Below are 57,671 nucleotides of genomic sequence, written 5' to 3' on the forward strand. Positions count from 1 at the left end.
CATGACCTACGGCTGGTCCAAACTCACGGGTGAATTTCTGGCCAAGACGGCCGCCGAGCATTACAACCTCAAGGTTACCTGTATCCGTCCCTTCTCGGGCTACGGGGAAGACCAGGACCTGTCCTACCCCATTCCGGCCATTGCCGCCCGCATCGCGCGCCGCGAGGATCCGGTGGAAGTGTGGGGAACGGGCCGGCAGGGCCGCGACTTTGTCCACATCGACGACGTGCTCGACTGCATCTTCTTCGCCATGGACCGGGTCACCGACGGATCGGCCATCAACATCGGCCGCGGCGAACTGCTGTCCTTCATCGACATCATCCACACGATGTGCGACATTGAAGGGTATCAGCCCGAAATCAAGCAACTGCTCGACAAACCGGTAGGCGTCTTCAGCCGCTACTCCAATATGGACCACGTTCACGCCATGGGCTGGAGGGCCAAAATCTCGGTACGGGAGGGGATGCGGCGGGTTTTGGAGGCGCAGAAGGGGTAAGGAGTTACTGTGTTAAGGGGTCAATGGGTCAATGGCTACCACTTGCCCTCGCTTTGCTGGGGTATTAGCCCGCGGTCGTCTTCAGTATTAATTGATTTGACGTCTTTTGATAGGTGCAATTTGCTGGCTTACTGGCTGTGCCAGTATGGACGCGAACCAGGCGTATCGTCCCTGCCGCTTACCTTTGGCGACTGCTTGAAATTCTTGTCATATGGACCTGGGCGATAATTACCTGCCGGAACCGGAGGAATCCTTTGTATTACAAGATTCGGATAGCCCTTATGGCGGTAATTCCACCGAACGAATCAATTTCATCCATACCCTGAGAGGGCGTACCAAAGCTGCGGCGGTCGCGATCATCAACTTTCTTGAAACGGACCGCCCGTCGATTGCTATGCGGGAAGTAAGCCGGCAACTCATCCGCTCCGCTACCTCGACCGCGGCAAACTACCGGGCGGCCTGTTTGGCCAGATCCGGCCGGGAATTCTTCGCTAAAATGTCAATCGTGGTCGAGGAAGCCGATGAAACCGTATTCTGGTTGGAAATCCTCTACGAATCTAACCTTGGGGTTAACAAAGATGCACTAATTCCGCTCGGACGGGAATGGCGTGAGATCAGCAAAATCATGAGCAAAGCCAGAAGCTCCTACCGAAAAAAGAAACTTTAAATCCTATACCCTGAGAGACGCGAGGGGAAATTGCATTCTTGACGACCAGACAACCCTATGACTCAAAACCCCCGAGCAAAGCGAGGGACACATGATCGGAATTGACTCCTTGACCCCTTTACCCCTTGAAAAATTGAAAATAATCTGCTTCGGTCCCGGCCCCAAATTCAAAGGCGGCATCTCCAATTACAACACGTCTTTGGCCAAGGCCCTCGACCGCCGGGGCGACTGCGAGGTACACATCGTCAGCTGGACGCAGCAGTACCCCGCGATCATTCCCCGCGAGTTCGTGGATAAGACCAGCAAGGTAGACCTGTTGGAAGGCACCGACGTGAAGGTGCATTACCTGACCAATTACAATAACCCTCTGAGTTGGCTGGAGACTTACCGCAAGATCCGTGACCTGCAGCCCGACAAGGTGATCTTCCAGTGGGCCATCGCCATCCAGGGACTGCCGATGGGTTTCATTGCACGGAAACTGCGGCAGCACCGCGAGATCGAGGTGATCTTCGACCTCCACTTCGTGATCCAGAAGGAAAACAGCAAGCTCGACCGGCGCTTTACCCGCTACGGAATTTCACCGGCCAATACCTTCATTGCCCACGCCTACAAAACGGTAGATGAGCTGCGCGAACTGCTGCCTACCCGCCAACTTGAGGTAACCGAGAGCGGGGCGCGGACGCGGGTGCCGGGAACCACTCCGGTAATCAAGCTCTACCACCCGATCTATGACCTCTTTGCCCCGCGCGCTGATTTCGACGCCCGGGCCTTCCGGCAGCAGCATGGCTTGCGGGAGCACGTGTTTCTGTTCTTCGGCTTCATCCGGAAGTACAAGGGCTTACACAACGTGATTCGTGCCTTCGCTGAGCTGGCCCGCCGGCGGGACGACGTGAGCCTGATCATCTGCGGCGAATCTTTCTGGGATACGCTCCAGACCGATAAGCTCAGCACCAAACTGAAGAACGCCACTTTCGGCATGGCCAAGAAGCTGTTCCTCAAGAAAGCCGACGACGAACGCGACTACCGCCCGCTCGAACTCATCGAAGAATTGCAGCTGCAGGAAAAGGTGTTGGTGAAGAACGAATTCGTGGCCAACGAGGAGGTGCACAAATACTTTCAGGCCAGCGATGCGGTAGTACTGTTCTATAGTTACGCTACCCCGTCGGGCGTAGAAAGTATCAGTTACAACTTCCAGCTACCCGCCGTGGCCACCCGCGTGGGTCACTTCCCGGAAACGATCCGGGACGGATACAACGGCTACCTGGCCGAGCCGGACAACATCGCGGACATGGCCCGCCAACTCGAGCGGATGATCGAGCAGCCCATCCCGCGGGAGAACATCAAAGAAACTACCCGCGAGATGAGCTGGGACAACTACGCCACGGCTATCCTGGCCGATGAGGCTTAGCGACTGGTCCTAACAAGCGTTAAGGCCCTTTCCAGAACGACATCCTTCCCGGCCAGGTAGTCGGCCACGGTGGGGGCCACGGCTACATCAACCTGAACCCCCGGGCCGACGAACTCACGACCGTCGGGGTAGGTATCGCGCTTGGTACAGATGCGAGCCTGGCCGCCGCCCGGCAGATCGACGAACAGCGGCTGCCCCGTACTACCAAAGCTGGGCTCCCCTACAAAGGTGAACTGCGGAAGCGCATCGGCCGCCACCAGGAAGTCCTCCGCGGCCGAGCCGGTTTGGTGGCTTACCAACACTATGACCGGCAGGTCAAACACCACTTCGGCGGGGTAAATAGTATCCGGAGGAGATTCGAACCACTGGTTTCCCTCGTAGTAACGGATTACCTCCTGAGCTCCTTCATCCGTAGGCCGCGGATCGGCGTGCGCGGGCCAGTAACCCCAGGCTTTGTAGGCCGCACGGTGCTCGCGGGTGCGCCACTTGGACGTAAGCAGGGGCTTGCGGGTAAAGTGTTCCAGGATCGCGTAGCCCGTGGTGGAGTTGCCGCCGCCGTTTTCCCGCAGGTCGATGACCAGCGATTGGCACTTTTCCAGTAGGGGGCGGTACAGGTCAAAACTGTCGACAACCTCATCCAGCATGAAGGTATTCAGCGCCAGGTAGCCGGTGGTCGCATCGAGCATGCGAAAGGAAGCTGGGCGGAGTTGAGGCATGTCCCGCACCCAGCTTACCGGTGCCTGCTGCGGTTGCCGGTGGAGGGTCGCCTGGCCAGTTCCTCCTTCCGGAGACAGATAAGCGACCTCGACGGCTTCATCCACGGGACCACCCAGCAACAAATAGGAAGCGATCAGTCCGCGAACGTGGTCGCCGCTGGCGGAAATGTAAGGGTAAATCCGAGCGGCCACGTAATCGGTGACGCGCTGTCCGTTCACGCCGGTGATGATACTGCCCAGGGGTAATACCTCCCGGTACCGGTTGTCCAGGTTGACGACTACGAACTGGTCCTCAATGTACTTCAGCTGCACCGGTGTCGTACCACGCTGCTCGGTTACGTAAGCGGGCGGGTAGATGTTGGTGTGTCCGTCGCGCAATTCGGCGCAGAGCCGTTCCAGCAGGCGGTAGTAGTCGGCATCAGACTGCTCGGCGCGTACACGGGGCAGGTATTCCTGCAATTTGTGGTCCCAATCGAGCTCCGGTACGTGGTCGAAATAAGCGAAGTTGTATTTGACTTCCGTCCAGAACTGAACCAGGCCGTAAATACGTTGGTCAGGGGTTAAATGCTGCTGGCCATACAGGCCATTCAAGGGAAAGCACAAGGCCAACAGGAGGGGGAGAAAGATGCTACTTTTCATGCCCCAAAATTACCTTGCGGCCTTACGATAGTTTTCGCCGTGACGACCAATAGCGGATAAAATAACGACGAACCAAGGGCCAATTTCGGCGGTCGACCAAGAACCTTACTGTTGGGTAAAGGCCGGTTCACCGGCGACGTACGTGGCCAGGACTTCGGTGGCCAGGATCCGGTCTTCGTCGCAATCCAGGAGGTTATTCGACAGCAACACGAAATCGGCCTGCAGACCCGGCACGAGCGTTCCGCGCTCGTCTTCCTGGAAGGCAGCGTAAGCCGGTGCGGCGGTGTAGCTGTGTAGTGCCTCCTCACGGGTCATGGACTGCTCGGGGAAGAAGGTGGCTTTTCCGTCGGCGCGTTTGCGGGTAACGGTGGCGTAGAACGACTCGATAGGATCGACGTCCTCCACCGGGGCGTCGGTCCCGTTGGTGACCACGGCGCCGGCGTCGAGCAGACTGCGCCACGGATAGGCTCCGGAACGCGCGCGTTCGGTACCCAACCGGGTTTCGGCGAACAGCGCGTCGGAGGTGCAGTGGATCCCTTGCATGGAAGCGATGACGCCGAGTTCCGCGAAACGGGGAATGTCGTCGGGGTGAAGGTGCTGGGCGTGCTCGATCCTCCAGCGCTTGTCTTGCGCGTCGCCAACGTATTTGGCCATCAGGTCCAGGGTTTCACGATTGGCCCGGTCGCCGATGGCGTGCACGCAGAGTTGCATATTATTGGCCACGGCCAGCTGGGCAATACTGTCTACGGTGGCTACCTCGGTGGTGTTTTGACCGGTGAAGCCGGGGTTATCGAAGTACGGTTCCAGTAGCCAGGCACCGTAGCTTCCCAGGGCCCCGTCGAGTTCACTCTTGATGGCGGAGCACTCGAAGCGGTCTCCGTAGTGCGGCAGTCCTGCCATGTTTCCGGCCATCTCGTCGTAATCGTGCCGGAGCATCACCCACAGGCTGAGGCGCAGGCTGTCAGCGGCATCGAGTTCCTTGTACCAGTCCACCTCGCGAAAAGTGCTGCCGGCGTCCTGGAAGGAAGTGATTCCGTTGCTGAGCACCTCATCCTGTGCGGCACGGATGCCGGCCAACCATTCGTCCTTGCGCTCGGTAGGTGTCATAGTTTGGACGTAATTCTGGTAGGCGTCGGTGATCAGGTCCATAGCGCGTTCTTCGAATACACCGGTGGGGTCACCGACTTCGTCACGCAGGATGCGACCGCCGCGGGGATCGGGCGTTTCCCGGCTCACCCCTGCGAGCTCCATGGCCTTGTCATTAGCGAAGAGGGCGTGGCCGCTGGCGTGGCGCAGCACCACCGGGTGGTCGGGCGTGAGCCGGCTGAGCTCGTCGTGAATGGGATAACCGCCAATGCTGTGATCGTGTGGCTTGTCCCACTTTTCCTGGTGCCACCCGCGTCCCGTTACCCAGACGCCTTCCGGCGTTTCGCGGGCACGCTCCTCCACCATGGCCAGGATCTCATCCCAGCTGCGGGAGCGGAGGAAATTCAGGTTGCGCAGACTGCTGCCCAGTCCGCTAAAGTGGGCATGCCCCTCGATAAATCCGGGCATGAGGAAGTTCCCTCCGGCGTCGAGTCGGCGCGTTGATGGGCCCACCCGTTCGCTCCACGCCGACGTATCGGACCCGATGTCGATGATGGTGCCGTCGGTACCGACCAACAGGGCCGTAGCGCGATCCAGTCCCTGCCCGGCCCAGATGTCGGCGTTATACACCATTAGTATGGCAGACCCCTCGTTTTCCGCCGTGGTAGTCTGGTCGGCACAACCGTACAAAAGCGTCAGGACCAGGGTACAGGAAACGAGCAGGCCACGGGTCGCGTGCATAGGAAAGTTTGGTCGGGGGAGAAACGTCATGGACCAAAGGTAAATAACCACCGCCCTTTGCGGTATAGAAGTATGCGGCACCTGCGCACCGCCGCCCAGCACGGTATTGCCCGCAACCGATACTGCTCACCGGCCGCCAGCCGCAAAACGCGCTGGCCAAGTCCGACAACTACTGCAACCTTCCTTACCTTGCCGCCAATGAATACGAACGGAACATTTATCGTGGAGGGCGGCCACCGGCTCTCCGGAGAAATCATACCCCAGGGCGCCAAAAACGAGGCCCTGCAGATCTTGAGCGCGACCCTGCTGACGGAAGAAGCCGTGCGGGTGGAAAACCTGCCCGACATCGAGGACGTCAACAAACTGCTCGACCTGATCGCCGGGCTCGGCGCCGACGTGGAACGGCACGACCGACAAACCGTGACCATCACGGCCAAAAATATCAACCTGGATTACGTCCTGAGCGAATCCTACGTACGCGACGCCCAGCGCATCCGGGGGTCGGTAATGCTCATCGCTCCCCTGCTCAACCGCTACGGCCAAGCCAGCCTGCCGAAACCCGGCGGGGACAAGATCGGCCGCCGTAGACTGGATACCCACCTGTTGGGACTGCAGGCCCTGGGGGCGGACTTTGAGTACGACGAGGAGAGGAACATTTACGCCTTCCGGACGGACGGACTGAAGGGCACCTTCATCCATATGGACGAGATCAGCGTGACCGGTACCGCCAATGTGCTAATGGCCGCCGTGCTGGCCGATGGGGAAACGACGATCTACAACGCCGCCTGCGAGCCCTACCTGCAGCAACTCTCCCACATGCTCACCTCGATGGGCGCCAAGATCGAAGGCATCGGCTCCAACTTGCTGAAGGTACAGGGAGTAAGTCGGCTGGGGGGCTGTACCCACCGGATGCTGCCCGATATGATCGAGGTCGGCAGTTTCATCGGATTGGCCGCTATCACCCAAAGCGACATCACCATCAAGGACGTGCGCCTGGACAAACTTGGAATCATCCCCCGCACCTTCGAGCGGCTGGGCATCCAGATGGAGTACCTCGGCGACGACATCCACATCCCCCCGCAGGAACACTACGAGGTACAGAACTTCCTCGACGGCGGCATCCTGACCATTTACGATGCTCCATGGCCCGGATTTACCCCGGACCTGATGAGTATTGCCCTGGTGACGGCGATTCAGGCCCGCGGATCGGTACTCTTTCACCAAAAGATGTTCGAGAGCCGGCTGTTCTTCGTCGACAAGCTTATTGATATGGGCGCGCAGATCATTCTCTGCGATCCGCACCGTGCGACGGTGATCGGCATGGACCGCCGGAACCCCCTGCGCGGTATCCGCATGACGAGCCCGGATATTCGAGCCGGCGTCAGCCTCTTGATTGCGGCCCTCTCGGCGGAAGGCACGAGTCGCATCGACAACATCTACCAGATCGACCGCGGGTACCAGGACATCGATACCCGACTGCGGGCCCTGGGTGCCAAGATCATCCGCGAAGACTAACGTTACCCCATCGCCATGCTACTGTACAACATCACGAACAAAATCGAACACGGCATCCACGACGAATGGGTGGAGTGGATGCGGCAGTCGTATATCCCCCACGTGATGGAAAGTGGCGTGTTTGACGATTTCAAGTTCAGCCGCCTGCTGGGCGTGGACGAATCCGACGGCCCAACCTATGCGCTGCAGTTCACCGTAAGTTCACGACCGGCCTTCAACATCTACCAGGAGAAATTTGCCTTCGATCACCAGCAGATGCACGACCGCCGCTTCAAGGGCAACTTCGTGTCCTTCCGTTCGGTGCTGGACGTGGTGGATCACGGACGGTAGCATTACGCCCGCAAAGCTATTTTAGTCGATAAGCCCAAGTAGCAGCCAATCGGCCAGCAATTGCCGGTTGCGGGGTTCGATGATGCGCTGCTGGTCGCTTGGATTGGCAATATTGGCCAGTTCGATGTATACCCCGCTGGGTTTGGTTTCCCGCAGCATGTGCAGGTCGCGCTCACTGACCGACCCTTCATAACCGCGGCCCGGCCGGTACTGGTCGTATTTGGCGCTGAAGGTGCGCTGAATTTGCTCGGCACGGTGGGCGCCGCGCAGGTCTCCTTCGGGATAGTAGAGGAACACGTCGATGCGCTGTCCCCGGTGCCGGCTGTCGATGTGGATGGCGATCATGGTCTGGTCAATGATCCCCTTGGCCAGGTTCTCTTCGTACAGGGCATTGATGATATCTGAACGCTGAAACAGTCTGGATTTCTGATTGCGGGGCAGGGAGGCGCCGCCCCAAACGGTCTCGTCGCTGTCGGGTGTGAGGTATTCCTCGTCGCGGATGCCGTCGTTCTCGTCACGGATAATCATGTAGGGGGTACCGCCGTGTTCGAGGATGTTGCGACACAGCCGGAGGGCTACGTCGTAGGCGTACTCGTCCTCGGCCAGCAGGTGGTTGCCCCGCCTGCCTACCGCACCGGGGTCGGGGCCGCCGTGACCGGCCACGATGTAAAAAATGCGTCCGGCCAGTTCGCGGTCGATCAGGGGCACCTGGGCGTAGCGCTCACCGAAGATCTTGAAAGTGCGGGGACCGGCCAGGGTCACCTGGTCCGGCACGGCAATGGGTTGGCGGTCGGCGGCGCGGTCCTTGAGGCGGTCAAGTTCCTCTTCACTCCCGGCATTCTCCCCCAGGTTGACGATGTCTGGTTCGCGTTTCACCTGGCTGAAATTGCCCGAGCAGTGATCGATGTGGTAGGGGACGTACAGCAGCATATCCTGCCGGTAATCGCTCTCGCGCAGGCCCGATGCGAGAAGGGATTCGTTGTACTCCTTGATCGCCACGGCGCGGTCCCAGTCATCGTTGCCCGTGGTACTGCGGATACTGGTCCCGTCGTAGCGGAACACTTCAATCGGCAATTCATAACGGTAACCGACTAGCAATTTACTGCTGTTAGTCAGTCGGTTCAGTCGTTTGAACTCATCTATATTACAGCCGTAGGCAACCAGGTCGTATCTACGCAGCAGGGAGTATATTCCGTCGCCCCTACGGGCTTCCACGGCGAGCTGTTCGGCCTGCAACCCCGCGCTGCCAAGCAGTAGGGCCAACAACACTATTCGATACAGCAAGGTCATTCGGATCGGTTTCAGTAAGCCTAAGTATTAACCGCAACGCCAGGCAATTATTATAGCGTCGGAGCGGACGTATCTTTGCCCGCCATATGTCTACGGTCCGGCAAATTTATAAACTCCTGCGCTGGGAGTTGCGTCTTGAGTGGCGCGACAAGTACGCACTGGGAAGTATTTTCCTGTACGTCATCACTACGGTGGTCATCGCTTACCTCGCGGTGGGCGGTGCCCTTGAGGGGCCGGTCTTTAACGCCCTGTACTGGATCATTCTCTTCTTCGGCGCCACGGTGGCCGCGGGGCGCAGTTTCCTGCGGGAGGGCGGGCGGCGACATTTCTATTACTACACGATTGCCGACCCCCTGGCCCTGCTCTTCAGCAAGCTGGTGTTCAACGCCATTATCATCTGGCTGATCGGTGGCCTCACCTTTGGGCTACTGTCGCTCTTCGCTCCCCTGGCCGTGATCACGAACCCCCTACCCCTGCTGCTGGCGGTCTTTTTCGGAGGCATCGGGCTCTCGGCCATTCTGACCTTCGTTTCCGCCATCACGGCCCGCGCGGGGGGCAGTGGCACGCTCATGGCCATCCTGTCCTTTCCCCTGGTCATTCCCCTGCTTAAACTCCTGCTTGACGCGGGACTCTACGCCATCGACGCCGGTACGAACGACATCTGGCAGCCGATTTACCTCACGGTGGCCGTCGATCTCATCGCCCTGGCGGTGGGCATTGTGCTCTTCCCCTTTGTTTGGCGCGACTGAGGCAATCCGCTCGATCCTTGCTGGCTGGGCAACCGCCGGTCGACTATCTTTGTAGTAGTTGTCAGGGCAACTGTTTCGGCTCCCGACGACCAAAATTTATGCTATGTCACGCCTGAGCGTATTCGACATCTACAAGATCGGCGTTGGACCGTCCTCCTCCCACACGCTTGGGCCCTGGCGGGCCGGACAGCATTTTGCCGGGGGGTTGGCGGGGGCGCGGGTGCAAAGCATCGGGGTGCAATTGTTTGGTTCCCTCGCCAAGACCGGGGTCGGCCACGGAACCGATATTGCGGTACTACTGGGCCTCCAGGGTTACGATCCGGTGACCATTCCCACCCAGGAGATCCCCGAGTTGGTGGACCGGGTGAAGGCCACGGGTTCGATCCTAATCAACGGCGCACCGGTACCCTTCTCCTTCGCGAACGACATCGTCTTTCAACCTACTACGCATCCGGGACACCCGAATACCCTCATATTCACTGCTTTGACCGACGATGGCGAACTGCGGCGTGAAACATATTTTTCCCTGGGTGGCGGATTCATCGAGCGGGAGGGAGAGACCGTTAACCTGGATCAAAACCACAAGTTCGTACATGACGTCTCCTCCGGCAAGAAGATGATTGCTCTGTCCGCCTCTTCCGGAAAGACCATTACCCGGCTGCTTTATGAGAACGAGCGTTGCCTGTACTCCAGCGAGGAGATTCACCGGCGCATCGAGAATCTCTTTCAGGTGATGCTCAACTGTGTTTACCGGGGTTGTCACACGGAAGGGGTATTGCCCGGCGGACTGTACGTACAGCGACGTGCCGCGGGTCTGAATCGCAAACTACTGGGCGGGAAGACTTACCCCGACCGGAAAAGCTGGCTGGAAGCCATCCGCCGCACCGCGCGCGACTTCTCCACGATCAACCAATGGATCAGCTGCTTTGCCCTGGCCGTGAACGAGGAGAACGCGGCCCTGGGCCGCGTGGTGACCTCCCCCACCAACGGAGCGGCGGGGGTGATTCCGGCCGTATTGCTCTACCATTACCTGTTCGGAAACTTCGGGGAGGACGACCTTATGCGCTTTTTCCTGAGCAGCGGACAGATCGGTGCCCTCTTCAAGCAGGGTGCCACCATCAGTGCCGCCGTAGGGGGCTGTCAGGCGGAGGTCGGCGTGAGTTCCGCCATGGCCGCGGCCGGATTGACAGAAGTCCTCGGTGGAAGCACCAAGCAGGTCCTGCAGGCAGCCGAGATCGCCATGGAGCACCATCTCGGACTTACCTGCGACCCCATTGGGGGGCTGGTGCAGGTGCCCTGCATCGAACGCAATGCCATGGGAGCCATGAAGGCTATAACGGCCTCTAACCTGGCCCTGGCCGGCAATGCCAGCAATGCTGTCGTCGACTTCGACGCCGTGGTGGCTACGATGTGGGAAACCGCTCAGCACATGCACAGTAAGTACAAGGAGACAGCGGAGGGTGGCCTGGCGGTTCACGTTTCGGTGGCCCGGCCTGAGTGCTGACGCACTACCACTCGTCGGCAAAGGCGCGGTTAAATATCTTCTCGTTGAGGTTCTCAAAAATCTCCGCCAGGGCCTCGTCCTGAATACTGGCCAGCGTCTGGCTGCCCGGAAAGGGAAAGTATTCGGTGAAGTTGCTCTTCCAATTCTCCGCGTCCGGGTCCTTAAGGTTGGTGTATTCAATGGCCACCACCACGGTCAGGCGGTTGAGTTTGGAGAAGGCCGCGGTTTCATTCCCCGCGCTGGCCCCTTCGGCCGTTACGCGAAAGTCAACCAGCGTACCGCGTATCTCTATGTCGGGGTCTTCCTCAGTCACGACCAGTCGGGCCTCGTCGCGCACCTTGTCGCGTAGCGACTCCGTCAGATCCAGGGCCAGGGTTGGCGGGGCACTTAGGGCATTGTTCAGGTATACGGGAACGTAGGCCCGCTCCACCCCCTCGGGGATGGTAATGCCGCGAAACGTATAGCAGGCGCTGAGCACAAGGGAAACAACGAGTAGGAGAGGTATGCGCATGGAAGTAAAACGGAAAACTCCCGGCCCGCGTTGCCGCCGGTCGGGAGTCAAATTTTTGGGACCACAATGTAAGTTTCCCCGGGGCAAAGCCCTAGGCGGCGCTGGCCAGGAGTTCATCCATATCGCGGACCAGAATGCGGCCGCGGTTGAAATAAATCAGGTTCTCCTTACGCAGTTCGTTGAGCACTAGGGTAACCGTTTGGCGGCTGGTGCAGGTGATGTTGGCGATGTCCTGGTGGGTCAGGCTGTGCTTGAGCAACATCTCGTAGCCGACGCGGCGCCCGCGTTCGCTGACCACCTGGTGCAGGAAGCCGACGATTCGGCTGCGTGCATCCTTGAAGATGAGGTCTTCCAGCTTGTGCTCGGCGGCCATCATCCGCTTACCGAAAAGATTGAGGATGCGGCGGCTGAGGGTGGGGTTTCCGAAGACGATGCGTTGGAAGTCAGCTACACGGATCGTGTAGTAGTGCACTTCCTCCTTCAGCGACTGGGCCGTTTCCGAGCGCGTGGTCTCACCGACCAGCGAGAGCTCACCGAATACGGCTTCGGGGTGAATGAGTTGCTTGATCACTTCCTTACCCTCGTTGCTGTGGGTGCTGATCTTGATCGGGCCTTTGGCGAGCAGAAAAATGTGCTCGCTGGGTTCACCCGGCTGGTAGATGACCGAGTAGCGGGGTTTCTTTTTATACTCCATGGTTTCGCTGAGCCGCTTCTTCTCGTCGGTGCTCAAGCCGTCGAAAAGGTCGAACTGCTCCAAAAGAGTAATTTTATTGACAGAATCCATGATTTAGCTTTGTGGTTAGGACGAAGACCATTTGGTCGTTCGCGACGCCCGCCGACTTTTGTCTTCGTCCGTCTGCCTACAAGACACCGGGAAGGGCCCTTACCCCCTAAGCTAAACGCATTTTGTTTTGAAATTTTCTTTCGTCGCCCCGCTTGCCTAACCAATTCCCAACAATGCCACCCTTTGCAGAGCCAGAATGCTTAACGCGTCCGTGATTCTGCCGTCCAGCGTCATGTCGATGGCTTCGCGCAGCGGCAGGCGGCGCAGCCGCAGTTCCTCGGTATCCTCCGGTTCGGCGCTCTCTTGCCGCAGATTCCTGGCTACGTAGGCTACGCCCCATTCGTCACTCACCGAATTGCTCAGGTGAAATTCCATAAGCTTTTCCCATGAGTCGGCTACCAGCCCGGTTTCCTCACGCAATTCCCGCTGGGCCGTTTCCAGGGTGCCGGTACCCACCGGGCAGCCCCCCTCCGGAATTTCCCAACTGTATTCGTCAAGCGCGTACCGATACTGCCCCACTAGGTAGGTAAAGCCCTCGTCGTCAATGGGAACAATGCCAATAGCGTGATTTTTGTACCGCACGAGTCCGTAGATACCGTCCTTGCCGGCGGGGTTGACAACTTCGTGGTGCTCAACCCGGATCCAGGGATTTTCGTAGCGGATCGCGGTAGACTTGTGCCGCCAGGGATTGCGTTCTGTGGTCATGCGACAAAAGTACTACAGACCCGGTCTACAGCCGGTCGTAGGAGTTAACCGTACGCACGTCATCCACATCGCCGGTGTGCTTCGTGCTGATGGGTTCCAGTAACATCAGCCAAACCTCCTCTTCGTTGAGGGTGCGCGGACAGTGACGTACTCCGCGTGGCACAACGTACAGTTCTCCAGGTGCCAGCTGCACGTCCTCGCGATCCTCGAAGGCCAGGATCAGCGTGCCGCGCAGGACGTAAAAAAGCTCGTCCTCCTGCGCGTGATCGTGCCAGACGAACTCACCCTGCACCTTGGCCAGCTTCACGGCCTGCCCGTTCAGTTCTGCAATGACCTTGGGCGACCACTGGTCGGTAAATCGGGAGAATTTTTCCAGGATATTGATGGCTGACATAATGCGGGTGTTTACCCGCCAAAGGTACGCCCCCGCTATTCGAGCCCGTAGCGAACGCCCGCAAAAAGCCGAATGCCCTGGTTGGGTGCAAAAACGTAGGTAGGGTCGAACGTCAGCGCGTGCGGATTGCCGGGAGTGGCGATGACTTCCCCATCGGAATTAAAGGTGACGTCCCGATCAAACGGATCGAATGGGCGGGCAATGCTGTTGCCCGGGGGCGTGTAGTTCAAGAGGTTCTTTACACCCCCGTAAACTTCGACCGATTCGCCCCATTTCTTCGTCACCTGCAGATTCTGCAGACTGAACCAGGGGGAGGTAGCAGGTCGGTTGTCCAGTTCTCCGAGTAGCGGAAGCCGCATCGGCCCGTAAAGGTTGCCGGTGTAGTCCACCGTCCAGCCGCGGGACAGCGGCTGCGTGATCTTCCAGACGGCGGAAGCTCCCTCGGTCAGCAACTGTCTTTGGCGCTCCCCACCTTCGTTGACGTATACTTCCTGGATGGTTACGCCGAGATTGGCCAGCATTCCGGTGGTGAGGTTGACGTCTACGTTCAGACTTCCGCCGCGCGAGACGGCATGGCCGTCGAGGTTGGCATAAATAATTTGGTTGGGATTGCTTTCGTAGTCGGGCAGAATGCGGTTCCCGAATCGGGTGTACCACAAGCTGCCGTCGAAGCCGACGATTCCCCACGACCAATCATAAATCCTGCGTACGTAATTCAGGTTGGCGTTCCAGGAGGTCTCGGGACGCAGTTCCTCGGCGAAGATCACCTCGCGTGCCCCGGTCAGGGCCGCGTGGTCCTCCGTAAAGACATTCGCCACCCGGTAACCGTTGCCGATGCTTACCCTTATGACGTTAGACTGGTCATCATCGTTCCACTTGTAGTTGAGGCGGGGCGTGAATATGGCTCCGTGTCGATTGTTGTGGTCGAAGCGCAGACCAAGCAGCAGGGTATTTCTGCGATTAAGGTGAATTTCGTCTTGCACAAACGCACCCGGCAGGGAGGTGATGGCCGGAGCGTTGCCCGTTTCCGCGCCGGTGGCGGTGGTGTTGTCGTCGTACCAGGTATACCGGTAGGCGGTACCGAAGAGCAGGTCGTGGTTTCCGTCGATCACCGGCCGGTAGGTGAATTGTCCGAAACCGATGTACTGCTTGCCCAGGTAAACCGTATTGCCGTAAGCGGAATCGTGGTAATGGCCATTCAGGCTGAATTGGAAAAAAGCTTCGCCGGCCACCGGCAGTTGGTAGTTGCCGATGCTTTCCCAGCGATTGGTGTAGATGCTTTCACCGTAAACTTCGTTGCCGCCCCGGTAGGCTGGACCGTACTCGAGCTCTCCGCCCCACCGGTCTTCATAGAGGTAGCGCGCCGCCAGGGTGAAGACCCGGTCTTCAACGCGGTCGAAACTCCATTTGTTGAACACCGAGATCCGATCCTGCAGGGTGACGTCGGTAAAGTTGTCCCCGTTGTTGTCGCGGGGGTCGGCATACCGGAAGTAGTTCAACCCGAGCAGGGTCCGGCTCCCCCGCCCTACCCTGCGGTTCAGCCCCAGATCCAGATTGGTTTCCCCCCAACTAGTGACCATCGCATCGGCCACCAGTTCCGGCCCGCTGCCGGGATCCCGGGTGATGATGTTAATGAGCCCGCCCACCGCTTCGGAACCGTACAGCGTGGAGGCGGGTCCCTTCACCACCTCCATACGCTCGATCAGCCCCTGGGGAATGCCGGTCAGTCCGTAGACCGTAGACAGCCCACTCACGATCGGCATGCCATCGAGCAGTACCATGGTGTACGGTCCCTCCAGTCCGTTGATGTGGATGTCGCCGGTGTTGCAGACGTTGCAGTTGAGTTGCGGACGTACCCCGTTAACCTGTTGCAGGGATTCAAAGAAATTAGGGGCCGGGTTGGCGGCAAAATAACGCGCCGTGTATACCTCAATGGGCACTGGGCTGCTGCTTCGGCTCACCTCCTTGAGCGTTCCGCTGACTACCACTTCATCCAGGAAGGCATCGCGGGGTTCCAGGACGATGGTAACGGTCGGGTTCGATGCTGCTACCGAAAAAGACTGGTCGAGCGGATGGTAGCCAATCCGGGAAAACCGCAGCGAAAGCTCCCCTCCGGAAAGGCCCGTGAAGCGGAACGATCCATCGGCCTCCGTCCACGTCCCCCGGTCAGAATCAGCCAACCTCACCGAAACCCCCTCGAGCGGACTGCCGTCCACACCGATAACGATCCCCGAGAGTTCCGCCCCCTGCCCCAGCAGTCCCAGGCTCAGGAACAGCAAACCCCCAAGGCCCGCTACACGAGAAAATACGGAACCCGCGCACCGCCGCAATAAAGAATAGTGGAACATCATAATTAGCTTTATTAAACTGTAAAGTTAGTACTATCTAACTTTGTTTGCAAGCATTTCTTTTTACTTTCGGGAATGGCTTCTCCAACCGTCGAAAATTATCTGAAAGCGCTGTTGTCGCTCAGCCGGGAGCGGGACACCGTGACCATCAGTGACCTAAGCGCCGAATTGGGGGTAAGTAAACCTTCTGCCAACAGCATGATCAAGCGGTTGCACGAGCGCGGGCTGCTGGAGTACGAGCGGTACCGCCCACTGCGATTAACGCCCGCCGGGAAAAAGCAAGCGGCTCTGATCGTGCGCAAGCATCGCCTGACCGAAATGTTTCTGGTACAGAAGATGGGGTTCGGATGGGAAGAGGTGCACCCGATCGCGGAGCAAATCGAGCACATCGACAGTCCGGCACTCTTCGAGCGGATGGACCAACTGCTGGGGTCGCCGGATTTTGATCCGCACGGCTCACCCATTCCCGATCGCAATGGTAATATGTCAGCCAAGGTAGGCATGCGCCTCAGCGGCTGCCGGGCGGGCGACGTGGTAATCCTAATGGGGCTGGAAAACTCCTCGCCGGAATTCCTCAACTACCTGAACGAAAAGGGACTGCGGCTGGATGCCGTTATCAAGGTGGAGGGCCGGGAAGAGTACGACGGCAGTCTGCACGTTGCCTACCGGGGGAGGGAACTGACCTTGCCCAGAAGTACGGCCGAACAGCTATTGGTCACTAGACAATTTCCTGCTCCCGCTTCCGATTCCGCCACCAGATAAAGGCGATGGTGCCCACCAGGACATAGGGCATACCGAGGAGGTAGAGAATGCCCTGGTTGAGGCCCTGCCCTTCCGTTCCACCGTTGGCGAGATTACTTTCCGCCGTGGCCCGACACATGGGGCACTGGGCCAGCAGGTCACCGCCGATGAGCAGCAGGACAAATACGAGGCAGAGGGGCAGCAGCTTTTTCATGACAGATGGTTACGGATAGTAGGAACGAAGCATCAGGTAGACGACCGGACCCGTGATGGCCACATAGAACCACAAGGGCCAGACGTAGCGGGCCATCCTGCGGTGGAGCGTCCATTGGCCGGTGATGGCCCTTACCGTAGTTAACAAAATAAAGGGCAAAAGGATGCCGGCCAGGGTGATGTGGCTAATGAGGATGACGAGGTACCACGGCCGGGTATCGCTGACGGCGAGGCGCTCAGCATCGGACAACACCCCGTTACCATCCGCATCGCCGAAGATCACCTCCGGGGTGGTGAAGTGATAGGCCACGTAACAAAGCAGGAACAGCACGGAGAGTCCGAGCGCGACTGCATTGGCATTGCGGTGGTGGACAAACTGCCCCCGCTTCACGTAGTAAAGTGAAAACACCAGGGCCAGGGCCGTAAGGCCGTTCAACGTGGCATTGACGGCCGGCAGGAAACGAACGTCCCAGTCGATGGGAAGCGTGACTTCGCGCATTACAAAAACCAGGATCAGTACTACGGCGCTGAAAACGTAGGTCGAGATCTTGAGCAGCCTTTCCTTTTCGGGGAAGGTGGTGAGCTCGGGGTGGCGCGGCGCATTCATATCAAAGTTCTTTTCCACGGTCAAGGATGATTTCTTTCTTTTCGGGGAGGGGAATGATAAGGGATATCAACTGGACGAGTCCAACGGTTTCGTCGCGACGCGCCAGGTCGTAATGCTTGACGATTGTCAAGGAACTGTCGACCAGCGCCACTACCGGCTGAATGCCGGGCGAGTCGTATTCCCCGAGGGGCAGCTGGAAGGCTTCACCGGTCGTGGCGAACGAACGCTCATCGGCGCGCAGGAAACTCAGCATGGGATCTTCCGGCAGATTGTATCGGGTGGCAAATTCGTCGGCGGCGGCTTCCGGATCCTCGGCGAGCATGATGGTCGTAAAGTAAAGGTTGGGGCTGTCGCGAAACTGCTGGAAGAGACTGTCTAGCATTTGTCCGTACAGCCGCGTGCCGTCCTCCTTGGTCGGGTCAAGCCAGCCGACCACCGTCATGGCGCCCTTCAGTTCGGGAGGCAGCGACCCGCGGACGGGCTCCAGGTCGTAGAGATTGGGCATTTTGCCAAAATCCTCCTGAGTTTCAATGGCCTCCTTCCGGTACTTCGATCCGCCCCGCAGGTAGATGAACGATACCAGCGGAAAGCCCACCAGCAGCAGGAGTAACACCCCCGTGTTCAGAAATTTTTTGGCATCGGCCATCGGCTGAATCGGTTTACATGGGATAACAGGACGGGCACGGAAGGGATGCGCGGACCTGCCTTTATGACGAAACTTTGAAGGGGGCGGCGGCGCGCAGGTGCCGGTGAAATTGGCAACGCGAGCTCACCAAAGCGAGGAAGGTTTGGGCACACCGGGCACCCAAACCTTCTTCACCTATTACCGGGTTGCATCCGCGGTCTATTCCGGAAGGGTTACCTCGTCGTCTGACAGGCCGGCTTCCGTACTGTTGGGTAGGACAAGCTGGTCTTTGTACAGGACTTTCTCGCGACTCTTGCGCCATGCGTCCCCTTCGTTAAAGAAGGCGATCAACGCCCACAAGAGAAGCATGGTCGGCAGCAATACGGTCATGGCCAGTCCTTTCACCTCGTAGCCCATGTGCATGAACTCGTAGATGATGAAGTAAGCCTTGTAGACCGACAGGGCAATGATGAGGAGCGAGGCCACGTAAATGAGGGGACGGATGGACTCGGCGAACTCGGCGGCCTTCAGGAGGGAGAGAATGACTTCGGCGACGGTGACGGCGGCCAGGAGGCCAAGGCCTTTCCAAACGCCGCGAACCGACTCTTCGTAACTGAGATGTTGTGCCATAATATGATAGAGGTATCGTTACAACCGGCAAGGTGCGCCGGTAAAAGTTTCAGTGGGGTTGTGCGGGTTTAGAGGAGGTAGAATACCAGGAATACGAATACCCAAACCAGGTCCACGAAGTGCCAGTACAATCCGATCTTCTCTACCATCTCGTAACCGTTCATGCGGGCTACGTATACACCGCTGGCTGCATTGATCAGGATGATCAGGAGGAAGATAACTCCGGTAGCCACGTGGAAACCGTGAAATCCGGTGATGCCGAAGAAGAGGGCTCCAAAAGCCGTCGGGCCGAACTCTTGGATCTTGAGGATCTGCTCGTTCGTTTCCTCATCGACCACCACGTACTTGCGATGGATGAAGGGCTTGGCGGTGGGGTCACCGGTACCGTCGGGCCGGGCACCGTCAACAACGTAGCCGGGGTAGTCGCCCGGAATTGTGCTGTACTCGAAGTGATCCCCGGCCTCGCCATCGTGGTTGCCGGCCGCGGCTTCTTCACCGTGTGATTGTCCGGCAACGTGCAGCAGGTAGGTTTCACCCTCAACGACCTCTTCGTCGGTTATCTCACCGGTTTCCGGGTCGAGGTAGTAGCCGTTGTCGACGTAGGTCCCGAAGGGGTTGGTCGTAACGGTCATGTTTTCCTTGGTGATCAGGTTCGTCCATTCCCAGGCCTGACATCCGAGGAAGCCCGCGCCGCCGAGTACGGTAAGGAGCATCCAGAACACTACGCCGCGCTTGTTCTCACGCGCGCCTTCCTGCACCGCCCGTACCATCGTACCCGAACTAATAATCAGCAGGAACGACATGAAGGTAACGAAGATCAGCGGTGCCTCATCGTTCGGAAAAAGGTGATGGATACCGAAGGGTGCGGTAGCAAAAACCTTATCGGGTACCGGCCAACTCGGGCTGCTGAAACGCAGGGCGCCGTAGGAGATCAGGAAGCCCGCAAAAGTGAAGGCATCCGAAAGCAGGAAGTACCACATCATCAACTTGCCGTACGAAGTACGGAATGGCTTGCGATCACCACCTGACCAGTCGTTGGCCAGCTCCGGTTTGTGGTCTTCCGCGATGATGATATCCGTATCTCTTTCTTCGGTCATATCGGTTTCGTTGATAATATATTATAGTAAGACTAGCGCTGCAGGCTCAGGAACAGAATGAGGTAAATCCAAAGTACGTCCACGAAGTGCCAGTAGATCATGGTCAACTCCAGCCGCAGCTGACGGGCCGGGGTTTTCCGCAACTTGATGGCGTAGGCGAAAACAACCGACACCAGCAGGACGGCCACGCCGCCCACCACGTGGAGGGCGTGCAACCAACTGATGGCGTAGACGAAATCACCGGCGGGGTTAATCTTCAGGGGAACGCCCTGGGCCGCCAACTCCTCCCACCCCATGTACTGGAGAACGAGGAAGGCAAGACCAAGGAGGAAGGTCACCGACATCAACACCTGGTACGCCCGTGTTGCCTCCCGTTTGAAGGCCCGGTACGCGGCGTGCAAAGTTAGGCTACTGACGACGATGACCAAAGTGTTCACGTAGAAAATGGTCGGGATCGAAAATTCCAGCCAGTTGCTGGATGCCCGGCGCACGATATAGGCGCTGGTCAGCGCGATAAACATCATCACCAGACTACCCAATCCCACGTAAAGGGCAAACTTCAGCGGGTGAAGTTTGCTGCGACGAGACGGAGTGTCGATGCGGTGGTTCAAAGTTGATTCAATTGCACTCATGATACATATAGTTTACCGGCCCAGTAGACCGTAAACACGAGCGGCAGGTAGGCAAAGGAGAAAAACATCATTCGCAGTGCCGTCGACCGCTCGGGACGACGATAGAAATTCAGGGCATAATAGAAAAAAACCACGCCCAGCAAGGCAACCAGAACGGTTGCCCACGCGGAGGTAACGCCAAGTGCGTACGGAAGCAGGCTCAGCGGAATGAGCACCAATGTAGCGATGATGGCATCTCGACCGAGCGTACGGACGTCAACCTTGCCGTCGATCTCCGGCACGAGGCGGAAGCCTGCCTTGCGGTAGTCTGCGCTGCCCAAAAATCCGATGGCGTAAAAGTGCGGCAACTGCCAGAAGAACTGAATCGTGAAGAGGGTAACACCCAATCCCGTGATGGCCCCTTCCGCGGCGGCACAACCGATCAGGGCCGGCAGTGCCCCCGGTACAGCACCCACCACTACGGCTACGGGCCCTACCCGCTTGAGCGGCGTATAGACGAAGGCGTAGCTCATCAAAGAGATCATTCCGAGGATGGCAGTCCATGGATTGAACAGCGCGAGAAAGGATATGCCCCCAAGGCTGGCAAAGCCGGCCATCAGCAGGGCTTCGCTGCTTGACATGCGACCTTCTGCCAGGGGGCGGCGGCGGGTGCGTTCCATTTGCCGGTCATAATCCTTCTCCAGTATCTCGTTGAGAATGTTGGCGGCGGCCGTGGTCAGGAAACCACCTGCGGTCAGGACGCCAACGGCCCACCAACTCACGCCACCGGCCTCCAGGGCCACCAGGTAAGCCAAAACAGACGACAATACGACAGTGGCCGACAACCGGAACTTCACCAGGGCCGCCAGATCACTGACTTTGCGGGCAAATTCCAAAGTGTACGTCCGACTTGTGGTTGATGCTTTCATGCGAGGTAAAAAACGACCCGTAGCCGCGGCGACTGGCCTACGGACTACGGGTCGCCAGGACACTCCCGTCAAGGGGTGCCGGTAGATTAAGAGTTAGTGCTCGACGCTCTCTCCCTCCAGCGTGGGCTGGACCTGGGAAATGTTATCGATACCGTCTTTGCTGTAGTCGTAGGCCCAGCGCTGAACCGTCGGCAGTTTACCGGGCCAGTTGCCGTGACCTACCTCGATGGGCGTGGTCCATTCCAGCGTATTGGCATTGTAGGGGTTCTTGGTGGTCATTTTGCGACCGCGCCAGATGCTGTAGAAGTAATTGATGACGAACAGCAGCTGAAAGCCGAAGGTCAGCAGGGCGGCAATTGTGATGAACTTGTTCATCCCGTCGAAATGACCAAAAGTCTGGAAACTGTCGAAGCTGTAGTAGCGGCGCGGGACACCGGCCATACCCAGATAGTGCATCGGCCAGAATACGCAGTATGCACCGATGGTGGTACCCCAGAAGTGAACCTTGCCGAGGGTATCGTTCATGAAGCGGCCATACATCTTCGGGAACCAGTGGTAGATCCCGGCGAACATGCCGAAGAAGGCAGCTACCCCCATTACGATGTGGAAGTGAGCCACGACGAAGTAGGTGTCGTGCAGCTGAATATCAAGCGCGGAGTTACCGAGCCAGATACCGGTCAGGCCACCGGAGATGAACATCGAAACGAACCCAATAGCAAACAGGCTCGCCGGATTAAAGCGAATGTTGCCACCGTACAGGGTGGCGATCCAGTTGAACACCTTGACCGCCGAGGGTACGGCAATGATCAGGGTGAATATCACGAAGAAGTTGGCAATGAAGGGGTTGATGCCAGACATGAACATGTGGTGGGCCCAGACGATGAAAGCCAGGAAGGCAATCGCCAGAATGGAAAACACCATGGCCTGGTAGCCGAAGATGGGCTTGCGGGCGTTGACCGAAAGTACCTCCGACACGATACCGAAGGCGGGCAGGATGATGATGTACACCTCGGGGTGTCCCAGGAACCAGAACAAGTGTTGGTAAAGGATCGGGCTACCGCCGACGTGGTCGAGGGCCGCGCCGCCGATGTAGATGTCGCTCAGGTAGAAGCTCGTGCCGATACCGCGGTCAAGCATTAGCAAGAAAAAGGCCGAGGTCAGTACCGGGAAGGAAAGCAGGCCTAGAATGGCCGTCACGAAGAAAGCCCAGATCGGCAGCGGCAGACGCCACATGCTCATGCCTTTAGTGCGGAGGTTGAGGACCGTGGTGATGTAGTTGATACCCCCCAGCAGCAGGGAGATGACCAGCAACACCAGTGAAATCGTCCAAAGTGTCATACCCGCGCCGGAACCGTCCATAGCCTGTGGCAGCGCGGAAAGCGGCGGATACGCCACCCAGCCGCCGGCGAAGGGGCCGGTGGAAAGGAAGAGTGAGGCGAACATGATCATACCGGAAGTAAAGAAGAACCAGTAGCTGAGCATGTTGAGCAGTGGCGAGGCCATGTCGCGCGCGCCGATCATCAAGGGGATCAACAGGTTGCTGAATGTCCCGGAGAGACCGGCAGTAAGCACGAAGAACACCAGGATAGTTCCGTGCATGGTAACCAGCGCGTAGTAAAAGTCCTGCTGCAGGGTACCGATACCTTCACTGTTGACCGTGATCCACTTGCCCAGCACCGGTTTGAGCCAGGCAAGGCTCTCTTCGGGAAAGCCGAGCTGCATGCGGAAGATCAGCGACATGGCCGCTCCGATGATGGCCCAGAACATCCCCGTGATGAGGAACTGCTTGGCAATCATCTTGTGATCCTGACTGAAAATATAGTGGGAGACGAAGTTCGACTGGTACTTGTCACCGTGGTGGTGCTCGTGGAAGTGATCATCGTACCCAAATTCCTCGATCAGCGCTTCTTCGCGCTTCAGCGGGGCCATCGTAGGTGCTGCTGCTGTAGCCATGGAATTCAGATTGTAGGGTATTTCTTAAAGGAGATTACTTGGAAGAGAGATCAGGTGCCTGTGGCTCCGAAACCCCACCTTCAGTAATGTATATTTCGATTAGAGAGTTGCGGCTCTCGGCGGCTTCTCCACCGGATGTCGTCATCAATTGAGTTGAACCATAACCGCGTGACCGCAGGCGGTTCGCGTCGATGCCGGCGTCGATCAGGTAAGTGCGAATGGCCTCGGCGCGCTGGGTGCTCAGCGATACGTTCTCGGTTTCTTCCGCGCCATTACCGGCATGGCCCATGAGCATAACCCCTACCCCGTCATTGTCTTCGAGGTAGCCGATCAGGTCGTTCAACTGATACTCACTATCACCGGTCAGATCGGCCGTGCCGTCCTCGAAGTTTACGTGGTCCAGCGAAATGAAGTTGTCGTCGTTAGCGGGTGTCGCGATGGCTTGACCAATCGCTTCGTTGAAGGCGTTACGGCGCTCCTTTACGTCGGCCATGAACAGCGGGTCGGCATCCGTACCCATGATGTTAGCCTCGTAGTACGGGGTCTGACCGGCGTACCAGGTGTCAAACTCGTCTTGTTCCAGGATGGTGACCGTACGGGCCATAGACCAGTGGCCAATACCACAAAGTTCGGCGCAGGCCAGTTCGAAGTTGCGGGTTTCCCAAAGCTGTTGTCCGCTGTCGGATTCCGGATCGATTCCCTGGTACTCTTCGTACTCAGACAGTCCCTTCCGCCACTCTTTGGTGGTGGTACGTGGGGTGAAGACGAAGTAGGTCGGCAGGCCGGGGACTGCATCCATCTTGACGCGGAACTGGGGCAGGTAGAAGTCGTGTAGTACGTCGACTGCGGTGATTCTTACCCGGACTTTCTGGTCGACCGGGAGGGTAACGTCGTTCACCAGAATGTCGTCGTGATTCTTGGGGTCGGTCCAATCTTGGCCTAGCGGGTTGTTGCCGGAAATGAGGCGGAAATCCGTACGTCCGAGCAGACCATCCGGTCCGGGGTAGCGCATTTGCCAGTAAAACTGCCGGCCGCTGGCCTGGATCTCCATGTAGTTATCATCTTCGCCCACGTCGCTCATGATCTCGTTCCACGCGTCAAGTCCACCAACTACCAGAAAGGTCATGACGATGGCGGGAATACCCGTCCACACCAATTCCACGGTATTGTTGTGGCTCATGTACTGGGCCTTCCTCCCCTTGCGGCTGCGGTACTTATAGGCGTAGTAGAACAGGGCGATGTGCGTGAGGATGTAGGTGACGTAAGTAACCCCCAGCGTCCACTTCATCATACTGTCGATCTCCTCGCCGTGCAGCGAAGCGGATGCATGCGGACCGAAGCCGAGGATGTAATTCTTGTAGTAGTATGCCGAAGCCGTGGTAATCACGAGCAGGGCCACCATGAAGAACAGCAGGCCATAACCCGTGGATTTAGTGGCCTTGGCCTCTACTTCCTCGCTGCCGCGCAGTTTCTTCGCCAGGTCCCGCACCCGCGCGACCTGCACGATGATCAGCAGCAACAGCGCTATGCAAATAAAGATGATGAACGTAGTCATACCAGTAGATTAGCTTCGTTTCGTGCCGTTGACTTCTTTTGGTCGGGACGGCTGTAAAATTAACGAGTGGTGCTTAAGTTGGTTACCACCTTACACTTTTTTTAGATTTAGTCTAAACAGTGGATTCTAGGTGTGGTGGTGAATGCTCTCTTCCAGGTAAGGATCATTCTTGGGCTCCAGGCGAACGGCGGCCAGTTTACTCATGGTGAAGAAGAGAAAACCACCAAGGAAGCCGAGGAAAGTACCGATCTCAAGAAGGCCTGGCAGGGTATACCCGGATTTGAATCCCAGGGTATGCAGGGCTTCACTGTGGCCACCGGCCGACTCGAGGTGCCCGAGCAATTCATTATCGCTGACGTACTGTTCCTGGACGAAATGGTTCGGCTCGAAGACGTCGGGGTCCGTGCGATCGGTGGCGGTTGCCAGCACTTCGCGGCTGTTCTCCCTGGTCTGGGGCGGTCCGCCACGGAATTCGTTGGCTACCGGCACACCTTCATCCTGGGCGGATGCGTCGAAGTGAACGTTGTCATTGGCGTAGGCATCGTCGACGATCGGTCCTTCTTCCAGATTGTCGCCTTCGCTGACCACTTCGCCCTCGGCCAGAGCGGCGGTTTCGTCGCCATCGTGCTCATCCGCGTGTTGATCGTGACCCATTACAGCGGTATCACCGTGCTCCTCCCCGCCATGCTCACCACCGTGCTCTTCGTGGGCGGCCATCTCGATGAGCGTCAGCCGCGCACCGGGCTTGATCATGTTGAAGTAGTCCAGCCAGTGGCCGAAGAACAGGAAGGCCGAGGCGAAGAACAGGGTACCCATCTTGCGCTTGGTATCGTTGCGCATCAGGACGAAGAAGGGCAGCACGAAATTGATGGCGAGGTTCGACCAGAACAGTACCGGATAGTTTTGCATCCGCTCCCGGAAGTAGATAGTCTCCTCTCCCACGTTGGCGTACCAAATGAGCATGAACTGGCTGAACCACAGGTAGGTCCAGAAAATCGAGATCGCAAACAGGTACTTGCCAAGGTCGTGGAAGTGCTCCTCATTGACCAGGGTGTAGTAACCGCGGCTCTTCAAGTAAATGAGCAGCATGATGGTCAGGGCCGTCATCGCAACGAAGAGCGAAGCCGTGGCGTACCAGGCGAACATGGTGGAATACCAATGGCTGTCGATAGACATTACCCACTGCCAGATCATTGCCGCGCTGGTGAATCCAAAGATCGGCAGGAAGATGGCGGCGTATTTCTTGTAGCGGCGGTAGTAGGAGAAGTCCTGGTCCGCATCGTCGCGGTCCTCGGCCAGGCTGATGTTACGCATTTTGCCGAGCAGGAAATACCACAGGCCGACGAATCCAATGGTTCCGAAGGCGAACCACCACTTGTTCAGGAAGGAGGATTTGTGCGTAAGGATGGGATCCTCAAGCACGGCCGCCTCGTCGTTCCAGTGGTAGAGGTGATGGCTGTGCAGGAACAGTCCTACAATAATGACCCCCATGAGAAAGAGGCCCGGCAGCAGGAAGGTGGAAAAGCTTTCCCACACCCGCTTGAACTGTACGAACCAGCCGGCGTAGGCGGTCGTAAAAGCGGCCAGCGCGAAGCCAGACAGGGCGGCGATACCCAGGAAGAAAACGGAGTTGTGGAGGAAGTTGGTCCAGAACCGCATGTGGTGACCTTCTCCACCGTCAACGAAGTAACTGATGATGAGACAGACCAGACCGACACCCATGAGGGCCAGGTTGGTGGTCTTTGCGCGGGAAGAGAATACAAAGTTCTCCATGGGGAGTTATTCGATTTGGTGGCGGCGGGCCGCCACTAAAGATGAAGGGTCGTTATTTCTTGCGGAGGGTCGGTTGGGTGGCACCACCGGTGGGGGCGGCGTCGCTCATCAGTTCAGGGTCCTCCTGCTGGACGTTGGGCACCTGCTGGGCCAGCGGATCAAAGTCTACCAGCGGGGTAGCTACCGAAGGATTAAAGGTGTTGAACTCCTCGTTGTACTCCGTTTCCGTTTCCTTGGCCTGCAGAGAGCGGATGTAGTGAATCACCTGCCAACGCTCTTCGTAGTTCATCTTGTCGGCGTAAGCACCCATCACGTTGTAGCCGTACATGATTGCGTGGTAATAGCGACCGTTGGATGCTTCCAGGAATTCCGGGCGAAGGAAGCTGGCCGGGGCGGCCGGGTACTTTGCCTGGGGGTTCTTGTCGGTATCGTAGATGTAGCCCAGTCCATCGCCAGCTTCCCCGTGGCAGATGCCACAGAAGATGCTGTACAGGTTGGCCCCGCGCACGAGTCCGGTCTCCGTGATAGGGAAAGGGTTAGTCATGTTGTCGGCGATGGCGGCTTCACGACCTTCCGGTGTATCGTCGTAGTAGTAGGGCACGTGGCCATTGGTGGGGATAGACATGGCGTTCGGCGAGTCAGTAGGCATCAGACCACCGAGCATGCTCTCCGCGTCGCCGATATTATTCGGCGGGCGCATACCCGGGATGTACTGCCCGGCGTAGCCGCGGGGTACCGTTCCGTCGACCGTATACTTGGGGTAGGCCAGTTCACCGAGCTTCACCGTGGAACGGTCATTCCAGGTATTGTAGTAATAATAGTTATAGGTGTTGGCTTCCATTGCCACCGAGTGAGCCATGTCGGGCATGTACTCGCTTCCGGGGAAGTCATCCTCCGCGTCGCTACAGGCGGCAAGAGATGCTGCCAGGACGAGTACGGTGATCAGATTGTGCAGTTTCATGCGGAAAGGGTTTAGAAGGGAGGCGCCCGTTAGGCCGCCACCATTTTTTGGTGCACGGTTTCCACACCGGTGCGGTCGAAGTAATCACGCAGGCGGTCGACTTCTTTACCGCTCAGCTCGGTGACGTCAAAGGCGATGCAGAACTTGTCGTCGGTTATGCGATCGTGCAGGCGGCGGGGCTCGGCGCCCGGCCCCAGGCCGTTTATGATGTAAAAGACCGTTACCATCCCGACGGCCGAGAAAAGAACCGTCAGCTCGAAGGTGATCGGGATGAAGGCCGGTACAGACCAGTAGGGCTTACCGCCGAAAATAATGGGCCAGTCGCGGGTGAAGACCCAGGTCATGAAACCGAAGCCGAACAGACAGCCGATGGTTCCAAAGATGAAGCCCGCCACGTGGAGGCGGCTTTCCTCGAGGCCCAAAAGGGGATCCAGTCCGTGAACGGGGAACGGGGTGTACACGTCGTCGATGTCCAAGTGATCGGCATTCGCCGCCTTAACCGCGTCGAGCAGTTTCACTTCATCGTCATACAGCCCGAAAAGGATGTTGCGTTGCCCGGCGGCTACGAATTCCCGGTTGCTTTCCACTGCACCCGCGTCCGCGCCGTCTCGTTCTATTCTGATTGTTGCCATGATATGATCGCGTTAAGCGGCTTAGTCTAGTGGTTTGTCGTTTTCTCCGTCGATGTCTACCGTACCCCGGGCCGACAGGTCGTTTACCTCCGGTGGTACTACCGTACCATGCTGGGTGGCGCTGTGGGCAGGCGAGGTGCCGGCGTGAGAATGTGCAAGGGCATTGGGGCCAATGTACTGGTCACCGGCCGTCTTCAGGATGCTCTTGATCTCGGCGATGGCCACTACGGGTGCCACGCGGGTGAAGATGAGGAACAGCGTAAAGAAGAGGCCCAGCGTACCGATGAAGATGCAAATCTCAACCCAGGTAGGAACGTAGTAGCTCCAGCTCGAGGGCAGGTAATCGCGCGCCAGTGTGGTGGCGATGATGACGAAGCGCTCGAACCACATACCGATGTTGATGAAGATCGACATGAAGAAGGTCCAGAACAGGCTCGTACGCAGGCGGCGGCTCCAGAAAATTTGGGGAGAAACCACGTTACACAGCATCATACCGATGTAGCTCCAGTAATAAGGCCCGAGCACCCGGTTCAAAAACGCGAACTGCTCGTAGATGTAGCCCGAGTACCAGGCGATGAAGAGCTCGGTGAGGTAGGCTACCCCGACGATGGAGCCGGTGAGCAGGATCACCTTGTTCATCGACTCGATGTGCTCGATGGTGATGTAATCCTCCAGGTGCAGCACCTTGCGGGCGATCAGCATGAGCGTGAGTACCATGGCGAAGCCGGAAAAGATGGCCCCCGCCACGAAGTAAGGCGGGAAGATCGTGGTGTGCCAACCCGGGATCACCGAAGTGGCGAAGTCAAAGGATACGATGGTGTGTACCGAAAGTACCAGCGGCGTAGCCAGTCCGGCGAGGATGAGCGAAAGACTCTCCCACCGCTGCCAGTGCTTGGCCGATCCGTTCCAGCCGAAACTGAATATGCTGTATATCTTCTTGCGGAGTCCTACCGCCCGGTCGCGCACGGTAGCGAGGTCGGGAACCAGACCGGCATACCAGAAGAGCAGCGATACGGTGAAGTAGGTCGAAATGGCGAATACGTCCCAGAGTAGCGGGCTGTTGAAGTTCACCCACAGTGGGCCCCGCGTATTGGGGTACGGGAAGATGAAGATGGCCAGCCACAGGCGCCCCATGTGGATGAGCGGAAACTGACCGGCACACATTACGGCGAAGATTGTCATGGCCTCCGCGGCCCGGTTCACCCCCGTCCGCCACTTCTGGCGGAACAGCAAGAGGATCGCCGAGATGAGCGTACCGGCGTGACCGATACCCACCCACCAGACGAAGTTGGTGATGTCCCAGCCCCAGTTAATGGTGCGGTTGAGGTTCCAGGAACCGATGCCGACCCAGACGGTCCAGGCAACGCTGAAGGCGAACAGCCCCAGGCACATCACCGAGATGATGAAGGTGATGACCCACGACAGGGAGGGTGCCGTTTCCGTCGGCCGACAGATGTCCTCCGTAATCTGGTGATAGGTCTTATGACCCGTAACCAGCGGCTGACGTACCGGTGCTATATGTCCACTCATAGAGATTTACGATTTTCGATTCACATTGTACGGTGGAAGAGCTGGGTACACCCTCCGGCGGTCTAAAGCAAATCGGTTCAGTTGTTGTTGCGGGTTCGTTTCGTTATTGTAATCTGCTGGTAACCCGCCCCTTACCCGGGATGGATGGCCAACGGTTAGCGCACTGGACTAGGATTCCAAAGCGTCGATCGGGTTGTGTACCCGGGCGGCGTAGAATACGGAAGATTGGGTATTGACCTCTTCCAGAGCGAGGTAGTTCAGGGGGTTATCGAGCTTGCGCCGTACATCTCCCTGATTGTTGTTGCGGTCGCCAAAGGTGATCGCACCGGTCGGGCAGGCGGTCTGGCAGGCCGTCCGCACGTCGGAATCACGCAGGGCGCGCTTTTCGATCTTCGCGGTGAGCTTGCCCGACTGCAGGCGCTGGGCGCAGAAACTGCACTTCTCGATGACACCGCGGCTGCGCACGGTAACGTCGGGGTTAAGCACCATCCGGGTGAGGTTGTCGGCTCCGAAGGGCAGGTCCTCGTCGGCGATCTCCGGCTCGTTGCTGCTGAAGAGGTCGGCCGTGGTGTAGTCGAGCCAGTTGAAACGACGCACCTTGTACGGACAGTTGTTGGCGCAGTAGCGGGTTCCGATACAGCGGTTGTAGATCATCTGGTTGGCACCCTCATCGCTGTGCTGCGTGGCGTTTACCGGGCAGACGTTCTCGCAGGGTGCGTTGTCGCAGTGCTGGCACATCATGGGCTGGTAAACAGCGCGGGGGTTCTCAACGTCTCCGTAGAAGTAGCGGTCGATCCGCAGCCATTTCATCTCGTGGTGGCGCGAGACCTCGTACTTACCCACGACCGGCACGTTGTTTTCCGCCACGCAGGCCACCTCACAGGCGGCACAACCGATACAGGCGGTCAGGTCCACGTGCATGGCCCACCAGTGGCCCTGGCTGTAGATGTCCTTGACGTACTCCTCGTAGGGGTACAGGGTCTGTTCGTTGAGGTGCTGGCTTTCGGCGCGGCGTTCGGCGATGTGCTCCCGCAGTTCGGGCAGTCCTTCGAAGGTACCCTGGAAGATGATCGAGCGATCGGTCAGGCCACCCTGCATACCCTCGCCGATCTCCATCACGGTGACTTCGTCGACGTTGTAGGGTTCGAGGTGCTCCATCTGCTCCTCGGTGAGTTCTCCGGCGATCTTCTGGGTTTCACCCGTGCGCTTGTCGTAGTAGGTGGTGCCCTCTTCGTTGCTGGTGGTGAGTCCCATCGTGTGGTGGTACTGCACGCTGGCAAATTCGTCTTCCACCCCGACGCGGCCGGAGATGGTCGCTTCCGTGGAGTAGTACTGCACGTAGCCGTCGGCGTCGACGGTGAGCCAGGGGTAGACGTTCACGCCGACCGATTGGCCGAGTGCACGACCCGGAGCACCCGTGAGGCGACGACCGTAGCCGAGTGCCAGGCCGAAGGTGCCGGGCATCTGCCCAAACTGGCGCACAACGGTCACGGTTTCGGGGGTTTCGCGGACGCTGAGTTCTACCAGGTCGGCCTTACCCTTGTATTCCTCGCCGTTTAGGTCCTTGTATGCCGTGTAGGAATTTCCACCGGTCCAGGTCACGGGGATGGTCAGGTAGTTGCCCCAGACCGTACGGGTGACGGGGTCGGGACATTCCTGCAGCCAGGGGTTGGTGGCGTACACGCCGTTGCCCATATTGATGGTCTCGTAGAAAGTAATCTCGCTTTCTACCTGTACGGCGGCCGAGATTCGGCGTACGGCATCGGATTCGTCGAAGTCATTCACGTCGAGGACCACAATCTCCGCCTGCGGCAGAATGGCCGTTGCGGCTACATCTTCTTCGGGCGCGGTCGCGGGTGCCGTAGTCGTGGCGGAAGGCCGGGCGGGACTTCCGTAGCCCAGTCCGTAATCCTGGATCGTTCCCGAAGCGGCGGCGTTAAATACGCCATCGTGCAGGGCACTGTCCCAGAATGAACGGAAAGAGGTGAAGGTGTTCTGGGCGGCAAAGGCCGTTTCCTCCCAGTTCTTCATCACGTACTGCATGTATGGTTGCTCGGCCGTGGCGTCGTAGCGCTCGGTTTCGCCGGCCCAGATCAGCAGACTTTCACCTTCCTGCCGCGTACCGTAACGGTTGACGCTGGCGAAGATCGGGACGATGGCGGGCTGGATCAGGGAGTATACCCCCTGGACGGCTTCGGCGTCGCTCCAGCTTTCCAGGTAGTGGTGGTTCGGCGTGATGTACTCGCACAGCTGGCTGGTCTCCGTGGGGATACCGCTCATGCTGATGGTAAGGATACGGCGGAAGCCGGCGCGGATGGGATCGTCGATTACGTCGGAATCTACGCCGGGATCGTTCTCGGCCTTGGCATCGGCCTCCTCGCTGCGGTCGTCGATTTCGTCGGCGTCCAGGCGGGTGGGTTCGTAATCCGGGTCGTTGCGTTCCAGCACGGCGTTGATGCGGCCGGCCCAGGGGTTATCGTAGGCCGGGTTGGCGCCGTCGAGCACGATGAGGGCGTCTACCCCACCCGATTCCAGTTCTTCAACGAAGCGGGCCATATGCTGGTCGCTTCCCTGGCGCTGGTAGCTCCAGCGGTTGGTCTCTATGGTGCTGCCGTAGCTGCCCAGCGCACGGTTGATGGCCAGGACAAGCTGCTGCTCGTACAGGTTGTTGCTGCCGCTGACTACGAGTCCGGCACCGCGGGCACCCTTCAGTTCACGGGCAACGGCTTCGATTTTGGCAGTGGTGGCCGCGTCGAGATTGGCCGACGCCCCACCGCCGACTACGGCGTTGTAGAGGGCGAGAATGGCCTGTCCCTGCTGGCTCGGCTTGACCATGATGCGGTTGTCGGCGTTGGAACCGGTCAGGCTCATGTGGCTTTCCACCTGAATGTGGCGCGACATGCGGCCACTGTCGGTGCGGCGACCCGTGGCGTACTGCCGGGCGTACTCAACGGGCGAGATCCACGTACCGAGGAAATCGCAGTTGAAGCCGACAATTACATTGGCGTTGTCGAAGCGGTAGTGCGGAATGGCGCGAACGCCGAAGGCCGACTGGTGCGCATCGAGCAGTGCCGAAGACGACACCGGGTCGTACTGCACCAGGACGGTATTTCCGGGCATCCGGTTCTTGAAGTCGCGGATGGCCGCCTTGGTAGAGGGGCTCAGCAGCGTGTGCGAGAGGATGCGGATCTGGCGAGCCTCCTTGAGGCGGTCGCTGATCTCGGCGTCGAACACTTCCCAACCGGGGTTGTCGCCGTAGTTACGGGCGCGCTGCACCTGCCCGTTCCGGACCCGGAATGGGCCATCGAAGCGGCTGGTGTCGTACATGCTCAGCACGCTGGCCTGGGCGCGGGCGCTGGTACCGCCTTCGGTGATCGGGCTCATGGAGTTGCCTTCGATCTTGATGGGGCGTCCTTCACGGGTCTTGACCAGCACGGGTACATAGTCTCCGCCCTGGACGAAAGTAGAGGCGAAGTAGGTCGCCACGCCCGGTACGATGGTATCCGGCTTGGAAACGTAGGGGATCGCCTTACGGACGGGGATGTCACAGGAGGCGATGGTGGCGGCCGTCACGCCGAAACCCAGGTACTTCAGAAAATCGCGGCGGGTGGCTTCGAGACGGGGATTCTCAAAATCCCGCTGGGCAACTTCACCGTCGGTAGCGGCCCGGTACGCCGGGCTGTTTTCTAACTGGTCGGTTCCTATCCAGACGTTGTTGACTTGCTTCTTCATTCAACTATACTTTGGGTGGGGAGGCTTCCCGCACACCGGAAATCCGCCGAGGCGGTATTGATAAGATTTTTTAGTAGTGGCAGCGCTGGCAGTTCAGTCCGCCGATGTCTTCTACGGTGACACCGTCCCGGGCTCCTTCCTTCAGCTCTTCGTGGTAGCGCTGGTAGGAGTTGTAGTAGTCGTTGTCCTCAAACTGTACCTGCGTTTCGCGGTGACAGTTGATACACCAGCCCATGCTCAGGGGGCTGTACTGGTACACCACTTCCATTTCCTCCACGGGGCCGTGGCAGTTCTGGCACTTCAGTTTACCGACGGTAACGTGCTGTGCGTGGTTGAAGTAGGCGTGATCGGGCAGGTTGTGGATGCGCGTCCACTCAATGGGACCGGGTACCCGCTCGTCGCTGGTGTACTCGTTGGTGAGGGCGGCGTAAATGCCTTCCCACTGCTCCTCGACTACATTTTCTACCTCGTCGATGTCGCCGCCTTCGCTGATGTACTTGTCGGCGATCCATTTGCTGTAGATCTTTTCGGCCTGCTCATTGGTCATCTGGTCGTAGTTCTCGATGTAGGCCCCTTCCGTGGGGTCCCAACCGATGGCGGCGAAGATCTTGGTGATCTCGGCGGTACCGTACTGGCTACCGTAGTTAATGGCGCGGTGGCAATTCATACAGGTATTCACAGCCGGAATTACCGAGTGCTTGGACCGGCGGGCGCCGTCGTGGCAGTACTGACACTCAATTTTGTGGATGCCGGCGTGAACCTCGTGGCTGAACTTGATCGGCTGCTCGGGCTGGTAGTCCTGCTGCCGCCCCAGGTCGATAGCATGGTTCACCGTGGTGTATCCGCCGAGTACTACTACTACGAAGATCACGAAGGCGATCATTCCGCGGCTTGTCAGGATCTGAGCCAGGGTACGGCGGGTACCGGGGGTGGTCCCTTCCGCCGTCTCTACCATATACTGCAGGTTACTGGTGACCCGGGCCAGGATCAGCGAGAGCAGCACCAGGGCACCGCCGAGGATTACGAACAGCCAGGTATTGTCAGCGCTTTCCTGGTTTTCAGCCACGGCCGGCCCGACGGTAATTCCCTTAGGGCCGTAGGTGCCGGTGTAAACGGCGTTGATGTAGGCGAGCAGGTGCTCGACGTCGTCGTTGCTCAGGTTGGTGTAGCTGGACATCACGGTGGGTTTCCACTCGTTCCAGACGGCTATGGCACGGGCACTCTTACCGGACCCAATAAGTTTCTGGGAATTCTGGATCCACTCATACAGGTGCTCGCGTGGCTCGCCGGCCCAGCGTTCCTGGACGCCGCCGAGCGCGGGACCCGTCATATTATCCTTCATGCTGGCCGCGTGGCAGGAACCACAAATATTTGCCTTCCATAGCGCCGCCCCCAGGTCGGCATCGCCTTCACCGGGAGAAACGGCGGCGGTGGCCGCATCGGGAATTGGGGTGGCATCCGCGGCCGCCGTAGCGGCGGGATCGCCTTCTGCGACTGACTCAGCGGTAAGGTCATCGGCTTGTTCCTGCTGCGCGAAGGTGCTGCCCGCCCCCAGGAAGAGGCAGAAAATCAGCAGGAGGTACCGGTAGGTTTTGGTAAAATATGTCATTATGAGCTTGACATTTAAGGGATTGCAGAGCGAAGCCGTAAGGCCCCTCTCCGCTGGTCGGGCAAAGATACTTTGATGACAATTCTTTAACAAACTTGTAGCAAAAGGGAAGTCTTATTTAGATTGAGTCCAGTTTATAGCCACTTTTTGTGGTTAATCCTACAGGATCGCAGCCTCCTCCCCTAAGCCGGAGGTAAAGTAACGCGAAAAATTCGCTGTGCCCCTATGCAGAATTCTACATGGAAAGCTATTTAGGAGATAAACTACCGCAAGCTGGGAGGTACCTCCAGTGAAAGGGTCCGGTACGCCACCAATGGCTGACTGAACCACCCTACTGGCCTTGCCCTCAGGTACGGCACCTGCGACCGCGCCCACTTCAGCATAAACGAAAACATCCCCGATCGGATGAACGGGGATGTTGACTGTAGCAGGGATGTGCCTGAAATCCTGGACTTGTGCTTACCGGGAAGCATTTACGAACTCGAGCAATTCGCGGTCGGGGTGGTAGCGCAGGTGGCTCTCGGTATTCAACATCATGGTGGCCCCGTTGACTTCTGTGTAGGGCTCCCACCGCGGCAGGTCTTCGGTGTTAGGGTCACCGGTGCGGGCAAAATTGATCCAGGCGCTGCTCACGCGGTCGGCCAGCGCTTGTGCTGCAGGTCCTCCACCGGTCATTTGCCGGCAGCGCTCGACGTTGTCGAATACGAAAGGTATCTCCATGCAGTGCAGCGCTTTGTACTTGCCGTCGAGCACCGGCGACTGCCAGGTAAACAGGTACATGTACACCGGTGCGGCTTCGGGCAGGGCCGACTTGAGGTTGGCCTGTTGCACCGCTCCGGGGCGGAAGGTCATGTCCACGTCAATCAGGTCGGTCGGGCGGTTATCCTCGGGATAGGCTGCGCGTACTGCCTGCCGGTAGGCTTCCGCTTTTTCGCCGTACTGATTGGTTAGATAGGTATCGATCTCCTGTTGGCTGGCGTTCGAGAGTCCGGACCGGATGGACGGCATGAACTCGTTCTTTGCGGTGCCGATCAGCAGGGGCACCTTTTCCGACAGCGCCAGGGCCTCGGGGGCATACATCTGGTAAGGCAGTACGTTGCCGTCCACGCTCGGTCCCCAGCTCAGTCCGAAGGCATGGGTAGGCGCGCCCTGCGCCCGCATTCGTTCTTCCACCAGCGCCAGGGCACGACGACCGGCCGCGGCCAGGGTATCAAAAGGTACCTGCTGGATCTCATCAATGGTAGCCGGTGTAAGGCCAAGGTCTTCAACTACCGCTTCGGCGATGGCCCGCGTGGTGGACTGCTCCAAAATGCCCGAACGGAAGGCACCGCTTTGGTTCACGGCCCGGTGGAACAGGCCCCGGGCCGAGGGCATGGCCATGAGCGTATTTACCTTCGCTCCCCCACCCGACTGTCCGAAAATCGTGACATTATTGGGGTCGCCACCGAAATTTTCGATGTTGTCGCGCACCCACTCCAGGGCCACCCGCATATCGACAATGCTGTTGTTGGCTGAGCTCCGGTACTTTTCGCCGTAGGCGCTTAGATCCAGGAAGCCGAGAATATTCAGCCGGTGATTGATGGAGACCACCACTACGTCTCCCTTGCGGGCCAGGTTCTCGCCGTGGTACGAGGGCAGTTCCTGACTCGAGCCCGCCGTGAATCCACCACCGTGGATCCAGAACATTACGGGGCGCTTTTTCCCGTCGTCGAGCGCCGGGGTCCAGACGTTAAGCCGCAGGCAATCCTCATTGGGATACCCCCAATCGTGGTCGAAGACGAATTCCAGCTCATCCGGTACCGCAGTCGTTGGCGTTAGCAAGGGGGCTACCGGACCCCACGACATAGAACTGCGGACTTCGGTCCAGGGCTCGGGTTTGCGCGGGGATTCGAAGCGATCCGCCCGGGCATAAGGAATACCCTTATAGGTATAGATACCATCGGAGATGTACCCACGAACGGGACCCGATTCGGTATCGGCGACGGCTACGTCCATTCCGGTAACCAGTTGGGCGAAAGCGAGAGGTGACATCAGCAGGAAAAGCGGAAGAAAGATTCGGTGCATAATCTAGCAAACTGTGCCTAAAGGGCGATTAGCGTGGAGTGTAAAAGGTGTCAAGCAGTCGGTAGCGGGCGTCGTTCGATGCTTTGACGGTTTCCGGGTCGGTGTCGATGACGAGTATGGGCGGCTGTTCATCGTCAGCGGAAGCGGCGGGCCAATCGGCCAGTTCACTGCCGTTGGGATTTCCGGTCTTTACAAAATTGGCGAAGTAGGCCTGCATTTGCCTAGAGACGCGGTGGTCTTCTTCCGTCCAGGCGTAATCGTCGACCAGGTGCAGGTTGCCCATGCAGTATTCGATCTCGCTTGCGTGGGGCGCGCCGATCGGGCGCGGCGGGGGCGGAGCATCGTTGGTCCGTTCCACCGTACCGCCCGCGAGGCCCGGCATTTTGTCGGAGTCGCGCAATTGCGGGCGGATGTGACTGAACAGATAGCGGTATACGGATTGGTCGCTGTTTTTTCGGTGCAGATCGAACCATTTCCAGGTGCTGTAGACGATGAAGCGGTCGGACGCCAGATCGGTGGCCGAGTGCTCGATTTCGGCTTCACTACCGTGGGGATATAGGGCGAGCACCTTATCGGCCAGATCGGGAAATGCTTCCTTGACCTTCTGCCGAAAATTATCAGCCGCGTAGGGTTGCCCCTGCATGAGGGCCATTCCAGGTATCTCGGCGGAGTTCCAGCCTACGAGCAGCGGCACCTGGGCCTGCTCCTTCGCGGCAAAGATCTCGGGAAGGGTGGCGGGCAGAAAATGGCCGTCGACCACCAGCGGGAAGCCGAAGCGTTGCGACTCGACGTAGGCCTGGTAGAGATCGCGGGTGCTCAGTTGCCGCAGTTGCGCCAGGCTGCCATAGCCGGCCTGCTCGGCGAAGGTCTTACCAGTGGTTTCCGCCTCGGCCAGTGGGACTGGGGCGAGGGTGGGATGGATGCCCGCGCCGCTTTCGCCGATTGCGCCGTGGATCAGGTCGCGAGACAGGGGGCTGGCCATCTGAGCGCTCACGGAAATGGAGCCGGCGGACTCCCCCGCGATCGTCACCCGGCCGGGATCACCGCCGAAGGCGGCGATGTTGTCGTGCACCCATTGCAGGGCGGCTTGCTGATCGAGCAGACCGTAATTGCCGGAGGCGCCGTAGGGAGCTTCCGCACTCAATTCCGGGTGGGCGAAGAAACCGAAGATGTTGAGGCGGTAATTGACGGTCACCACCACCATTCCCTGGGTGGCCATGCTGCGGCCATCGTACCGCGGCTCGGATCCGTCGCCGGCTACGAAGCCGCCACCGTAAAAATAGACCAGGACCGGGAGGCCGGTGGTGTGTCGATCCGCTGGCGTCCATATATTAAGGTAGAGGCAATCCTCGCTCATACCGGCGGAGCGAAAATCCATATCACCGAAAACCGGTGGCTGGACGGCGCGGGGACCGAACGATTTGGCCATCCGGACGCCCTCCCATGGATTGACCGGTTGCGGGGCCTTCCACCGAAGGTCGCCGACCGGCGGCTGCGCGAAGGGGACGCCGAAATAGGTCTGGATGCCGTCATGGACGTTAAAACTGCCCTCTACTACCCCGGATCGGGTGGTAACCTGGTGCCCGAACGCGTCGTTGTCCTGGGCGGCGGTAGGAACAAAGGGAGAAACGAAGAGCATCAGAAAGAGTAGGATTCGGGGCATATGAAAGGCATGAGTGTTTGCAATTTGTGCTTGCTGTGAGGTGGTATCGTATTGAGCTACCCCATTGTCGCAAGGTGAGACAATAATACGATCTTTGTTTCACTGCAGCAATAGTCCGCCGGAATATGCGGCATGTGATACCTTGAAGGCATGCAGGCACCGACCACAGCAACCTATCTCCCGCATCTGGCTTACGACTCCGTGGTATTCGGTTTCTCGGGGGACCAACTGAAAATCCTCATTATGGAGTACCACAAGACCAACTGGTTCGCCCTGCCGGGCGGGTTCGTGCGGCGTGATGAGAACCTGAACGACGCGGCGCGGCGGGGTTTGCGGGAGCGTACCGGACTGGACGAAGTGTACCTGGAGCAGTTTTACACCTTTGGCGACACGGCCCGGTTCCGGCCGGGGGTGATGGAGGGCATCCTCGCCGCCAACGACATCTCGGTCGCCTCCGACCATTGGTTGCTTGACCGCTTCGTAACCGTTGCCTATTATGCGCTGATCGACTACAACACCGTGGTGCCCCGCCCCGACGCCCTTTCCGACTCCATCAATTGGTATGCGCTCGACGAACTGCCCCCCTTGCTTTTCGATCACGAAGAGATCGTGCAGCGGGCACTCGTGACCCTGCGTGAAAATCTCGGTAAAAAACTCGTGGGCATGAATCTTCTGCCCCCACTCTTCACCATGAAGGAGTTGCAGCGGGTATACGAGGCCATCCTGGGAGAAAAACTGCACCGCAGCAGTTTTCAGCGCAAAATGCTGGCGTCGGGACTGCTCGAGCGGCGGGAAAAACGGCTTTCCGGCAAAGCCCATAAGGCTCCTTACCAGTACCGTTTCCTTTCTAAGGCTAATCCGTGACCGTTCACATGCGGAAGACCGGCCGGGCCTCCGAAACATTACCGTCGTCAGGCGTTAAAGGACCATGGACGTAAAAAATCACCATTCCGAAATGCGCTACGGCCCGTTCGGTACAACTGACTGGCAGGTATCCAAGATCGCCCTCGGCACCATGACCTTCGGTCAGCAGAACACCGAGGCGGAAGGCCACCGGCAGTTGGACTATGCGCTGGAGCGCGGGATCAATATGATCGACACGGCGGAAATGTATTCGGTTCCCCCCCGCCCGGAGACCCAGGGCAGTACCGAACGCATCATCGGCACCTGGATACGGGCCCGCAAGCACCGCGACCGCTATTACCTGGCCACCAAGATCGCCGGGCCCCGCGATATGGCCGCGCACATCCGTCCCGACCTGGGCTTCGGCCGCGCACAACTGCGGGAAGCCATCAATAAAAGCCTGGAGCGCCTGCAGACCGATTACGTTGACCTTTACCAACTCCACTGGCCCGAACGGGAGGCTAACTTCTTTGGTCAGCGTGGGGTGCAGGAGCTCGACGGATGGCAAGACAATTTTCAGGAAATGATGGAAGCCCTGGACGAGCTTCGCCGGGAAGGCATGATCCGGGAATGGGGTATGAGCAACGAAACCCCCTGGGGGTTGATGCACGCCCTGCACCTGGCCGATAAGCACGGGCTACCCCGCCCCGTGAGCATCCAGAATCCTTATAGCCTCCTGGCCCGGGGATTCGAGGTCGGTTTATCGGAAGTTTGCCTGCGGGAGAACATCGCCGGCTTCCACTATTCCCCGCTCGCCATGGGCCGGCTCAGCGGAAAGTACCTGTATAATAAGGATACTCCCGCCAGCCGCCTGAACCAGTTTACGCACTACACCCGCTACAACAGCGACAACTGCCTGGAGGCGACGCGGGCCTACGCAGCCATTGCCGAAGCGCACGGCCTGAACATGACCCAGATGGCCCTGGCCTTTGTAAATGACCGTCCCTTTACCCAGAGTACCATCATCGGGGCCACCACATTGGAACAACTGAAAGAAAATATCGACAGTGTTGACTTGCGGCTTTCGGATGCCGTGCTGGAAGAGCTGGAAGCGGTGCAGCGGGCTATTCCGAACCCGGCGGTGTAGGCGACGCTTAACCTTTCATCTGCCCCGCAAGCAAATTCGGCAAAGGGTATGGAAACCCCTCCATCGGGCGACAAGCTTTTTGGTGCGTATCCTGAATTAAAAATTGTAATTACAGAATAAACCGTATAAAATTGCATTAAACCGCCCTAACACCCATTGTCTCAACACTAATGGAGGTTCAACCGCGTTAGTGCCCATAAGGTGGTTTTTAATACACTCGTAGAAGGCCACCCCTTCCGCCTTCCCAGTTTAACCCCGGTGTCAGAACTCATGATCAAGCCAAACCACGAAACCTTTACGGAGAGTAATCTTTCCGCTGTAGCTTCACGCCCAACCTACCCCCCCAGTATGCAATTACCCGTTGAGCGCAAGCCCCTGCGCATGTATGGCGATTCGAGTCGCGTAATCGGTCGCTTCTTTTGGGCCGGTAAAAGTCGCGCCTACCAATTGATTGACCGGGTGATCGACCTCGATGACCAGGAAACGCACGACAGTCTGATGCGGACCCTGCGCGACTTCGCACGGCGCCACCGCAACACCATTGGCATCTACCGCCGCCACCTCAGTGCCGCACTCGAACGGGTTCCCGAACAACGGGAGAAGGTCCTGGCCCTGAGTGAGGAAAAGCAGACCCTGATCGGCGCCTACTTCACCCACGAATACAGTATCGAATCCGCCGCCTTCTTCAACCCCTCGGTTGTCCCGGCGCTGGACCAAACCGGCCTGCAACAGGGCCAAATGCGCATCGTCATGAGCATGCGGGCCGTCGGGGAAGGCCACACCTCCAGTATTGTTTTCCGCAACATCATTCTGGATTCGGAGAACAACCCCCTGGCGGAGCCTACCAACCAGTTCGTCGGACTGGCCGAACGCATCTACTACTCCAAGTACACCAAGGAAGCCTTCTACAAAAGGTGCCATTCCCGCGAGGAGATCGATGAGGAATTGTACAACGAACTGGTAGGGGACCTGCCCGACAACTTCAATCACCGCGAACTCTACGAGCGCTACTGGAGCCTGTGGATGCAGTTCGAGGAAGACAGTCCCCAGCGCGATCACCTGAACCAGTTGATGACCGTTGCTGATCGGTACTACGAACTGCATTTCAGCCTGGATACCGACATCAGCGAGCGGGTGCTTTACCCCATGATCGATTTCGAGATGAAAGGCATGGAAGACGCACGCTTCCTGCAGTTCGTCCACGAAGACGGCCGCAAGACCTACTACGGGACCTATACCGCCTACAACGGCAAGCAGATCCGCCCGATGATCATCGAGACGGAAGACTTCTACAGCTTCATCATTCGCCCCGTGTACGGCGACGCCGCGGTCAACAAGAACCACGCCATCTTCCCCCGGAAGATCAACGGTAAATACTATGTTCTTTGCCGCATCGACGGGATTAACAACTACATCATCTCCAGCGACCGACTCCAAGTATGGGACGATGCTGTCAAACTGACCGAGCCGAAATTTCCCTGGCAACTTTACCAGGTAGGCAACTGCGGTGCTCCGCTGGAAACCGAGAGAGGTTGGCTGGTCATCACCCACGGAGTAGGACCCATGCGGCGCTACTGTTTGGGCGCCATGCTACTCGACCTCGACGATCCTACGAAGGTGATCGGACAACTGGAGGAGCCGCTGATCAGTCCCATGGACGATGAACGCGAAGGCTACGTACCGAACGTAGTGTATAGCTGCGGCAGCATCATTCACAACGGTGAGGTATTCATTCCCTACGGCATCAGCGACGAAGCCGCTCGTTTCGCCACCGTCAACCTGGAAGCACTATTGGATACCCTGACCAACTGATCAGGCGCGCGCCAGCATCGTTTGGTATACATCGATGTAGTTATCTACCATCCGTTCTACGCTGAAGCGCTCCCGGGCGGTGTCCGCTACGAAAAACCGGTCAAGATCGGTCACGCAACCCACCAGGTCGGCCGCTTCCTCAATTGAATCGGTCAGGTAACCGGTTCGACCCTGATCGATTAATTCCGGCATTGCGCCCCGATTGAAAGCAACTACGGGCGTACCCGTCATCATGCTCTCCGCCACGCTGAGTCCGAAAGGTTCGTCGAAGGAGATCGGGTGCAGTAAGGCATGGGCACCACCAAGAATCCGGTCGCGGTCCTCCGGTCCGACGTTGCCCAGGTAACGTACCCGCTCGTCGTCGATGTGGGGGGCCACCCGCTCTTCAAAGTAGCGCTGGTCCTGGATCAATCCGGCAATCCACAGGGGCATTTTGGCACGGCGGGCGATGGCAATGGCTTCGGAAGCCCCCTTGTCCGGGTGAATTCGACCGAAGTAAAGCAGATAATGGCCCGGCTGATCGCGGAAGGTGAATTGAGTTGTATCCACGCCGTTATACACGGTAGCGATGTAATCCAGCCGCCGGTCGCGGTTGGAATCACTGATCGATACGTAGTCGGTCGTATCATTGTATTCCTGGTACACGGGTACGATATGCTCACTGCTGAAGCCGTGGACCGTCGTCACCATGGGAGGAGAAATCAGGGGGCTGTATCCGAGTGGCATAAAATCAAATTGGTTGTGTACTATGTCAAAATCCCGGGCCGCCCGCATCACCTGCCCGATGTGAAGATGCTCCAGCACCTTTGGGTCCTGCCCCCCTCGTTCGGCGTAACCGGCAGCTACCGTGGCTACCAGCTTTCCGGCGGTGCGGCTCGTTCCCGTGGCAAACAGGGTAACATCGATACCGCGCTTAACCAGTCCTTCCGTAAGGTGGCTCGTTACCTGTTCCCAGGGGCCGTAAGCGGCCGGGGGGGTGGCCCAGGCAATGGGAGCCAGCATCGCTACCCTCACGTATCGGCGGACTTGTCAGTGCGGTGAACTTCCCGTCCCGCCATTTCCGGCATGGCAAAACCGTTCAGTAATACCTTCAAGGCACGCTCGGGATCTTCCGGGTCGCCTGGGTGCGCCCAGAGCGACCGCTCGCTGAAAAAGTTCTCCATTTCCACCCGGCTGATCAGGTAGGCCAGCAGGCTTTCCGCGCCCTGGTTGTGGTTGACGCCGCGCTGCATCAGGCCGTCGAAACAGCCCCCCGTTTCCGGGTTGTACATCGTGGCTTTCATCTCATTGTGTCCGGTGAACCACCCGAAGGCCAGGTTCAGGTACCCCCCATAAGGCTGCAAGCCTTCGTGACGGCAAGCTTCACTGAATAACAGCACCTTGCACATCACGTCAATGGGTTGCTGGTCGAAGTGAGGCCGCTCCTGCTGGTGAACGTACGGCATGTCGCAACCTACGGGGCAAAGCATTCCATTCAGAACGGTCTGCCCAGCCAGGAAGCGGGTCGTGCGCTTCGCAACGGTGAGGATCTCTTCCTTGCTGATGTGCCGAAGGGTCCGGAAGAGGGCCAGGGGGATGATTCCGTTGCAATAGGTCAGGTACCCCTCGAACCACTCCCAACCTTCCCGGCGGCTGTCGCGGTAATGGTCGAGCAGGCGATTGCAGCTGCGGTCCAACAGGTTCAGCATTGCCTCATCCGTCGGCTTGTAGTCGAGGAAGTAGGTCAGCGCAAGGATGCCATAGGCCAGGGTGCGCGGACTTTTCACTCTGTCGAGGTGGTTGATCCCCCGCACGAAGATCTCTTCCAGAAGCAGGCGCTGGTCGGAGCGCGGTGGATGTGCCAGACAGTAGCCGACGCCCCAGAGGGCCCGGCCGTAGCTGTCTTCGGATCCCCGGTCTTCCAGCCAGCGGCGGTCGTAACCCATGAAGTTTCGGAAGGTTCCGTCCGGAGCCTGGGCGTGGTAGATATAACTCAGATAGGTATCGGAGAGCCGCTGCAATTGTTTGCGGTTGCCAAGACCGCGCTGCAGCAGCATGCCGGTCAGGAGCAAGGCCCGGCCGTTATCGTCAAGGCAATAGCCCTCCGCCCGGTTGGGCGTAGCATATTTGGCGTGCTGCAGAATGCCGCAATCGTCGGTAAGTCGCAGCAGGTGGTCCAGATTCAGAGCGGGAAGTTCCGCCTCGGCGGCCAACCGCCGGCCATAGGTTTTGTACGCCACCTTTGCCTTTCCAAAGACGCGGAGGTACTGTCGCCCAATCCGGGGCCAGAGCAGCGAATGCCCGTAGGCGGCCGCCCGCTGACGTAAGTCCTCCAGGGCTTCATTGTCGCGGAACAGTTCCAGGATCACCTTGCCGAGTGCCTGGTGGTCGTGAAACGGAAAGAGCCGCCCCCTACCCTCCTGCAGCAATTCCTGTGCGTGCCAGAAGGGCGTACTTACGATCGCCGCCCCAGCTCCTACCGCGTAGGCCAGGGTACCGCTCGTGATCTGCGCCTCATTGGGATAGGGTACGACATAGATGTCTGCCGCGCGCAGGCAGTCAAACAATTCCTGCTCGGAAGCAAATTTGCTGATCATCCGGACATTGTCGCCGACGCCCAGTTCATTTGCCAGATCGAGCAGGTATTCCCGGTATTCCTCGCCGTTGTCGCGCACCACGTGGGGATGGGTTTTGCCCAACACCACATAAAGGGTATTGGGAAATTCCTTCACAATTGCGGGAAGAGCCCGAATGGAGGTCTCGATCCCCTTTCCCCGGCCCAGCAGACCGAACGTGAACAGGACGCGGTGATCTTCCCAGCCCAGGCGCTCGCGTAGCGTTATGCGGTCTTCGGACTCAATGACGGGTACGCCGTGCTCGATCACGTTTATCTTTTCCTCGTCCACCGTAAAGACGTCCCGCAACAGGTTTCGTGCCATTTGCGTCATTACGACGACCTCCTGCGCGCGTTCAGCAATGCGGCTGAGCACATTGCGTTGCCCGAAGCTGGGTTCCCGCAGAACGGTGTGAAAAGTGACGATCAGCGGGATGCGCAGGTCGTCCAGGAGGTGTAGCACGTAGGCTCCATCGTCGCCGCCGAAGATGCCGTACTCGTGTTGCAGTACCAGCAAATCGAAGCGTTCCCGGTTCAGGTAGGCGGCCGTATCGCGGTAGTCCTGGACGACCTGCGGGCGGATCTTGCGCTTCACTTCCTCCGGGTAAGCGTGATCATCCTGGGGCTCCTCCATCGCAATGACTTCGGCATACTCCTGAATCTCAGTCGCCCGGAGGTTGCTGAGAACCGCGCGGGCCAGACTGTTGGTGAAGGTGCCGATGCCACAGGCTTTAGGTGGGTAGTTACCCAGGAATGCAATCTTCATCAGTTGTTCAAAGTGTTAGGGTTGTAGGAGAATACTCCCTTGAATTTAACTGAAATTTTGCACCTCAAGTTCGAGTCGCGACAAGGGCTCACCCCGCCTGTTCGGTCAAAGTAGGCGTAAAGCCTGATGTTTATTAGCTTCTCATTTGTCAGAATCGGGTTGAATTTTTTTCTCAGCTTACCATTTTTTCTTCGTAAGCAGGGGGCGCCGCGCGCGGGTGCATGGCGGGGGCGGGCGGGCGGGGGGCAGTGGTTTTTGCTATCTTTGTGCCCCAAACCTTCTCCCTACCCTATGGCCAAGAAATTAAAGCGGGGCAAACCCAGCAGCAGCGACCTGAAAAACGGACTGAGCGCGCTGTTTCCCGGCCAACGGCTCGACAAGGCCAGCGAAGAGGAAACCATCAAGACCCTCAGCCGCAACTTCGCCATGCTCCCGATCGATAAGATCGCCGCCAACCCCGACCAGCCCCGGCAGGAGTTCGAAAAGGAAGCCCTGAAGGAACTGGCCGACAGCATCCGCGTCCATGGCATCATCCAGCCGATGACGGTGCGTCACATGGGCGACGGCACCTACCAGATCATCAGCGGTGAGCGCCGCTACCGCGCCAGCCAATTGGCCGGACTGCGTGAAGTTCCCGCCTTTATCCGCACGGCCAACGACCAGACGCTGCTGGAGATGGCCCTCATCGAGAACATTCAACGCGAGGACCTTAACCCCATGGAGGTGGCCTACTCTTACCTGCGGCTGCAGGAGGAGTTCGACCTCACGCAGGAACAACTGGCCCGCCGCGTAGGCAAGAAACGCTCGACCATCACGAATTACCTGACCATCCTGAGTACTTCCAACCGGGTGCGCCAGGCGATCAAGGACCGCAAGATCAGCATCGGCGCCGCCAAGACGTTTTCGGGCATCAAGGACATCGGCCAGCAGGAGACCTTCCTCGACGACATCCTCTCCCACCCCAACTGGTCGGTTCGCGATATCGAGCGCGAAAGCCGCGTATACAAGCACAAGAACAAAGTAGCCAAAGGCGCCCCGCCCTCCAACGACGACGCCCAGCGCGTGGAGCAGGCCTTCGCCGAATTCTTCGGCACCAAAAAGGTCAAGGTCAAGGTCGACAATCGCGAGGGACGCTCCGGCAGTATTGTGCTCCGCTTCGAAAGCAAGGAACAACTCGACCAGTTCTACAAAGCCGTAGAGTGAGTATTCACCCGCCGGTGGCAACCCGCCCCCGCTCCCGGGCCTCCTTAGTACCTATGCCGTACCCATTGCTGCGTCGTGCTTACCTCATTGCCCTGCTTCTGTTGGCGGGCCTGGCACCCGCGTCCGCGCAATATGACCTCATACGCGATACCGTGCCGGAGCCCGCGCCGGTGCTGACGCTCAAACAGATCAACCGCCAGCCCAAGCAGGCCTTGTTATGGGCGATCATCCCGGGGGGCGGACAGGTATTCAACAACGCCTGGTGGAAGGTGCCGCTGGTGTACGGTGGACTGCTCGGTATCGTGGCAGTGGCCGACTACAACCAAACGCTCTACACGCGCTACGTGACGGCCCTGGAACAGCGCTGCCTGGGCGACGGGAAGGTGATCGTGATCCCGAACGCCGAATGCATCCCCACGGAAAATGAGCCTTCTTTGGCCGGAGTGGGTACCGCAGCGTTGGTGCAGGCCCGCAACGGGGTAAACCGCAACCGGCAGACGGCCTACATCTTTGTCATTGCCGGCTACGTGCTGCAGGCGGTGGAGGCATTTACCGACGCCCACTTGCAGGATTTTGACATCAGTGACGACCTCAGCCTGCAGATCGGACCGGTCGTATCGCCTCAGACCGGCGCGGGGGCGGGCGTGGTGGTACCCCTGGGCAGCGGACGGCAGCGCCGGCTCGAGGAGGCTACCGTCAGATCGTTGTCGGCGCGCTGAGCAGTTGCTCGACCACCGCCTCGGGTAGCCCGGCGCGGGTCGACTGACTGAGTTGCACCCTCCGCAAGTGTGCCCCAGCACCCGGTGCGTAAGCCGCCCAAACGTGAAAATTCCCCATCTGATCCTTTTCGCAGTACACGCCCAGGGGCATGGAGCATCCTCCCTGCATCAGGTTGAGCACGGTGCGCTCCACGTTGGTGCATTCTCCCACTACGGGGTGGTGGAGTAGCGACAGCTTTTTGCGCATGTCGATATCCTCCTCACGGGTCTGCACAGCCATCACGCCCTGCCCTGGGGCGGGGACGAATTCGCGGGGGGAGGGCCGGATAACTTCCAAATCGCTCAGGTCCAGTTCCAGCCGTTCGAGGCCAGCGGCGGCCAGGACCACGGCGTCGAGCTCGCCGGTCAGGGCTTTCTTCATGCGGGTGGGCACGTTGCCGCGGATGTCGACCGGCTGCAAGCCCGGGTGCAAGTCTTTTAGGATCGCCTTGCGGCGGTTGCTGCTGGTACCAATGGTGGCGCCGTCGCCGAGCCAGAATGGTTGTCCCTTCACTACCCGGTCGCGGTGGATCAGCACCACGTCCTCCACCGAAGCCCGGTAACTGAGGGCGGCGAGCACCAATCCGTCGGGCTGGTTGGTCGGCAGGTCCTTCAGGCTGTGGACGGCGCAGTCGATCTGACCGGCCAGCAGCGCGTCTTCAATCTCTTTGGTGAAGAAGCCCTTGCCCTCCAGCTTATCGAAGCCGAGGTGCTGAACCCGATCACCCTGGGTCTTGATGACTTCCAGTTCGCTATCCAATCCGTGCTTGCGCAGTTCTGCCTGGACGAAGTGGGCCTGCCAAAGGGCCAGGCGGGAGCCGCGGGTACCGATACGTATCATAAGGGGTCTATTGGTGAATGCCTGAATTAGTGAATGTTTGAATTAGTGAATTGGTGAATTTGCTCCCAGGGCCAGTTCTCGGCACATATTCACTAATTCAGCCATTCAATAATTCAATAATTCAAAACTGTGCCAGGCGCGGGGCCCGCGGGAAAGGAATTACGTCGCGGATATTGCCCATTCCGGTGATGAACTGGACGATGCGTTCGAAGCCCAATCCGAAGCCGGCGTGGGGGCAACCGCCGAAGGTGCGGAGCTGGAGGTACCAGTCGAGCTCGTCGGCGTGGACGCCCATTTCATTCATGCGTTGGCGGAGCTTGTCTTCCCGCTCTTCCCGCTGGCTTCCGCCGATCACCTCGCCGATATAGGGGAAAAGAACGTCCATGGCGGCAACCGTTTGGCCGTCGTCGTTCTGCCGCATGTAGAATGCCTTGATGTCCTTCGGGTAATCCCGCACGATGACGGGCCGCTGGAAGTGCTTTTCCACCAGGTATCGTTCGTGCTCGGCTTGTAGGTCGGTACCCCAAGCCAGGGGGAACTCAAACTTGCCTTTTTTATACGCTTTGGAGCGCATCAGGATGTCGAGGGCTTCGGTGTAGGTGACGCGGGCAAAGTCGTTTTCGACCACAAACTTCAAAGTATCGATCAGGCCCATGGGACGGCGGTCGGTGGCCTTCATGTTTTTCTCCGCTTCTTGGATGCGGGCGTCGAGGTATTCCAGGTCGCCGGCGTAGTGCTCCAGGCAGTAGTTGATGAGGTACTTGACGAAGTCCTCCGCCAGTTCCATGTCGTTTTCCAGGTCAGCGAAAGCGATCTCGGGCTCGATCATCCAGAATTCCGCGAGGTGGCGGCTGGTGTTGCTGTTCTCGGCGCGGAAGGTGGGGCCGAAGGTGTACACCTTTCCCAGGGCCAGGGCACCGATCTCGGCCTGCAGCTGACCACTGACGGTAAGGTTAGTGGCCTTGCCGAAGAAGTCCTGACGATAGTCGATCTGTCCATCCTCGGTTTTGGGTGGGTTCAGTGGATCGAGGGTGGATACGCGGAACATCTCCCCGGCACCCTCAGCGTCGTTGCCGGTGATAATGGGTGTATGCAGGTAGTAGTATCCCCGGTCGTGGAAGTACTTGTTTACCGCGTAGGCCAGCCCGTGGCGCACCCGGAAGACCGAGCTGAAGGTGTTGGTCCGCATCCGGAACTGGGCATTGTCGCGGAGAAACTCCATCGACTGCTTCTTGGGTTGCAGCGGGTACCGGCTCAGCTCGTTCTCGCCGAAAATCTTTACGCTGTCCGCAATGAGCTCGACCGATTGGCCGCTGCCCTGGCTTTCCGTCATGGTACCCGTGGCACTCACGCAAGCGTGAAACCCGATGCCGCGCAGGGTGGCCTCGTCGATGCGGTCGCCGTCGACCACCACCTGCAGGGTTTCCGGGCCGCTGCCGTCGTTAAGGACCATAAACCGGTTGCCGCGCCAGGCGCGTACCCATCCCATGACGGTAACTTCGCTGCCGATGGGCGGGTCCTGCAGCAGGGTCTTGATTTCTTGGCGTTCGATCATGCGGTGCTGAATTTAGCGCGCAAAGGTACTACATCCACCCGGCTACCCCTTCCGCGGAAAGTCACAAAGGTGGCGCACCACGCAGCGGCCGCAGTCGGGATCGCGCCAGTGGCACACCCGCTGCCCGTGCCGCATGTACCCCTGGTGGCTGTCGTATACCCGCTGTCCGTCCCACTCCGCCGGCAGGTACTCCTGCAAGATCTTCGAGGCCTTGTCAATACTTGCCTTGGCCGGCACGATCCCCACTCGCTGCGCTACCCGCTGGTGGTGGGTATCCACCACGAGGGCTGGCCGTCGCAAGCGGCTGAAGTTCAGCACGGCGGCGCTGGTCTTGGCCCCCACCCCGGGGATCGCCTCCAGCCAGTCGCGAGCCTCCCGCACGGGCCATCCCGCTAGAAAATCGAGGTTCAGCGCACCCTCGTTGCCTTCCTGCACCCGCCGCAGGGCCTCCTGTATGCGGGGCGCCTTCACTTCCGGGTAGGTCACGGCGCTAATGGCGGCTTCGACGGCCCCGGTGGGGGCGGCTACTACCTGCTCCCAGGTGGGGAAAGTGTCCGTTAGTTGCAGAAACGCCGCCCGGGTCACGGCGTTCTTCGTACGGTGCGACAGCAGGGCGCTAACGAGTTCGCTCAGCGGATCCCGAAAACTGAAGGGCACGAAGGGGGCTCCGTATTCGGCGCAGAGGAGTTCGTCGATCCGCAGGGCGCGTTCTTGAATAGTCATGCTTGGAAAGGTGATCGGGGCGGGGGAAAGTTTGCTGCGCCCAGTGGGTTAATTTTGCTGACGTGGAGTACCTCTGGCTTTTCCTTTCCTTTTTTCTCGTGGCGGCGCTCTACGCTTCGGCGGGTTTCGGCGGGGGCAGTAGCTACCTGGCACTATTAGCGCTATCGGGCCTACCTACCGGTGCCATTCGGCCCATAGCCCTGGTATGCAACCTGGTGGTCACGGGGGGCAGTTCGGTCGCTTACGCCCGGGCGGGGGTGACGCCTTGGCGGCGGGCACTTCCCCTGGTGGTGGCCAGTATGCCGGCGGCTTTTCTGGGCGGACGGGTGCAGTTGCCCCGGCAGCAGTATTTGCTGATGCTCGGCGGACTGTTGCTGCTTGCGGCCGTACTCATGCTCTGGCAGCGATCGGAAGCGGCGGATGCGGAAGCCATAGGACGGCGGCGGGGCGCGGGTGCCGTAGCCGTGGGCATCGGTACGATCGTCGGTTTCGTGTCCGGAGTGGCCGGAATTGGCGGGGGCATCTTTCTCTCCCCCATCCTGTTCCTGAGTCGCTGGGACGGGGCGCGCGCTATTGCAGCCACCACCAGTCTGTTCATCGTACTGAATTCCGTGGCGGGGCTGGCCGGACAATTCAGCGTTGGCGTTGCCCTGGACGTATCCCTTACCCTCCTGCTGACGGTCGCCGTGGCCGGCGGCGGTTACCTGGGCACTCACTTAACGTTGCACCGCTTCCCACCTGCCGTAATCCGGAAAGTAGCCGCCCTGCTCATCCTTTTGGTTGGCCTGCGGTTAGTTTGGTCTAACTGGGTATTTTAGCATGATGAAGATCCAATGTTTCGGGGTGGCCCGCGACATCGCCGGTGGGCCCTATCTCACTCTCGACCAACTTGAAGGGCGCAGCGTCGCCGAGTTGCGGCAAGCCCTGCTGCGGACCTACCCCGCCTTTGGGGAACTGGTCAGTTTCGCGATCGCCCGCAATGAGGAGTACGCCAGCGATGAGGAGCGCATTGAAGCCGGCGACCAGCTCGTCATCATCCCCCCCGTGGCCGGTGGCTGACCCCAACGATCATATCGACGTTCAACTGAGCGCCACCGCCCTCAGTCTGCAGGTGTGCCGCGATTTCGTCGTCCACCCCTCCTGCGGCGGACTCTGCTTTTTCGAAGGCACCATCCGCGACCTCAACCTGGGTGCTACCGTCACCCACCTGGAATTTGAGGCTTACGCTCCCATGGCCGTCAAGGAAATGACCAAAATCGCAGTCGCCGCCCGCAACGACTTCGGCCTCCACGCCGTAGCCCTCCACCATCGCACCGGCGACCTTGCCATCGGGGAAACCGCCGTCATCATCGCCGTGAGTAGCGTCCACCGCAAGCCCGCCTTCGAAGGCTGCGAGTTCATTATCGACGAGCTCAAGAAAACCGTCCCCATCTGGAAAAGGGAATACCGTGCGGATGGTAGTCATTGGTTAAATGCGCATCCCTAGGGGGGGTCTCATTTACAATTTTTGATTTACGATTTATGCCCGCGGAGCCCGTTCCTCGGTGCCCTCGGAACTGACCCCGCTCGTCGTGGATCGTCCCTTCCAGGGCCTGGGGATTTAACATGTTGCCATTTACTACTATGTAAGGTGGGGCTGCCTGCCGTAAGGTCGAGGTTTTCCAAGCCGAGCGGCAGGGTATTTATCCGAGGGGTTTTGCGATAGTGCCAACGGAATTTGCCTCCTTAATTTCTTGCCCGCGGAGCCCGTTCCTCGGTGCCTTTGGAACTGACCCCGCTCGTCGTAATCCGTCCCTTCCAGGGCCGGGAGGGGACTTACCAAGGAAAATCTGCGATTCACTAGCGTACTGACGCACGAATCTGTTCACCCCAGGCAAGGTGGAGTACGAGCATTGAAAATGCCTGGTATAGACCGATGCCTATCTCCGGGGCAATGCTTCAAAATCGTAAATACAAATATTGTAAATCGTAAATCTCAAATCCCCTGTACCCCACCCCGCAAACTCACCACCTCTACCCCCGGCCGTTCCTTTTTGATTTGGGCGGCGAGGACCAGACTGAGTTTTCCGGAGTTGCAGTAGAGGAGGTATTTGCCACCTTCTTCCATTATTTCCAGGCATTGACCTAGCGGATTGCGCTGGTCCAGGCGCTGGACGCCCGCGGGAAGTGCCGGCTCACGGGTTTCGGAGAGCATGCTGAAGATGCCATCGTAACCCGGGGGGGTCAGGGTTTCGCTCACTACCTCAAGGGCGGCGCGGTCGGTTTCTCCATTGGTGGTAGCCCACGGAATGGGGATCTCACCTTGGTAAGTTTTCTGCAGTTTGATGCGGTGCTGGGTGTTATCGAGGGCATGGTAGGTCAGAAGCCGGTCTATGGGCGGGTCGCCGATGCCCAAGAGGTAGCAAAGGGCAGCGTTGGCCTGCAGCAGAGCCACAATACCTACCGCGGTGGGCAATACGCCGGCAGTGGCGCAGTCGGGCAGACTGGGATCGGGAGCCGGGTAAACGTCCCGCAGATGAATGCCTCCAGGTTTATTCTCGAAGAGAGCCAGGTAGCCGCTGTAGCCTTGGGCGGCGGCGTACAACAGAGGGACACCGAGGTATACGCAGGCGTCGTTCAGCAGGTGCTTGGTGCGGGCGTCGTCGGTACAGTCGAGCACCAGATTAGCTCCCGTCAGGAGGGGACGCGCATTCGCGGCGGTGAGGTGTTTGGCTACGGCCGAGACTTTCACCGACGGGTTCAACCGCTGCAGGTGTGCTTTGAGTTGAGTGACCTTGTCGTCATCCTCCCCCTCCGCGTAGAATACCTGTCGGTGCAGGTTCGTGGTTTCCGGGCGGTCGCCGTCTACCAGTCGCAGGGCCCCTACCCCGCTGCCGGCCAGGTAGGCCGCGGCCGGACTGCCCAGTCCGCCACAGCCCACGATCACCACCCGGGCGGCGGCCAGGCGGGCCTGCCCTTCCTTCCCGATTTCGGGCAATACGGTCTGCCGGGCGTAACGGTCTTCAGCCACGGTCGTAATCGCTTTTCCCGCCCCGCTTGCTTTCGAGGCGCAGGTCCTGAATCTCGATGTCGTGCGACATCGCCTTGCACATGTCGTAGATCGTGAGGGCCGCCACGCTGGCACCGTGCAGGGCTTCCATCTCCACGCCGGTCTTGCCTTCCGTCTTCACGGTGCAGCTTACCCGCAACGTATCCTCCCCAGTTTCCTCGATAGCCACCTTACAGCCGTTGATCGGCAGGGGATGACAAAGCGGAATCACCGCCGAGGTTTGTTTTACGGCCATGGTGGCGGCAATGACGGCGGTCTGAATCACCGACCCTTTTTTGGTGGTGAAGTCCCCGCGGCGCAGTTCGTCCAGAATCGTTTTGCCGAGGACTACCCGGCATCCCGCCGTGGCGGTACGCTGGGTGACGGCCTTATCGCCGACGTCGACCATGGCGGGCCGCCCGGCATCGTCCAGATGGGAAAGAGGCATACGTATTGTTTTGGTTAACCGCCAATACTGGTCATACTGGCGAACACATTTCCTTGCTGCTCACGCCGTTCGGTTTCCTGCCCGGTAGCGTACTTGCCGTGGACGTACTGCCGGATCAGTTCCTCCAGTTCGTCGCGCGGTATACCCGCCCGCAGCAGGGGCAGCAACTCCAGTCCCTGGGTTGAATACAGGCAATTCAGCATCGTACCCCGGGGCGTCAGCCGCAGACGGTCGCAGCTACCACAAAGGCTCCGGCTGTAAGCTGGAATAATGGCCACCTTGCCCCGGTAGCCGGGCACCGCAAATGTTACGGCACTCCCCCCCTGGGCAGTCGTTTGTTCCAGGGTAGGATAGGTTTCCAGGAGCTGCCGGAGCATGGCGTCGTAGGATAGGAATACGTCGTGGTTGCCGTCGTCGTCGTTAAAGGGCATGGCCTCGATAAAGCGCACGTCCAGCGGGCGGTCGCGCGTCAGTTCCACGAAGTCAACCAGTTCGTCATCGTTTACGCCGCGCATGACCACCACATTAACCTTGGCGCGGTAGCCTCGCTCTACCACGAGGTCGAGGGCGGCCAGGGTTTCGGTGTAGTTGTCGCGACGCGTGATCTGGAAGAAACGCTCCGGACGAAGGGTGTCCAGACTAATGTTGAAGGTCGTCAGGCCCGCGGCTGCCAACTCGTCGAGGTAGCGCGGCAGGAGGATGCCGTTCGTGGTCATGGCCAAGCGGGGAAACAACTCCCCCAGCCCCCGAACCAGCACTGGCAGGTCGCGCCGCACCAGCGGCTCCCCGCCCGTGAGTCGCACTTTGGTTACGCCCATTTCCGCCAGCACACCGCAGAGAAAAAGGATCTCATCGTAGTTCAGCAGGGCCTCCCGTGGGGCAAAGGCAATCCCCTCCTCCGGCATGCAGTAGCGGCACCGCAGGTTACAGCGGTCGGTTACCGCCAGCCGCAGGTACGTAAGTTGCCGGCCGTGTTGGTCGATGAGCATACCCTAAAGGTACAACTGAGATCGCGGGGGGTTGCGTGGGAGTTGTGCCCCTTCGGAAACTCTCAAACCATGCATGCCGTACAGAGTGGCTATTTAGCCGTTGGTGGACAATTGGAATCTCCCAGAGTGCGAGAGCTTATGCTACGGGCTACCGTCGGCCTGAGGTATAATACCACAGCGGCGGACAATGCCAATATTCTACTTTGTGAGAAGTGCGTTTTTCCGGGGCGAGGCGGAACTGACCGCGCGCCGGGCTGCCAGTTGACTGCGGGTCATTTGTATACTCGTTCTTTCCCTGTCGATCGTTTTCAGCATGTTCGCCAATCGCTTCGTGGGGGTGATGGATACTTCAGGAGAGATTCTGCAACAATCCATCGGTTACCTCCGGATCAGGTCGTGGTCCCTGGTAGCCTTGGCCCTCATTCTGAACTCAGTAATCATGATGGAAGTGCTCGAGCTGCGGAGTTTGCTGGTGCGTGTGCTGGCCCTCCGGATAGTATTGGTCCTGGCTATGACCAGCGGCTCAGCACCCAATCCTTCCGGGGCTTGGTTAAGCTGACGACCCGAACTTCATCGCTACTACCAATCTGGCCACCACCCCCGAAGCCGGGATCTTACCCCGGCAAAGTCCGGCAAAACGCCATCGCCCAGGTAACTCCGGCTACGGTAGAAGGAGTGCTGGCCCATTAGGGGGTCCGGGAACACTTGAAGGGTGAGTCTAAGAATAAGTGCCGGTAGCTATAGGTCAGGAGTACGTCTGCTTACCGGACCTGATCACGGATGTTCCGCGGTCTTCCCCGCTTTAGATTATCTGCCGGTGTCCCATAATCGGTCTACAAAAGTATGCTGGCGGACTTACTCCGTCGCCAATCACCCGACAATGAAGGTATGGGCAAGCTCTAAGAACACCCCGCAGCCGGGGCCGTTACACCAGCCACATCTACAAGACTTGGACCGGCTCCGCTGAGGATCGGTGTAAATAAATGAATTATGAGCAGCAGCATTAGACTATCCGTTTTACTTCTTTCCGCCCTATTCGTTTTCGCGGCCTGCGGAGACGACGACTTCGTTGACGACATCTTCGATGGGGAGATGGACGAACTCGTCCAGACCTACGCCGACCGCTACGAAGCCAACCTATCCTACCCCGCCGCCACGACGCGTTTGGATGATTTCGACGACGAGGCCGCCTATGATTTTCAGGAGGAATTCGTGGAGGAATTGGTAGATCGGGGGGATGAGGTGACCGGTTGGAAGCTGGGGTTCACCGGCGATGCACCCCGCCCCTTCGGTGCCCCTGGCCCCCTGTTCGGCCGACTGCTGCGTAGTCAATCTCGCGCATCCGGTTCGACCATCGACATCAGTGATACCTGGGTGATGGGTGCTGTAGGCGTCGAAGTCGCCCTCATTATCGGTAGGGACGCCGAGTTCGAGTTGACCGACTTCCCCCTCAGCCGGGAACAGGTGCTAAACTTGGTGGAGGGCATCGCGCCCCTGACGGAATTCCCCGAACTGGGCTTTGAGGAAGGACTGATGGGTATTAACTACCGCGACCTGATTGCTAATAATGCCGGGGCGAAGGCGTACGTGCTCGGAGAAACTACGCCCCTGAGCGAGCTCCAGATAGACATTGATTCGATTGACGTGCGGATTTTCCGAGATGATTCCCTTATCGGCGAGTCCTTCAGTGGGGACGCGCTCGGTAGCCAAGTGGAAGCCCTCGAGGCACTGCTGCGCCATCTGGCCGAACGCGATGTCACGTTGCGCGCCGGTTCCATCATAGCTACGGGTAGCTTGGGTGGTGATCTCGGTCTGGAGCCGGGGGAATACCGCTTTGAGTACGAGCAACTCGGCACGAACACCTTTACGTTGGTGGAGTAAGCCGGCCCTCAAATAGGTCGAGGGCGGCCAGCTCATCGAGGTAGCGCGGCAGGAGGATGCCGTTGGTCGACATGGCCAGGCGGGGAAACAAATTTTCCCAGTCCCCGACCAACACTGGCAGGTCGCGCCGCACCAGCGGTTCCCCGCCCGTCAGCCGCACCTTGGTCACGCCCATTTCGGCCAGTACACCGCAGAGGTAAAGAATCTCGTCGTAGTTCACCAAAGCCTCCCGTGGGGCAAAGGCCATCCCCTCCTCCGGCATGCAGTAGCGGCAGC

General features: G+C 58.8%; 52 protein-coding genes (2 of these 52 only partly in view). 18 read left to right on the forward strand and 34 right to left on the reverse strand.

All coding sequences use genetic code 11. The features are described 5' to 3' along the window. From E4021_RS03810 to E4021_RS03820, 3 genes are all read left to right on the forward strand, one after another. Positions 1 to 496, forward strand: the final stretch of a protein-coding gene (locus tag E4021_RS03810; RefSeq protein ID WP_136456573.1) for an NAD-dependent epimerase/dehydratase family protein. The gene continues 533 nt to the left of window position 1, outside the view; only the last 496 of its 1,029 coding nucleotides appear in the window; the start codon falls outside the window, past its left edge; the stop codon is at positions 494 to 496. Between the two features lie 211 nt (positions 497 to 707). Further along, on the forward strand, positions 708 to 1,163 hold the full coding sequence (locus tag E4021_RS03815) for a four helix bundle protein (protein ID WP_136456574.1): 456 nt from the start codon (positions 708 to 710) through the stop codon (positions 1,161 to 1,163). Between the two features lie 133 nt (positions 1,164 to 1,296). After that, positions 1,297 to 2,571 carry a glycosyltransferase gene (locus E4021_RS03820; protein WP_168797457.1) on the forward strand — a complete coding sequence of 425 codons (1,275 nt, stop codon included), beginning with the start codon at positions 1,297 to 1,299 and terminating at the stop codon, positions 2,569 to 2,571. On the opposite strand, the gene E4021_RS03825 is transcribed toward E4021_RS03820, so the two are convergent. Then, positions 2,568 to 3,926 (reverse strand): S41 family peptidase, encoded by a 1,359-nt coding sequence (locus E4021_RS03825; protein ID WP_136456576.1) that lies wholly within the window; start codon positions 3,924 to 3,926, stop codon positions 2,568 to 2,570. The genes E4021_RS03820 and E4021_RS03825 overlap by 4 nt on opposite strands. Positions 3,927 to 4,031: 105 nt before the next feature. Then, positions 4,032 to 5,753: an amidohydrolase gene (locus tag E4021_RS03830; RefSeq protein WP_136456577.1), complete on the reverse strand. Its 1,722-nt coding sequence runs from the start codon at positions 5,751 to 5,753 to the stop codon at positions 4,032 to 4,034. A gap of 198 nt (positions 5,754 to 5,951) precedes the next feature. Between E4021_RS03830 and murA the strand changes: the two genes are divergently transcribed. Continuing rightward, positions 5,952 to 7,268 carry a UDP-N-acetylglucosamine 1-carboxyvinyltransferase gene (gene murA, locus E4021_RS03835; RefSeq protein WP_136456578.1) on the forward strand — a complete coding sequence of 439 codons (1,317 nt, stop codon included), beginning with the start codon at positions 5,952 to 5,954 and terminating at the stop codon, positions 7,266 to 7,268. Positions 7,269 to 7,283: 15 nt separating this feature from the next. Continuing rightward, complete coding sequence (locus E4021_RS03840; RefSeq protein WP_136456579.1) at positions 7,284 to 7,598, forward strand: DUF4286 family protein; 315 nt, start codon at positions 7,284 to 7,286, stop codon at positions 7,596 to 7,598. A 21-nt stretch (positions 7,599 to 7,619) separates the two neighbouring features. Here the strand turns inward: E4021_RS03840 and E4021_RS03845 are convergent, their stop codons facing one another. Next, positions 7,620 to 8,861: an N-acetylmuramoyl-L-alanine amidase family protein gene (locus E4021_RS03845; RefSeq protein ID WP_168797458.1), complete on the reverse strand. Its 1,242-nt coding sequence runs from the start codon at positions 8,859 to 8,861 to the stop codon at positions 7,620 to 7,622. A gap of 113 nt (positions 8,862 to 8,974) precedes the next feature. On the opposite strand from E4021_RS03845, the gene E4021_RS03850 reads away from it, so the two are divergent. Next, entirely contained in the window at positions 8,975 to 9,637 is a 663-nt protein-coding gene (locus E4021_RS03850) for a heme exporter protein CcmB (protein WP_136456581.1), read from the forward strand. Between the two features lie 103 nt (positions 9,638 to 9,740). Continuing rightward, the gene (locus E4021_RS03855; RefSeq protein WP_136456582.1) at positions 9,741 to 11,141 is read left to right on the forward strand and encodes an L-serine ammonia-lyase; all 1,401 of its coding nucleotides are present in this window, start codon (positions 9,741 to 9,743) and stop codon (positions 11,139 to 11,141) included. A 4-nt stretch (positions 11,142 to 11,145) separates the two neighbouring features. On the opposite strand, the gene lptE is transcribed toward E4021_RS03855, so the two are convergent. From lptE to E4021_RS03880, 5 genes are all read right to left on the reverse strand, one after another. After that, positions 11,146 to 11,652, reverse strand: coding sequence for an LPS assembly lipoprotein LptE (lptE, locus tag E4021_RS03860; protein WP_136456583.1), 507 nt, complete (start codon positions 11,650 to 11,652; stop codon positions 11,146 to 11,148). Positions 11,653 to 11,743: 91 nt separating this feature from the next. After that, positions 11,744 to 12,436, reverse strand: a complete 693-nt coding sequence (locus E4021_RS03865; RefSeq protein ID WP_136456584.1) for a Crp/Fnr family transcriptional regulator — start codon at positions 12,434 to 12,436, stop codon at positions 11,744 to 11,746. Between the two features lie 156 nt (positions 12,437 to 12,592). Then, complete coding sequence (locus E4021_RS03870) at positions 12,593 to 13,141, reverse strand: NUDIX domain-containing protein (RefSeq protein ID WP_136456585.1); 549 nt, start codon at positions 13,139 to 13,141, stop codon at positions 12,593 to 12,595. Between the two features lie 25 nt (positions 13,142 to 13,166). Continuing rightward, positions 13,167 to 13,535 carry a cupin domain-containing protein gene (locus E4021_RS03875; protein WP_136456586.1) on the reverse strand — a complete coding sequence of 123 codons (369 nt, stop codon included), beginning with the start codon at positions 13,533 to 13,535 and terminating at the stop codon, positions 13,167 to 13,169. Positions 13,536 to 13,570: 35 nt separating this feature from the next. Continuing rightward, positions 13,571 to 15,883 carry a TonB-dependent receptor gene (locus E4021_RS03880; protein WP_136457257.1) on the reverse strand — a complete coding sequence of 771 codons (2,313 nt, stop codon included), beginning with the start codon at positions 15,881 to 15,883 and terminating at the stop codon, positions 13,571 to 13,573. A gap of 75 nt (positions 15,884 to 15,958) precedes the next feature. Here E4021_RS03880 and E4021_RS03885 point away from each other — a divergent pair, with 75 nt between their 5' ends. After that, on the forward strand, positions 15,959 to 16,645 hold the full coding sequence (locus E4021_RS03885) for a metal-dependent transcriptional regulator (RefSeq protein WP_136456587.1): 687 nt from the start codon (positions 15,959 to 15,961) through the stop codon (positions 16,643 to 16,645). On the opposite strand, the gene E4021_RS03890 is transcribed toward E4021_RS03885, so the two are convergent. From E4021_RS03890 to E4021_RS03970, 17 genes are all read right to left on the reverse strand, one after another. After that, positions 16,602 to 16,838 carry a hypothetical protein gene (locus E4021_RS03890; RefSeq protein WP_136456588.1) on the reverse strand — a complete coding sequence of 79 codons (237 nt, stop codon included), beginning with the start codon at positions 16,836 to 16,838 and terminating at the stop codon, positions 16,602 to 16,604. The two genes, E4021_RS03885 and E4021_RS03890, sit on opposite strands and share 44 nt — an antisense overlap. 9 nt (positions 16,839 to 16,847) lie before the next feature. Continuing rightward, on the reverse strand, positions 16,848 to 17,462 hold the full coding sequence (locus E4021_RS03895; RefSeq protein ID WP_246050212.1) for a DUF420 domain-containing protein: 615 nt from the start codon (positions 17,460 to 17,462) through the stop codon (positions 16,848 to 16,850). Beyond that, complete coding sequence (locus tag E4021_RS03900) at positions 17,446 to 18,090, reverse strand: hypothetical protein (RefSeq protein ID WP_136456589.1); 645 nt, start codon at positions 18,088 to 18,090, stop codon at positions 17,446 to 17,448. Before E4021_RS03900 ends, E4021_RS03895 begins: the two co-directional genes overlap by 17 nt. 198 nt (positions 18,091 to 18,288) lie before the next feature. Then, positions 18,289 to 18,699 (reverse strand): cytochrome C oxidase subunit IV family protein, encoded by a 411-nt coding sequence (locus E4021_RS03905; protein ID WP_136456590.1) that lies wholly within the window; start codon positions 18,697 to 18,699, stop codon positions 18,289 to 18,291. 68 nt (positions 18,700 to 18,767) lie between these two features. Next, entirely contained in the window at positions 18,768 to 19,796 is a 1,029-nt protein-coding gene (locus E4021_RS03910; protein WP_136456591.1) for a cytochrome c oxidase subunit 3, read from the reverse strand. Between the two features lie 32 nt (positions 19,797 to 19,828). Next, positions 19,829 to 20,428 carry a cytochrome c oxidase subunit 3 gene (locus E4021_RS03915; protein ID WP_246050213.1) on the reverse strand — a complete coding sequence of 200 codons (600 nt, stop codon included), beginning with the start codon at positions 20,426 to 20,428 and terminating at the stop codon, positions 19,829 to 19,831. Beyond that, positions 20,425 to 21,303, reverse strand: a complete 879-nt coding sequence (gene cyoE, locus E4021_RS03920) for a heme o synthase (RefSeq protein WP_246050214.1) — start codon at positions 21,301 to 21,303, stop codon at positions 20,425 to 20,427. Before cyoE ends, E4021_RS03915 begins: the two co-directional genes overlap by 4 nt. A 126-nt stretch (positions 21,304 to 21,429) precedes the next feature. Next, positions 21,430 to 23,265, reverse strand: coding sequence for a cytochrome c oxidase subunit I (locus E4021_RS03925; RefSeq protein ID WP_136457263.1), 1,836 nt, complete (start codon positions 23,263 to 23,265; stop codon positions 21,430 to 21,432). A gap of 58 nt (positions 23,266 to 23,323) precedes the next feature. Then, positions 23,324 to 24,844, reverse strand: a complete 1,521-nt coding sequence (locus E4021_RS03930; protein WP_246050215.1) for an OmpA family protein — start codon at positions 24,842 to 24,844, stop codon at positions 23,324 to 23,326. 126 nt (positions 24,845 to 24,970) lie between these two features. After that, positions 24,971 to 26,617 (reverse strand): hypothetical protein, encoded by a 1,647-nt coding sequence (locus E4021_RS03935; protein WP_211096955.1) that lies wholly within the window; start codon positions 26,615 to 26,617, stop codon positions 24,971 to 24,973. A gap of 52 nt (positions 26,618 to 26,669) precedes the next feature. After that, positions 26,670 to 27,578 carry a c-type cytochrome gene (locus E4021_RS03940; RefSeq protein WP_136456593.1) on the reverse strand — a complete coding sequence of 303 codons (909 nt, stop codon included), beginning with the start codon at positions 27,576 to 27,578 and terminating at the stop codon, positions 26,670 to 26,672. A gap of 29 nt (positions 27,579 to 27,607) precedes the next feature. Then, positions 27,608 to 28,210 carry a DUF3341 domain-containing protein gene (locus E4021_RS03945; protein WP_136456594.1) on the reverse strand — a complete coding sequence of 201 codons (603 nt, stop codon included), beginning with the start codon at positions 28,208 to 28,210 and terminating at the stop codon, positions 27,608 to 27,610. Positions 28,211 to 28,231: 21 nt separating this feature from the next. Then, on the reverse strand, positions 28,232 to 29,740 hold the full coding sequence (nrfD, locus tag E4021_RS03950) for an NrfD/PsrC family molybdoenzyme membrane anchor subunit (RefSeq protein WP_136456595.1): 1,509 nt from the start codon (positions 29,738 to 29,740) through the stop codon (positions 28,232 to 28,234). Between the two features lie 168 nt (positions 29,741 to 29,908). Then, positions 29,909 to 33,472, reverse strand: coding sequence for a TAT-variant-translocated molybdopterin oxidoreductase (locus E4021_RS03955; RefSeq protein ID WP_246050216.1), 3,564 nt, complete (start codon positions 33,470 to 33,472; stop codon positions 29,909 to 29,911). Between the two features lie 70 nt (positions 33,473 to 33,542). Continuing rightward, entirely contained in the window at positions 33,543 to 35,081 is a 1,539-nt protein-coding gene (locus E4021_RS03960) for a c-type cytochrome (RefSeq protein ID WP_136456596.1), read from the reverse strand. A gap of 459 nt (positions 35,082 to 35,540) precedes the next feature. Continuing rightward, entirely contained in the window at positions 35,541 to 37,145 is a 1,605-nt protein-coding gene (locus tag E4021_RS03965) for a carboxylesterase/lipase family protein (protein ID WP_136456597.1), read from the reverse strand. A gap of 28 nt (positions 37,146 to 37,173) precedes the next feature. Beyond that, positions 37,174 to 38,808, reverse strand: a complete 1,635-nt coding sequence (locus E4021_RS03970; protein ID WP_136456598.1) for a carboxylesterase/lipase family protein — start codon at positions 38,806 to 38,808, stop codon at positions 37,174 to 37,176. A gap of 150 nt (positions 38,809 to 38,958) precedes the next feature. Between E4021_RS03970 and E4021_RS03975 the strand changes: the two genes are divergently transcribed. The 3 genes from E4021_RS03975 (at position 38,959) to E4021_RS03985 (ending at position 42,610) form a co-directional block, all read left to right on the forward strand. After that, the gene (locus E4021_RS03975) at positions 38,959 to 39,672 is read left to right on the forward strand and encodes an NUDIX hydrolase (RefSeq protein ID WP_136456599.1); all 714 of its coding nucleotides are present in this window, start codon (positions 38,959 to 38,961) and stop codon (positions 39,670 to 39,672) included. A gap of 91 nt (positions 39,673 to 39,763) precedes the next feature. Continuing rightward, positions 39,764 to 40,798, forward strand: a complete 1,035-nt coding sequence (locus E4021_RS03980; protein WP_136456600.1) for an aldo/keto reductase — start codon at positions 39,764 to 39,766, stop codon at positions 40,796 to 40,798. 348 nt (positions 40,799 to 41,146) lie between these two features. Further along, positions 41,147 to 42,610: a glycoside hydrolase family 130 protein gene (locus tag E4021_RS03985; protein ID WP_136456601.1), complete on the forward strand. Its 1,464-nt coding sequence runs from the start codon at positions 41,147 to 41,149 to the stop codon at positions 42,608 to 42,610. Here the strand turns inward: E4021_RS03985 and E4021_RS03990 are convergent, their stop codons facing one another. Beyond that, positions 42,611 to 43,612: a glycosyltransferase family 4 protein gene (locus tag E4021_RS03990; protein ID WP_211096956.1), complete on the reverse strand. Its 1,002-nt coding sequence runs from the start codon at positions 43,610 to 43,612 to the stop codon at positions 42,611 to 42,613. 8 nt (positions 43,613 to 43,620) lie between these two features. Next, complete coding sequence (locus tag E4021_RS03995; protein ID WP_136456603.1) at positions 43,621 to 45,969, reverse strand: glycosyltransferase family 4 protein; 2,349 nt, start codon at positions 45,967 to 45,969, stop codon at positions 43,621 to 43,623. 291 nt (positions 45,970 to 46,260) lie between these two features. Here E4021_RS03995 and E4021_RS04000 point away from each other — a divergent pair, with 291 nt between their 5' ends. Together E4021_RS04000 and E4021_RS04005 are read left to right on the forward strand one after the other, a co-directional pair. Beyond that, on the forward strand, positions 46,261 to 47,172 hold the full coding sequence (locus E4021_RS04000) for a ParB/RepB/Spo0J family partition protein (protein ID WP_168797459.1): 912 nt from the start codon (positions 46,261 to 46,263) through the stop codon (positions 47,170 to 47,172). Positions 47,173 to 47,225: 53 nt separating this feature from the next. After that, the gene (locus E4021_RS04005; RefSeq protein WP_136456605.1) at positions 47,226 to 47,891 is read left to right on the forward strand and encodes a DUF5683 domain-containing protein; all 666 of its coding nucleotides are present in this window, start codon (positions 47,226 to 47,228) and stop codon (positions 47,889 to 47,891) included. On the opposite strand, the gene hemC is transcribed toward E4021_RS04005, so the two are convergent. The 3 genes from hemC to E4021_RS04020 form a co-directional block, all read right to left on the reverse strand. Further along, positions 47,869 to 48,771: a hydroxymethylbilane synthase gene (gene hemC, locus E4021_RS04010; RefSeq protein ID WP_136456606.1), complete on the reverse strand. Its 903-nt coding sequence runs from the start codon at positions 48,769 to 48,771 to the stop codon at positions 47,869 to 47,871. The two genes, E4021_RS04005 and hemC, sit on opposite strands and share 23 nt — an antisense overlap. Before the next feature lie 121 nt (positions 48,772 to 48,892). Continuing rightward, the gene (gene asnS / locus E4021_RS04015) at positions 48,893 to 50,326 is read right to left on the reverse strand and encodes an asparagine--tRNA ligase (protein WP_211096957.1); all 1,434 of its coding nucleotides are present in this window, start codon (positions 50,324 to 50,326) and stop codon (positions 48,893 to 48,895) included. A 42-nt stretch (positions 50,327 to 50,368) separates the two neighbouring features. Further along, positions 50,369 to 51,049 (reverse strand): endonuclease III domain-containing protein, encoded by a 681-nt coding sequence (locus E4021_RS04020; RefSeq protein WP_136456607.1) that lies wholly within the window; start codon positions 51,047 to 51,049, stop codon positions 50,369 to 50,371. A 62-nt stretch (positions 51,050 to 51,111) separates the two neighbouring features. On the opposite strand from E4021_RS04020, the gene E4021_RS04025 reads away from it, so the two are divergent. The 3 genes from E4021_RS04025 to E4021_RS04035 are packed head-to-tail and all read left to right on the forward strand — an operon-like array spanning position 51,112 to position 52,535. After that, complete coding sequence (locus E4021_RS04025; RefSeq protein WP_136456608.1) at positions 51,112 to 51,867, forward strand: sulfite exporter TauE/SafE family protein; 756 nt, start codon at positions 51,112 to 51,114, stop codon at positions 51,865 to 51,867. A gap of 1 nt (position 51,868) precedes the next feature. Then, on the forward strand, positions 51,869 to 52,108 hold the full coding sequence (locus E4021_RS04030; protein ID WP_136456609.1) for a MoaD/ThiS family protein: 240 nt from the start codon (positions 51,869 to 51,871) through the stop codon (positions 52,106 to 52,108). Next, positions 52,101 to 52,535 carry a molybdenum cofactor biosynthesis protein MoaE gene (locus E4021_RS04035; protein WP_246050217.1) on the forward strand — a complete coding sequence of 145 codons (435 nt, stop codon included), beginning with the start codon at positions 52,101 to 52,103 and terminating at the stop codon, positions 52,533 to 52,535. The genes E4021_RS04030 and E4021_RS04035 overlap by 8 nt, the downstream gene beginning before the upstream one ends. A gap of 489 nt (positions 52,536 to 53,024) precedes the next feature. On the opposite strand, the gene E4021_RS04040 is transcribed toward E4021_RS04035, so the two are convergent. The 3 genes from E4021_RS04040 to moaA are packed head-to-tail and all read right to left on the reverse strand — an operon-like array spanning position 53,025 to position 55,514. Further along, positions 53,025 to 54,059, reverse strand: a complete 1,035-nt coding sequence (locus E4021_RS04040) for a HesA/MoeB/ThiF family protein (protein WP_168797460.1) — start codon at positions 54,057 to 54,059, stop codon at positions 53,025 to 53,027. Continuing rightward, positions 54,052 to 54,525, reverse strand: coding sequence for a cyclic pyranopterin monophosphate synthase MoaC (gene moaC, locus E4021_RS04045; RefSeq protein WP_136456612.1), 474 nt, complete (start codon positions 54,523 to 54,525; stop codon positions 54,052 to 54,054). The genes E4021_RS04040 and moaC overlap by 8 nt, the downstream gene beginning before the upstream one ends. A gap of 14 nt (positions 54,526 to 54,539) precedes the next feature. After that, positions 54,540 to 55,514, reverse strand: coding sequence for a GTP 3',8-cyclase MoaA (gene moaA, locus E4021_RS04050; protein ID WP_136456613.1), 975 nt, complete (start codon positions 55,512 to 55,514; stop codon positions 54,540 to 54,542). Positions 55,515 to 55,827: 313 nt separating this feature from the next. Here moaA and E4021_RS04055 point away from each other — a divergent pair, with 313 nt between their 5' ends. Together E4021_RS04055 and E4021_RS04060 are read left to right on the forward strand one after the other, a co-directional pair. Continuing rightward, the gene (locus tag E4021_RS04055) at positions 55,828 to 56,073 is read left to right on the forward strand and encodes a hypothetical protein (RefSeq protein WP_136456614.1); all 246 of its coding nucleotides are present in this window, start codon (positions 55,828 to 55,830) and stop codon (positions 56,071 to 56,073) included. A gap of 431 nt (positions 56,074 to 56,504) precedes the next feature. After that, on the forward strand, positions 56,505 to 57,395 hold the full coding sequence (locus E4021_RS04060) for a 2-keto-4-pentenoate hydratase (RefSeq protein WP_136456615.1): 891 nt from the start codon (positions 56,505 to 56,507) through the stop codon (positions 57,393 to 57,395). Here E4021_RS04060 and E4021_RS04065 read toward each other — a convergent pair. Beyond that, positions 57,379 to 57,671, reverse strand: the 3' portion of a protein-coding gene (locus E4021_RS04065) for a radical SAM protein (protein WP_136456616.1). 70 nt of this gene lie beyond the right edge of the window; only the last 293 of its 363 coding nucleotides appear in the window; the start codon falls outside the window, past its right edge; its stop codon occupies positions 57,379 to 57,381. The two genes, E4021_RS04060 and E4021_RS04065, sit on opposite strands and share 17 nt — an antisense overlap.

Origin of the sequence: Neolewinella litorea, from assembly GCF_004803465.1 — a bacterium.
Taxonomy (GTDB): Bacteria; Bacteroidota; Bacteroidia; order Chitinophagales; family Saprospiraceae; genus Neolewinella; species Neolewinella litorea.

Coding starts and splice junctions, on each gene's coding strand:
- E4021_RS03815 (WP_136456574.1), top strand. CDS start 708: ATGGACCTGGGCGATAATTACCTGCCGGAACCGGAGGAATCCTTTGTA.
- E4021_RS03825 (WP_136456576.1), bottom strand. CDS start 3,926: ATGAAAAGTAGCATCTTTCTCCCCCTCCTGTTGGCCTTGTGCTTTCCC.
- E4021_RS03830 (WP_136456577.1), bottom strand. CDS start 5,753: ATGCACGCGACCCGTGGCCTGCTCGTTTCCTGTACCCTGGTCCTGACG.
- murA (WP_136456578.1), top strand. CDS start 5,952: ATGAATACGAACGGAACATTTATCGTGGAGGGCGGCCACCGGCTCTCC.
- E4021_RS03840 (WP_136456579.1), top strand. CDS start 7,284: ATGCTACTGTACAACATCACGAACAAAATCGAACACGGCATCCACGAC.
- E4021_RS03850 (WP_136456581.1), top strand. CDS start 8,975: ATGTCTACGGTCCGGCAAATTTATAAACTCCTGCGCTGGGAGTTGCGT.
- E4021_RS03855 (WP_136456582.1), top strand. CDS start 9,741: ATGTCACGCCTGAGCGTATTCGACATCTACAAGATCGGCGTTGGACCG.
- lptE (WP_136456583.1), bottom strand. CDS start 11,652: ATGCGCATACCTCTCCTACTCGTTGTTTCCCTTGTGCTCAGCGCCTGC.
- E4021_RS03865 (WP_136456584.1), bottom strand. CDS start 12,436: ATGGATTCTGTCAATAAAATTACTCTTTTGGAGCAGTTCGACCTTTTC.
- E4021_RS03870 (WP_136456585.1), bottom strand. CDS start 13,141: ATGACCACAGAACGCAATCCCTGGCGGCACAAGTCTACCGCGATCCGC.
- E4021_RS03875 (WP_136456586.1), bottom strand. CDS start 13,535: ATGTCAGCCATCAATATCCTGGAAAAATTCTCCCGATTTACCGACCAG.
- E4021_RS03880 (WP_136457257.1), bottom strand. CDS start 15,883: ATGTTCCACTATTCTTTATTGCGGCGGTGCGCGGGTTCCGTATTTTCT.
- E4021_RS03885 (WP_136456587.1), top strand. CDS start 15,959: ATGGCTTCTCCAACCGTCGAAAATTATCTGAAAGCGCTGTTGTCGCTC.
- E4021_RS03890 (WP_136456588.1), bottom strand. CDS start 16,838: ATGAAAAAGCTGCTGCCCCTCTGCCTCGTATTTGTCCTGCTGCTCATC.
- E4021_RS03900 (WP_136456589.1), bottom strand. CDS start 18,090: ATGGCCGATGCCAAAAAATTTCTGAACACGGGGGTGTTACTCCTGCTG.
- E4021_RS03905 (WP_136456590.1), bottom strand. CDS start 18,699: ATGGCACAACATCTCAGTTACGAAGAGTCGGTTCGCGGCGTTTGGAAA.
- E4021_RS03910 (WP_136456591.1), bottom strand. CDS start 19,796: ATGACCGAAGAAAGAGATACGGATATCATCATCGCGGAAGACCACAAA.
- E4021_RS03915 (WP_246050213.1), bottom strand. CDS start 20,428: ATGAGTGCAATTGAATCAACTTTGAACCACCGCATCGACACTCCGTCT.
- E4021_RS03925 (WP_136457263.1), bottom strand. CDS start 23,265: ATGGCCCCGCTGAAGCGCGAAGAAGCGCTGATCGAGGAATTTGGGTAC.
- E4021_RS03930 (WP_246050215.1), bottom strand. CDS start 24,844: ATGACTACGTTCATCATCTTTATTTGCATAGCGCTGTTGCTGCTGATC.
- E4021_RS03935 (WP_211096955.1), bottom strand. CDS start 26,617: ATGGAGAACTTTGTATTCTCTTCCCGCGCAAAGACCACCAACCTGGCC.
- E4021_RS03940 (WP_136456593.1), bottom strand. CDS start 27,578: ATGAAACTGCACAATCTGATCACCGTACTCGTCCTGGCAGCATCTCTT.
- E4021_RS03945 (WP_136456594.1), bottom strand. CDS start 28,210: ATGGCAACAATCAGAATAGAACGAGACGGCGCGGACGCGGGTGCAGTG.
- nrfD (WP_136456595.1), bottom strand. CDS start 29,740: ATGAGTGGACATATAGCACCGGTACGTCAGCCGCTGGTTACGGGTCAT.
- E4021_RS03955 (WP_246050216.1), bottom strand. CDS start 33,472: ATGAAGAAGCAAGTCAACAACGTCTGGATAGGAACCGACCAGTTAGAA.
- E4021_RS03960 (WP_136456596.1), bottom strand. CDS start 35,081: ATGACATATTTTACCAAAACCTACCGGTACCTCCTGCTGATTTTCTGC.
- E4021_RS03965 (WP_136456597.1), bottom strand. CDS start 37,145: ATGCACCGAATCTTTCTTCCGCTTTTCCTGCTGATGTCACCTCTCGCT.
- E4021_RS03970 (WP_136456598.1), bottom strand. CDS start 38,808: ATGCCCCGAATCCTACTCTTTCTGATGCTCTTCGTTTCTCCCTTTGTT.
- E4021_RS03975 (WP_136456599.1), top strand. CDS start 38,959: ATGCAGGCACCGACCACAGCAACCTATCTCCCGCATCTGGCTTACGAC.
- E4021_RS03980 (WP_136456600.1), top strand. CDS start 39,764: ATGCGCTACGGCCCGTTCGGTACAACTGACTGGCAGGTATCCAAGATC.
- E4021_RS03985 (WP_136456601.1), top strand. CDS start 41,147: ATGCAATTACCCGTTGAGCGCAAGCCCCTGCGCATGTATGGCGATTCG.
- E4021_RS03990 (WP_211096956.1), bottom strand. CDS start 43,612: ATGCTGGCTCCCATTGCCTGGGCCACCCCCCCGGCCGCTTACGGCCCC.
- E4021_RS03995 (WP_136456603.1), bottom strand. CDS start 45,969: ATGAAGATTGCATTCCTGGGTAACTACCCACCTAAAGCCTGTGGCATC.
- E4021_RS04000 (WP_168797459.1), top strand. CDS start 46,261: ATGGCCAAGAAATTAAAGCGGGGCAAACCCAGCAGCAGCGACCTGAAA.
- E4021_RS04005 (WP_136456605.1), top strand. CDS start 47,226: ATGCCGTACCCATTGCTGCGTCGTGCTTACCTCATTGCCCTGCTTCTG.
- hemC (WP_136456606.1), bottom strand. CDS start 48,771: ATGATACGTATCGGTACCCGCGGCTCCCGCCTGGCCCTTTGGCAGGCC.
- asnS (WP_211096957.1), bottom strand. CDS start 50,326: ATGATCGAACGCCAAGAAATCAAGACCCTGCTGCAGGACCCGCCCATC.
- E4021_RS04020 (WP_136456607.1), bottom strand. CDS start 51,049: ATGACTATTCAAGAACGCGCCCTGCGGATCGACGAACTCCTCTGCGCC.
- E4021_RS04030 (WP_136456609.1), top strand. CDS start 51,869: ATGATGAAGATCCAATGTTTCGGGGTGGCCCGCGACATCGCCGGTGGG.
- moaC (WP_136456612.1), bottom strand. CDS start 54,525: ATGCCTCTTTCCCATCTGGACGATGCCGGGCGGCCCGCCATGGTCGAC.
- moaA (WP_136456613.1), bottom strand. CDS start 55,514: ATGCTCATCGACCAACACGGCCGGCAACTTACGTACCTGCGGCTGGCG.
- E4021_RS04055 (WP_136456614.1), top strand. CDS start 55,828: ATGTTCGCCAATCGCTTCGTGGGGGTGATGGATACTTCAGGAGAGATT.
- E4021_RS04060 (WP_136456615.1), top strand. CDS start 56,505: ATGAGCAGCAGCATTAGACTATCCGTTTTACTTCTTTCCGCCCTATTC.